42 protein-coding genes and 2 tRNA genes are annotated in these 47,249 nt (G+C 66.7%); 34 read left to right on the forward strand and 10 right to left on the reverse strand.

The window, feature by feature from the left end; all coding sequences use genetic code 11:
• The 9 genes from ACE3P2_RS00855 to ACE3P2_RS00895 all read left to right on the forward strand — a co-directional run.
• Positions 1 to 1,316, forward strand: a 1,316-nt coding sequence (locus tag ACE3P2_RS00855; RefSeq protein ID WP_374259813.1) for an efflux transporter outer membrane subunit, incomplete at its 5' end; no start/stop codon positions are given.
• A complete protein-coding gene (locus ACE3P2_RS00860) occupies positions 1,313 to 2,605 on the forward strand; it encodes an efflux RND transporter periplasmic adaptor subunit (protein ID WP_374259815.1) in 1,293 nt (430 codons plus the stop codon). The genes ACE3P2_RS00855 and ACE3P2_RS00860, both read left to right, overlap by 4 nt.
• The gene (locus tag ACE3P2_RS00865) at positions 2,602 to 3,327 is read left to right on the forward strand and encodes an ABC transporter ATP-binding protein (protein ID WP_374259817.1); all 726 of its coding nucleotides are present in this window, start codon (positions 2,602 to 2,604) and stop codon (positions 3,325 to 3,327) included. The genes ACE3P2_RS00860 and ACE3P2_RS00865 overlap by 4 nt, the downstream gene beginning before the upstream one ends.
• Positions 3,318 to 4,526, forward strand: coding sequence for an ABC transporter permease (locus ACE3P2_RS00870; RefSeq protein ID WP_374259820.1), 1,209 nt, complete (start codon positions 3,318 to 3,320; stop codon positions 4,524 to 4,526). The genes ACE3P2_RS00865 and ACE3P2_RS00870 overlap by 10 nt, the downstream gene beginning before the upstream one ends.
• Before the next feature lie 234 nt (positions 4,527 to 4,760).
• The gene (locus ACE3P2_RS00875; RefSeq protein WP_374259822.1) at positions 4,761 to 5,885 is read left to right on the forward strand and encodes a sensor histidine kinase; all 1,125 of its coding nucleotides are present in this window, start codon (positions 4,761 to 4,763) and stop codon (positions 5,883 to 5,885) included.
• On the forward strand, positions 5,882 to 6,271 hold the full coding sequence (locus ACE3P2_RS00880; RefSeq protein WP_374259824.1) for a response regulator transcription factor: 390 nt from the start codon (positions 5,882 to 5,884) through the stop codon (positions 6,269 to 6,271). Before ACE3P2_RS00875 ends, ACE3P2_RS00880 begins: the two co-directional genes overlap by 4 nt.
• 34 nt (positions 6,272 to 6,305) lie before the next feature.
• Positions 6,306 to 7,520, forward strand: coding sequence for an ABC transporter substrate-binding protein (locus ACE3P2_RS00885; protein ID WP_374259827.1), 1,215 nt, complete (start codon positions 6,306 to 6,308; stop codon positions 7,518 to 7,520).
• Positions 7,521 to 7,536: 16 nt separating this feature from the next.
• The gene (locus ACE3P2_RS00890) at positions 7,537 to 10,488 is read left to right on the forward strand and encodes a PAS domain S-box protein (RefSeq protein ID WP_374259829.1); all 2,952 of its coding nucleotides are present in this window, start codon (positions 7,537 to 7,539) and stop codon (positions 10,486 to 10,488) included.
• Positions 10,489 to 10,505: 17 nt separating this feature from the next.
• The gene (locus ACE3P2_RS00895; protein ID WP_374259830.1) at positions 10,506 to 11,360 is read left to right on the forward strand and encodes an HD-GYP domain-containing protein; all 855 of its coding nucleotides are present in this window, start codon (positions 10,506 to 10,508) and stop codon (positions 11,358 to 11,360) included.
• Between the two features lie 4 nt (positions 11,361 to 11,364).
• On the opposite strand, the gene ACE3P2_RS00900 is transcribed toward ACE3P2_RS00895, so the two are convergent.
• Positions 11,365 to 12,156 (reverse strand): alpha/beta fold hydrolase, encoded by a 792-nt coding sequence (locus ACE3P2_RS00900; RefSeq protein WP_374259833.1) that lies wholly within the window; start codon positions 12,154 to 12,156, stop codon positions 11,365 to 11,367.
• Positions 12,157 to 12,314: 158 nt separating this feature from the next.
• Here ACE3P2_RS00900 and ACE3P2_RS00905 point away from each other — a divergent pair.
• The 3 genes from ACE3P2_RS00905 to ACE3P2_RS00915 all read left to right on the forward strand — a co-directional run bounded on the left by ACE3P2_RS00905 (position 12,315) and on the right by ACE3P2_RS00915 (position 13,577).
• A tRNA-Arg gene (locus ACE3P2_RS00905) sits at positions 12,315 to 12,391 on the forward strand.
• Positions 12,392 to 12,506: 115 nt separating this feature from the next.
• Positions 12,507 to 12,583: transfer RNA gene (locus ACE3P2_RS00910), tRNA-Arg, on the forward strand.
• Positions 12,584 to 12,806: 223 nt separating this feature from the next.
• Positions 12,807 to 13,577 (forward strand): hypothetical protein, encoded by a 771-nt coding sequence (locus ACE3P2_RS00915; RefSeq protein ID WP_374259835.1) that lies wholly within the window; start codon positions 12,807 to 12,809, stop codon positions 13,575 to 13,577.
• A gap of 40 nt (positions 13,578 to 13,617) precedes the next feature.
• Here ACE3P2_RS00915 and ACE3P2_RS00920 read toward each other — a convergent pair whose 3' ends face one another.
• Positions 13,618 to 14,082: a DUF1854 domain-containing protein gene (locus ACE3P2_RS00920; RefSeq protein ID WP_374259837.1), complete on the reverse strand. Its 465-nt coding sequence runs from the start codon at positions 14,080 to 14,082 to the stop codon at positions 13,618 to 13,620.
• Positions 14,083 to 14,090: 8 nt separating this feature from the next.
• On the reverse strand, positions 14,091 to 16,421 hold the full coding sequence (locus tag ACE3P2_RS00925; RefSeq protein WP_374259840.1) for an ABC transporter ATP-binding protein: 2,331 nt from the start codon (positions 16,419 to 16,421) through the stop codon (positions 14,091 to 14,093).
• Positions 16,422 to 16,647: 226 nt separating this feature from the next.
• Between ACE3P2_RS00925 and cphA (ACE3P2_RS00930) the strand changes: the two genes are divergently transcribed.
• Both cphA (ACE3P2_RS00930) and cphA (ACE3P2_RS00935) read left to right on the forward strand, forming a co-directional pair.
• Positions 16,648 to 18,843 (forward strand): cyanophycin synthetase, encoded by a 2,196-nt coding sequence (gene cphA / locus ACE3P2_RS00930; RefSeq protein ID WP_374259842.1) that lies wholly within the window; start codon positions 16,648 to 16,650, stop codon positions 18,841 to 18,843.
• 84 nt (positions 18,844 to 18,927) lie between these two features.
• Positions 18,928 to 21,504, forward strand: a complete 2,577-nt coding sequence (cphA, locus tag ACE3P2_RS00935; protein WP_374259845.1) for a cyanophycin synthetase — start codon at positions 18,928 to 18,930, stop codon at positions 21,502 to 21,504.
• Positions 21,505 to 21,590: 86 nt separating this feature from the next.
• On the opposite strand, the gene ACE3P2_RS00940 is transcribed toward cphA (ACE3P2_RS00935), so the two are convergent.
• The 4 genes from ACE3P2_RS00940 to ACE3P2_RS00955 form a co-directional block, all read right to left on the reverse strand.
• Positions 21,591 to 23,099 carry an FAD-dependent oxidoreductase gene (locus ACE3P2_RS00940; protein ID WP_374259848.1) on the reverse strand — a complete coding sequence of 503 codons (1,509 nt, stop codon included), beginning with the start codon at positions 23,097 to 23,099 and terminating at the stop codon, positions 21,591 to 21,593.
• 1 nt (position 23,100) lies between these two features.
• Positions 23,101 to 24,600 (reverse strand): glycerol kinase GlpK, encoded by a 1,500-nt coding sequence (glpK, locus tag ACE3P2_RS00945; RefSeq protein ID WP_374259850.1) that lies wholly within the window; start codon positions 24,598 to 24,600, stop codon positions 23,101 to 23,103.
• A 111-nt stretch (positions 24,601 to 24,711) separates the two neighbouring features.
• On the reverse strand, positions 24,712 to 25,590 hold the full coding sequence (locus ACE3P2_RS00950) for a hypothetical protein (RefSeq protein ID WP_374259852.1): 879 nt from the start codon (positions 25,588 to 25,590) through the stop codon (positions 24,712 to 24,714).
• A 54-nt stretch (positions 25,591 to 25,644) separates the two neighbouring features.
• On the reverse strand, positions 25,645 to 26,913 hold the full coding sequence (locus ACE3P2_RS00955) for a sigma-54 interaction domain-containing protein (RefSeq protein ID WP_374259855.1): 1,269 nt from the start codon (positions 26,911 to 26,913) through the stop codon (positions 25,645 to 25,647).
• A gap of 638 nt (positions 26,914 to 27,551) precedes the next feature.
• Between ACE3P2_RS00955 and ACE3P2_RS00960 the strand changes: the two genes are divergently transcribed.
• Positions 27,552 to 28,850 (forward strand): hemolysin family protein, encoded by a 1,299-nt coding sequence (locus tag ACE3P2_RS00960; protein WP_374259858.1) that lies wholly within the window; start codon positions 27,552 to 27,554, stop codon positions 28,848 to 28,850.
• Here ACE3P2_RS00960 and ACE3P2_RS00965 read toward each other — a convergent pair whose 3' ends face one another.
• Positions 28,851 to 29,426: a hypothetical protein gene (locus ACE3P2_RS00965; RefSeq protein ID WP_374259860.1), complete on the reverse strand. Its 576-nt coding sequence runs from the start codon at positions 29,424 to 29,426 to the stop codon at positions 28,851 to 28,853.
• Between the two features lie 162 nt (positions 29,427 to 29,588).
• On the opposite strand from ACE3P2_RS00965, the gene ACE3P2_RS00970 reads away from it, so the two are divergent.
• The 13 genes from ACE3P2_RS00970 (at position 29,589) to ACE3P2_RS01030 (ending at position 40,884) form a co-directional block, all read left to right on the forward strand.
• The gene (locus ACE3P2_RS00970) at positions 29,589 to 29,879 is read left to right on the forward strand and encodes a DUF2325 domain-containing protein (RefSeq protein ID WP_374259863.1); all 291 of its coding nucleotides are present in this window, start codon (positions 29,589 to 29,591) and stop codon (positions 29,877 to 29,879) included.
• 136 nt (positions 29,880 to 30,015) lie between these two features.
• A complete protein-coding gene (locus ACE3P2_RS00975) occupies positions 30,016 to 31,038 on the forward strand; it encodes a sulfate ABC transporter substrate-binding protein (protein WP_374259865.1) in 1,023 nt (340 codons plus the stop codon).
• On the forward strand, positions 31,035 to 31,868 hold the full coding sequence (gene cysT / locus ACE3P2_RS00980) for a sulfate ABC transporter permease subunit CysT (protein WP_374259867.1): 834 nt from the start codon (positions 31,035 to 31,037) through the stop codon (positions 31,866 to 31,868). The genes ACE3P2_RS00975 and cysT overlap by 4 nt, the downstream gene beginning before the upstream one ends.
• Positions 31,868 to 32,755 (forward strand): sulfate ABC transporter permease subunit CysW, encoded by an 888-nt coding sequence (gene cysW / locus ACE3P2_RS00985; RefSeq protein ID WP_374259869.1) that lies wholly within the window; start codon positions 31,868 to 31,870, stop codon positions 32,753 to 32,755. Before cysT ends, cysW begins: the two co-directional genes overlap by 1 nt.
• Positions 32,756 to 32,770: 15 nt before the next feature.
• Complete coding sequence (locus tag ACE3P2_RS00990; RefSeq protein ID WP_374259872.1) at positions 32,771 to 33,880, forward strand: sulfate/molybdate ABC transporter ATP-binding protein; 1,110 nt, start codon at positions 32,771 to 32,773, stop codon at positions 33,878 to 33,880.
• Entirely contained in the window at positions 33,880 to 34,827 is a 948-nt protein-coding gene (locus ACE3P2_RS00995; protein WP_374259874.1) for a CysB family HTH-type transcriptional regulator, read from the forward strand. Before ACE3P2_RS00990 ends, ACE3P2_RS00995 begins: the two co-directional genes overlap by 1 nt.
• 274 nt (positions 34,828 to 35,101) lie before the next feature.
• Positions 35,102 to 35,362, forward strand: a complete 261-nt coding sequence (locus tag ACE3P2_RS01000; RefSeq protein ID WP_374259914.1) for a phenol hydroxylase subunit — start codon at positions 35,102 to 35,104, stop codon at positions 35,360 to 35,362.
• A 44-nt stretch (positions 35,363 to 35,406) separates the two neighbouring features.
• Positions 35,407 to 36,402 (forward strand): aromatic/alkene monooxygenase hydroxylase subunit beta, encoded by a 996-nt coding sequence (locus ACE3P2_RS01005; protein ID WP_374259877.1) that lies wholly within the window; start codon positions 35,407 to 35,409, stop codon positions 36,400 to 36,402.
• Positions 36,403 to 36,412: 10 nt separating this feature from the next.
• Positions 36,413 to 36,682, forward strand: coding sequence for an MmoB/DmpM family protein (locus ACE3P2_RS01010; RefSeq protein ID WP_374259880.1), 270 nt, complete (start codon positions 36,413 to 36,415; stop codon positions 36,680 to 36,682).
• Between the two features lie 25 nt (positions 36,683 to 36,707).
• Complete coding sequence (locus tag ACE3P2_RS01015; protein ID WP_374259882.1) at positions 36,708 to 38,261, forward strand: aromatic/alkene/methane monooxygenase hydroxylase/oxygenase subunit alpha; 1,554 nt, start codon at positions 36,708 to 36,710, stop codon at positions 38,259 to 38,261.
• A 61-nt stretch (positions 38,262 to 38,322) separates the two neighbouring features.
• Positions 38,323 to 38,682, forward strand: a complete 360-nt coding sequence (locus ACE3P2_RS01020; protein ID WP_374259884.1) for a phenol hydroxylase subunit P4 — start codon at positions 38,323 to 38,325, stop codon at positions 38,680 to 38,682.
• A gap of 72 nt (positions 38,683 to 38,754) precedes the next feature.
• Complete coding sequence (locus ACE3P2_RS01025) at positions 38,755 to 39,810, forward strand: NADH:ubiquinone reductase (Na(+)-transporting) subunit F (protein WP_374259887.1); 1,056 nt, start codon at positions 38,755 to 38,757, stop codon at positions 39,808 to 39,810.
• 144 nt (positions 39,811 to 39,954) lie between these two features.
• Positions 39,955 to 40,884 carry a catechol 2,3-dioxygenase gene (locus ACE3P2_RS01030; RefSeq protein ID WP_374259890.1) on the forward strand — a complete coding sequence of 310 codons (930 nt, stop codon included), beginning with the start codon at positions 39,955 to 39,957 and terminating at the stop codon, positions 40,882 to 40,884.
• An 87-nt stretch (positions 40,885 to 40,971) separates the two neighbouring features.
• Here ACE3P2_RS01030 and ACE3P2_RS01035 read toward each other — a convergent pair whose 3' ends face one another.
• Positions 40,972 to 41,685, reverse strand: coding sequence for a GntR family transcriptional regulator (locus ACE3P2_RS01035; protein WP_374259893.1), 714 nt, complete (start codon positions 41,683 to 41,685; stop codon positions 40,972 to 40,974).
• Positions 41,686 to 41,863: 178 nt separating this feature from the next.
• Here ACE3P2_RS01035 and ACE3P2_RS01040 point away from each other — a divergent pair, with 178 nt between their 5' ends.
• From ACE3P2_RS01040 to ACE3P2_RS01065, 6 genes are all read left to right on the forward strand, one after another.
• Entirely contained in the window at positions 41,864 to 42,310 is a 447-nt protein-coding gene (locus tag ACE3P2_RS01040) for a heme-binding protein (protein ID WP_374259895.1), read from the forward strand.
• 73 nt (positions 42,311 to 42,383) lie between these two features.
• The gene (locus tag ACE3P2_RS01045; RefSeq protein ID WP_374259898.1) at positions 42,384 to 43,178 is read left to right on the forward strand and encodes an SDR family NAD(P)-dependent oxidoreductase; all 795 of its coding nucleotides are present in this window, start codon (positions 42,384 to 42,386) and stop codon (positions 43,176 to 43,178) included.
• A 32-nt stretch (positions 43,179 to 43,210) separates the two neighbouring features.
• Positions 43,211 to 44,122, forward strand: a complete 912-nt coding sequence (locus ACE3P2_RS01050) for an acetaldehyde dehydrogenase (acetylating) (protein ID WP_374259901.1) — start codon at positions 43,211 to 43,213, stop codon at positions 44,120 to 44,122.
• A 10-nt stretch (positions 44,123 to 44,132) separates the two neighbouring features.
• Complete coding sequence (dmpG, locus tag ACE3P2_RS01055) at positions 44,133 to 45,164, forward strand: 4-hydroxy-2-oxovalerate aldolase (RefSeq protein WP_374259904.1); 1,032 nt, start codon at positions 44,133 to 44,135, stop codon at positions 45,162 to 45,164.
• A 54-nt stretch (positions 45,165 to 45,218) separates the two neighbouring features.
• Positions 45,219 to 45,605 (forward strand): 2-hydroxymuconate tautomerase family protein, encoded by a 387-nt coding sequence (locus ACE3P2_RS01060; RefSeq protein ID WP_374259906.1) that lies wholly within the window; start codon positions 45,219 to 45,221, stop codon positions 45,603 to 45,605.
• An 86-nt stretch (positions 45,606 to 45,691) separates the two neighbouring features.
• Positions 45,692 to 46,645 carry a transporter gene (locus ACE3P2_RS01065; protein WP_374259909.1) on the forward strand — a complete coding sequence of 318 codons (954 nt, stop codon included), beginning with the start codon at positions 45,692 to 45,694 and terminating at the stop codon, positions 46,643 to 46,645.
• Between the two features lie 278 nt (positions 46,646 to 46,923).
• Here the strand turns inward: ACE3P2_RS01065 and ACE3P2_RS01070 are convergent.
• Positions 46,924 to 47,249: hypothetical protein (locus ACE3P2_RS01070; RefSeq protein WP_374259911.1), on the reverse strand; the 326-nt coding region annotated here is incomplete at its 5' end.

The raw sequence follows: 47,249 nt of genomic DNA on the forward strand, positions 1-47,249 counted from the left end.
GGCACCAGCCCGCCGCGCCGGGCGAGACACGCGAGCTGGCCCGTTGGTGGCGGCAGTTCGACGACGCCGGGCTGGACCGACTGATCGATGCCGCCTTGACCGGCAGTCTCGACCTGCGCCAGGCCGAGGCGCGCCTGCGCCAGGCCCGTGCGGCCCGAGCTCAGGCGGTGAGCGGCTTGTTTCCTGGCGTGTCTGCCTCGGCCGGGGCCAGCCGCAGCCGCAACGCCACCGCGATCAGCGCCTTGCCGCCGCGCACCACCTGGGACGCCGGCTTCGACGCGAGTTGGGAACTCGACTTGTTTGGCGGCACCCGGCGCGGCATCGAAGCCGCGACGGCGGAACTCGAGGCCAGCGCCGCCAGCCTTGCAAACGTCCGCGTCTCGCTGCTGGCCGAAGTGGCGCAGAACTACGTCGAACTCCGCGCCTATCAGCGCCGGCTCGCCATTGCCCGCGACAACCTGGCGAGCCAGAGCGAAACCCTGCAGATCGTGATGTGGCGCAACCAGGCCGGGCTTGCTTCGAGCACCGATGTGGCCCAGGCGCGCACGAGCCGCGAGCAGACCCGCGCGGCGATCCCCGATCTGCAGGTGGGACTTGCCGCCGCCGTCAACCGGCTGGGCGTACTGACCGGCACGCCCCCGGGGGCGTTGCAGTCCGATCTGGCCGGAGATGGCGCGTTGCCGCCGGTGCCGCCCGGCGTCGGCGCGGGCATTCCCGCCGACGTGCTGCGCCAGCGGCCCGATCTGATCGTCGCAGAGCGCAATCTGGCGGCCGAAACGGCGCGGGTCGGACAGAAGCTGGCGCAGCGCTTCCCGAGCCTCGATCTCGGCGGCTCCTTCGGCTGGCAGGCGTACAGCCTGGGGGCGCTCGGTGGCGCCGGCACCCTTGCCCGGGCGGCGAGCGGCACGCTGGCGGCGACGCTGTTCGACGGCGGCCGCCTGCGCAGCGCGGTGGACATCCAGCGTGCGGTGCGGGACGAAGCCCTCGCGGCCTATGAATCGGCGGTGCTCGCCGCGCTCGAAGAGGTGGAGAACGCGCTGTCCGCCTACGCCGCCGGCCGCGAGCGCGTGGCGGCGCGTCGTGCCGCCGCCGAAGCGGCCCGGGAGGCGGCGGACTTGTCGCGCAAGCTTTATCAGGCGGGCCTCGCCGATTTCCAGAAGGTGCTGGAGACCGAACGCACCCGGCTGTCCGCCGAAGACAACCTGGCCATCGCCGAGGCCACGATGCGCACCAATCTCGTCAAACTCTACAAGGCGCTCGGTGGTGGCTGGCAGGCCGCCGCCGGCGCCGCTCCGGAAGGCAGGCGGACCCCATGAGTGATACGACCACCCCCCCAACGGATACCGGCCGCGACACGATGCTCGAGGTGCTCGGCGCGTTACCCCGCACGGCCGGCCGGCGCGGGCTGCGACGCACGTTGCTGATTGTCGCCGGCGTTGCGGCGCTGTTCGCAGTCGCGCTGTTCTTCGCCACCGGCGAGAAGGCCTCGAACGGGCATTACGTCACCGAGCCGGCGAGTGTCGGCACGCTGGTGGTGACGGTGTCGGCCACCGGCACCTTGCAGCCGACCAAATCTGTGGATGTGGGCAGCGAGCAGTCGGGCACCCTGGCGGCGATCCTGGTCGAGGAAAACGATCGGGTGAAGAAGGGCCAGTTGCTCGCCCAGCTCGACACCGCCAAGCTCCGTGACGCCGTCGCCAAGAGCGAGGCGGCCCTGGCGGCGGCCAACGCGGCGGTGGCCCAGGCGCGGGCGACGGTGGCCGAGTCGAAGGCTTCTCTGGCGCGGATGCGGCAGGTGGCCGAGCTGTCCGGCGGCAAGGTGCCGGCGCGCACCGAGCTGGAAACCGCTGAAGCCACCGTTCAGCGGGCGGTGGCCAACGAGGCCAGTGCCCGCGCGTCGGTGGTTCAGGCCGAGGCCGTGCTCAAGACCGATCAGACCAATCTGGCCAAGGGGACGATCCGCTCGCCGGTGGATGGCGTGGTGCTGACCCGCAAGGTCGAGCCGGGCCAGACGGTGGTGGCGGCGATGACGATTCCGGTGCTGTTCACGCTGGCCGAGGATCTCGCGCGGATGGAACTGCAGGTGAAGGTGGACGAGGCCGACGTGGGCACCGTCAGGCTGGGCCAGCCGGCGAGCTTCACGGTGGCGGCGTGGCCGGGGCGCAACTTTCCGGCAACCATCGAGCGGGTCGGGCTGGGCTCGACGATCACCGACAACGTGGTCACCTATAAGACGGTGCTGGCGGTGAACAACGACGATCTGGCCCTGCGCCCGGGCATGACGGCGACCGCCTCGATCGTCACCGCCAATCGCGACAACGCGCTGCTGGTGCCCAATGCGGCGCTGCGCTTCACACCGCCGACGGCCGCGCCCGCCGCGAAGGGCGGGCTGGTGGCGAGCCTGCTGCCGCGCCCGCCGGCCGAACAGAAGAAGCGCCCGATGCCCGCGCCGGGCGCACCGCAGTTGTGGGTGCTGGAAGACGGCACGCCCCGCGCGGTGCCGGTGAAAACCGGGGTGAGCAACGGCCGCCTGACCGAGATCGTCGGGGGCGAGTTGAAGCCCGGCATGGCGGTGATCACCGAATACCAGGAAGCGAAGAAATGAGCGGGCAGGGCGCCGACGCGCTGATCCGCCTCGTCGGCATCACCAAGACTTACGGCACCGGACAGGCGGCGTTTCAGGCGCTGCGCGGGGTGGACCTCGACATCGGGGCCGGCGAGTTCGTCGCGGTGATGGGGCCGAGCGGCTCGGGCAAGTCCACCGCGATGAACGTCCTCGGCTGTCTGGACACGCCCTCCGGCGGCGAATACCTGTTCCGTGGTGTGCACGTGGAACGGCTCGAACGCAACCAGCGGGCGCTGCTGCGGCGGCATTACCTGGGCTTCGTGTTCCAGGGTTTCAACCTCCTGGCGCGCACCTCGGCCCAGGAGAACGTCGAGCTGCCGCTGCTCTACCGGGGCGAGGAAGCCGGCGCCCGCCATGCCGCGGCGCGGGCGGCGCTGGCGCGGGTTGGGCTGGCGGGCTGGGAGGCGCACACCCCGGCCGAGCTGTCCGGCGGCCAGCAGCAGCGCGTCGCCATCGCCCGGGCGATCGTCACCAACCCGCTGGTGTTGCTGGCCGACGAGCCGACCGGCAATCTCGACAGCCAGCGCAGCCACGAGATCATGGAGTTGCTGGTGGCCCTCAACCGCGATCAGGGCATCACCGTCATCATGGTTACCCACGAGCCCGACATGGCGGCCTACGCCCGCCGGGTGGTGCGCTTCGTGGACGGCCGGGTGGCCAGCGACGAGCGCCGCGAGGCGGAGGCGGCGTCATGCTCCTGAGCGCGCTGCTGCTTGCCCTGCGCGAGATCCGACGCAATCTGATGCGCTCCTTCCTCACCGTGCTGGGGATCGTGATCGGCGTGGCGGCGGTCATCACGATGGTCACCCTCGGCAACGGGGCGACGCGGATGGTGTCGGACCAGATCTCCAGCCTCGGCAGCAATCTGCTGATGCTGCGCCCCGGGCAGCGCCTGGGGCCGGGCCGCGACAGCGCCGGTTCGCCCAACTTCCGCCGCGCCGACGTGGAAGCGATCCGCAGTCAGGTGAGCGGCCTGCAGGACGTGGCGCCGGTGGTGGGCAGCTCGGTGACGCTGGTCGCGGGCAACAACAACTGGTCGGCCACCATCAACGGCACCACCAACGCCTACCTGGTGGCCGGCAACTGGAAGCTGGCGGCCGGGCGGGCCTTCCTCGACGACGAGGAGCGCGCCGGCAAGGCGGTGTGCATCATCGGCGAGACAGTGAGGAAGGAGCTGTTCGGCGGCCGCAGCCCCTTGGGCGACGAGATCCGCGTCAAGACCTTCAGTTGTCAGGTGGTCGGCCTGCTGGCCTCGAAAGGGCAGGGGGCGATGGGCATGGACCAGGACGACGTGGTGCTGATGCCGATCAACACCGTGCAGCGGCGCCTCACCGGCAACCTCGACATCCCCGGCGTGATGATCTCGCTGACCGCCAGCGCCGACACGCCGGCGGTGATGGCGCAGATTCGCGCGCTGCTGCGCGAGCGCCGCAAGCTGGCCGAGAACGACGCCGACAACTTCAACATCATGGATACCCGCCAGATCGCCGAAACCCTGTCGGGCACCATCCGCACCATGACCGGGCTGCTCGGCGCGGTGGCGGCGGTGAGCCTGCTGGTGGGCGGCATCGGGATCATGAACATCATGCTGGTGTCGGTCACCGAACGCACCCGGGAGATCGGCATCCGGCTCGCCATCGGCGCCCTCGAGAACGAGGTGCTGCTGCAGTTCCTGATCGAGGCGGTGGTGCTGTCGGCGTTCGGCGGGCTGGTGGGCATCGTGCTGGCGCTGGCTACCTGTGCCGGGCTCGCGGCGCTGATGAACATGCCCTTCCTCTTCAACCCGGGCATCAATCTGCTGGCCTTCGGGTTTTCGGCGGTGATCGGCGTGGTGTTCGGCTACATGCCGGCGCGCCGCGCCGCGCGGCTCGACCCCATCGAGGCGCTGCGCCACGAGTAGCCGCGGGGCGGCCAATCCACCACGAGAGGGCTGCGGCCCTCTTTTTTTTGCCGATCTGACGCGGGATGTACCCATTCCGGGCGAGCGCCGCGGCGTTTCCGTGATGCAGGTCACGCTGGCTATCGCGATAAGAAAATTTCCTACATAATTATTAGAATCGATGAAAATATCAAAATTAACAAATTGCGTAAAATGAGATGTAACTAAGCTCCGTGCCCGAATGCCATGAATCCGATGATGAAGCGCCTTTTCCATACCGTCCGCGATGGTTTGTTCATCATCGGGCGCGATGGCGTGGTGCGCTTCGGTAACGAGGCCGCCCAGTGTCTGATCCCGTGCGTCATCGACGCACCGATGCCCAACCCGGCGCTGCGCCGGATGATCGACGCCGCCAGCGGCGGGCACGTGCAACTGCCCCACGCGGCCGATATCGAACTGGGCGACGACTGCCTCGTCGCCGCCGCGGACACGATCCGGGCACACCTGATTCCGAGCCCGGTGGGCACCGATTACGTGGTGATCCTCCACAACCTCACCGAGGAGAGCTTCTACGCCAGCGCCATCGACAACCTGGCCGGAATGGTCGACCGGGAATGCGGCGCCGGGCTCGAACGATTCCGGGCTGGCCTGAGCCGCCTGCTGGCCGACGTGAATGAACTCGGCGAACGCCATCCGGGCCTTGGCGCCCGGGTCGATGCGGTGCTCACCGACGGCCAGAACCTCCTCGCCACCCTGCGCCGCCTGTCCGATCTGGCGAGGCTCACCGGCGGCGACAGCATCGTCGGCGACGAACGCATCCAGGTGCTCGACTGGGTGGCCGGCTGCGTCGAGGCGATCCGTCCGGCAGCCAACCTGCGCGGCATGGCGGTGGCCATCGAACAACCGGCCCAGGAGCTGCCGCCGGTCTACGGCAGCCGGGTGTGGCTGGAGCGCGCCTTCTCCGAACTGCTCGACAACGCCGTGAAGTACGGCCCGCCCCGTTCCAACGTGCTGGTGAGTTTCAAGCAGAACGGCAATTTCATGCTCATCTCGGTGGCCAACGTGGGCGATCAGATTCCGCCCAATCTGCGCCAGCGCCTGTTCCAGGCTCTGTACCGGGGCCGCAATGCGCTGGCTGAAGGTGTGCCCGGGCTGGGCCTCGGCCTCAGCCTGAGCCGCCAGATCGTGCAGATGCACGGTGGCAACGTGCTGGCCAGCGACGGCGAGGCGGGCAAGACCGATTTCATCCTCGAACTGCCCACCGGCGCGCCGTCCCGCGAATCGCCCGATGTGGACCTGGCCCAGGTCCAGCGATATGCCCAGGACCTGGCCCGCCTCATGAAGCACCGCAGCCGCAAACCCGAAGGAGTCGAACCATGAAGTCGATCGTCCTGGTCGTGGAAGACCAGCCCGATATCCGCAAGCTGATCCGCATGACCCTGGATTTCGGCGAGTTCGAGGTGCACGAGGCCGAAAACGGCGTCAGCGGCCTGCGCATGGTTGGCGCGGTGCGGCCGCACATCGTGCTGCTCGACGTGATGATGCCCGGCGAACTCGACGGTTTTCAGGTGTGCCGGCGGATCAAGGACGACCGGGAGCTGGGCACCACGATGGTGGTGATGTTGACCGCCCGCGGCCAGCAGGCCGACCTGGATGCCGGCCGCGAAGCCGGCGCCGATGCCTACCTCACCAAACCGTTCAGCCCTCTCGAACTCATCGAGAAGGTCGAGGCGCTGCTCGAACGGCAAGCCCGAGAAACCGTTTGAGCCGGCCACGCGCCGCCCATCGCCTGGATACGCCATGAACATCGCCTTACCTGGCCGCCGCCGCTTCATCCAGTCCGCCCTCGCGTGCGGTGCCGCCCTGGCCGCGCCGCGCGGCGTCACTGCCGGTGGGGCGCCGGTCCTGATCGGCTTCGACGCGGAGCTGCGCGATTCGACCAGCACCTCCGACGAGGCGATCCGGGCGGGGCTCGACTTCGCCATCGCCGACATCAACCGCGCCGGCGGGGTGCTCGGCGGCCGGCCCATCGAACTGGTGGTGCGCGACAACCGCACGGTGCCGGCCCGCGGCGTGGATAACGCCCGCGAGTTCGCCGGCATGAAGGACATGGTCGGCTTCTTCGTCGGCAAGTTCAGCCCGGTCGCGCTCGAGCAGGTGCCGGTCGTCAATCGCAGCAACATCCTGATGTTCGACCCGTGGGCGGCGGCCGATGCCATCGTCGACAACGGCGCAACGCCGAACAACGTGTTCCGCCTGTCCCTCAACGACACCTGGGCGATCCGCGCCATGGCCCGCCACCTCGCCGCCAAGGGCGCGCGTCGGGTCGGCATCATCGTGCCCAACAGCGCCTGGGGGCGTAGTTGTGCGTCGGCGGCCAAGAAGCTCATCGACCGCAGCACCGACCTCGCCCTGCTGGGGGTCGAGTGGTACAACTGGGGCGGCGCTAAGAGCCTGATGGAACAGTACGTTGCCCTGCGCCGCCTCGGCATGGACGGGCTGATGATGGTCTGCAACGAGCGCGAGGGCGCGCTGCTGGTCAACGAGCTGGCGGCGATTCCCGCCGGCGAGCGGGTGCCCATCGCCAACCACTGGGGTGTCAGCGGTGGCGATCTGCCGCGCATGACCGGCCAGGCACTGGATCTGCTCGACTTCGCCGTCGTCCAGACCTTTTCGTTCGAGACCCCGCGCAACGCCCAGTCCCGGGCGCTGGCCCAGCGGGCGGCTGCCCATTTCGGGCGGTCCGACCCGGCGCGGATTCCATCGGTGGTGGGGCTCGCCCACGCCTTCGACCTGATGCAACTGGTGGCGTGGGCCATCAACATGGCCGGCTCCACCGACGCGGCCACCGTGCGCAAGGCCCTCGAGAACCTGCCGCCCATCGACGGCGTGGTGCGCCGCTACGCGCCGGCCTTCACCGCCACGCGCCACGAGGCGCTGGTCGCCGACGAACTGTTCATGTCGCGCTACACCGCCGACGGCCGCCTGCTGCGCGTGCCGTCGAAGCGCGCCTGAACCCACGGTGAACACGATGATCTCCGCCCTGCGCCTGCGCATCGAAGACTGGTTGGCCGGCAGCCTCACCCATCGCTTCTCGGCGCTGGCGCTGACGATCATCTTCGTCATCGTGGCGCCGCTGGGCAGCGTGGCCTACGCGATCATCCATCATCTGCTCAGCCAGAAGATCGAGGCCGAACTGCACAACGTCGTCGGGCTGCGCCACTACGGCCTCGAACAGAGCCTGCGCGAGGTGAACGCCGACGTCAAATCCATGGCCCAGCGTTCGCTCGTCACCAACGCGATTGCCGACTCGGAAGGGCGCGACGCCTATCTCGTGCCCTTCCTGCGCGAATACGTGGCCGCCGACGCGCGCATCGCCGCCGTCAATGTGCACGACTACATGGGCCGGGCGGTCATCACCGTCGGCGGGAGCGGCCCGGCGGGCGCGATGCCGGAAATCAGTCGTGCGATCAGTTCCGAAAAGCCGCTCGCCGCCGTGGTGGGTGGACCGTCGGGACAGCAGTTGCTGGTGGCCGCGCCGATCTTCTTTCCGCCGACCCAGTCGGTGGAGGGCGCGCTCAGCGTGCGCATCGATCTGGCGACGCTGTTCCACCGCTACTTCTCGAGCGTCCCCGCCCATCACCTCGCGCGTCTGCTCGACGCCCAGGGCCGGGAGGTGGCGCGCAGCGGCGAGGCCCAGGCCAGTCAGATCTCGATTGCCCTGCCGCTGGCGGACGACAGTGGGCTCCGGGGCTACCGCATCGCCATCGGTGTCGATGCGTCGGTGGCCTACCGTTCGCTCGACTGGCTGGCGGTCGGCTTCGTGGTGGTCGGCGTGCTGACTCTGGTGCTGGCCTATCGCCTGTCGCGGCGCGCCGCCGAGCGCCTCACCCGAGGGCTGCGCGAGCTGTCGGGGGCCGCCCGCGAGATCGAGGAGGGCGGCCGCGGCGAGCGTCTGCACGACTTGCCCACCGACGGCAAGGACGAGATCGCGACCCTGACCCTGGCCCTCAGCCGCATGATGCGGGCCTTGCGTAGCGCCCACGCGGCCCTCGAGGCGCGCGTCGAGACCCGTACCCAGCAGCTGGCCGAAACCCAGGGCCGACTCGCGGCGATCCTCGATTCGCTGCGCGACGTGGTGTATTCGGTGGCGCCGGACTTCTCGCGTCTGCTGTACATCAGCCCGTCGGTTGCCGACCTCACCGGCACCCGCTTCACGGGCACGCCGAGCCTGCGCCGGCTGGCCGCGCACTTTCATAGGGAAGACGGCCGCGCGGTGCGCCGCGCCTACCTGCGGGCGGTGGCCGGCGGTCAGTGTCAGCAGCGCTACCGCATCGTGCGCAGCGACGGCAGCGTGCGCTGGGTGCAGGACCGCTTCCACGTGGTGCTCGACGAGGCGGGCCGGCCGCTGCGCATCGACGGCATCGTCACCGACGTGACCGACAAGGTGCACGCCGAGGAGGCGCGGGCGCGCACCGAGGCCGTGCTGCACCTCAAGGATCGGGCGCTGGAGGCGAGCTGCAACGGCATCGTGATCGCCGACATGAGTCGCGACGACAGCCCGATCATCTACGTCAATCCGGCCTTCGAGCGGATCACCGGCTACGCCGCCGACGAAGTGCTCGGACGCAACTGCCGCTTCCTGCAGGGCGACGATGCTGCCTCGCCCGAGGTCGCGGCGCTGCGCCACGCCATCGCCAGCGAGCGCGAGACCCAGGTCGTGCTGCGCAATTTCCGCAAGGACGGTCAGCCGTTCTGGAACGAGCTGTCGGTGTCGCCGGTGCGCGATCCGGTCAGCGGCCGCCTGACCCATTACGTGGGCATCCAGAACGACATCACCGCGCGCCGTACCGCCGAGCGCCAGACCTACGAGTGGTTCGTGCGCCTGGAGACGATCTTCACCCTGAGCCCCGACGGCTTCGTGTCCTTCGACAGCGGTGGGCGCCTGGCCTTCGTCAACCCGGCCTTCGAGCGCATGACCGGCTTCATCGTCGCCGATCTGGTCGGCCTCGGCCTCGAGCAGCTCGACGAGCGCATGCGTGCCCTGAGCGATCCGGCCCAGCCCTATCCGCCGGTGCAGGCCGACCTGGACGAGAACTACCACGATCCGCGCCGTCGCCATCGCCGTCGCTCGGTGACCATGCTGCGACCGGCGCCGCGCGTCCTGTCGCGCAGCGTGCGCCGGGTCGGCAGCAGCAACACCGCGTTCGTCCTGTACTTCCGCGACATCACCCGCGAGACCGAGGTGGACCGCATGAAGAGCGAATTCCTGTCCACCGCCGCCCACGAACTGCGCACGCCGATGGCCAGCATCATGGGCTTCTCAGAGCTGCTGCTGACCCGCAAGTACGACGAACACCGCACCCGCGATCTGCTCGAGACGATCAACCGCCAGGCCGGTCGTCTCACCGCGCTGCTCAACGAGCTGCTCGACCTGGCGCGCATCGAGGCGCGTGCCGGCAAGGATCTCGACCGCGTGCGCCAGCCCCTCGGCCCGATCGTGCGCGACACCCTCGCCGCGTTCATGGTGCCCGGCGACAACCGCGCCATCGACCTGTCGGGCCTCGGCCCGCTGCCCGAGGTGATGGTCGATGCCGCCAAGATCCAGCAGGCCCTCACCAACGTGATCGGCAACGCCTACAAGTACTCGCCCGACGGCGGCAGCGTGTGCCTCGCCAGTGTCCAGCACGACGGCGAAGTTGGCCTCCGCGTCAGCGACGAGGGCATCGGCATGACGCCGGAGCAGCAGGCGCGCGCCTTCGAGCGCTTCTACCGCGCCGACAGCTCCGGAAACATCCCAGGCACCGGCCTTGGCCTGAGCCTGGTGAAGGAAATCATCGAACTGCACGCCGGCCGCGTGGAGCTCGAAAGCGAAGCCGGCGTCGGCACCACGCTGACCCTCTGGCTCCCCTTACCACCGGCGGCGTCGCCGGAAGACCGGCCGGCAGGCGAATCCCTCGCGCCGGTCCTCGAACACGCTTGACGAAGGAGGCACCCATCATGCCAACCCCCTACAGCACCGTGCATCACGCCGCCGGCTACGATCCGGAACGCTGCGACGGCTCCGACGACGACGGGCGCGAGCGCCTCCAGCGGCGTCTCGAACAGGCCCAGCGGGACAACGCCGCTGCCCAGCTTCACCTGCAGCGGCTGGTGCGCGAGGTGCGTACCCTTCGTTCCGAGCGCGACGAAGCCCGGCGTGCCCTCGAGGTTTCGAGCCAGAACACCCTGTTCGAGCTGGCCCGCGCCGCCGAGCAGAAAGATGGCGAGGCCGGCCAGCACATGCGGCGCATCGGGGTGATCTCGGCGATGATCGCCGAGGCGCTCGGCTGCTCGAACGAATATTGTGAGCTGCTGTGCGACGCCGCCCAGATGCACGACATCGGCAAGATCGGCATTCACGAGAGCATCCTGTGCAAGCCGGGGCCGCTTTCCATCGACGAATGGAAGCTGATGCGCGAACACCCGCGGATCGGCGCCGGCATCCTGTCGGCCTTCCGTTCGTCGCTGGTGGATCTGGCCGCCGAGATCTCCATCTCGCACCACGAGCACTACAGCGGTGCGGGTTACCCCGCCGGCTTGAGCGGCGACGCCATCCCGCTTTCGGGGCGGATCGTCGGGCTCGCCGATTTCTTCGACGCGTTGACCATGGACCGCTGCTACCGCAAGGCCAAGCCCGACGACGAGGTGCTGGCGATGATCCAGGCGCGTCGCGGCCAGCAGTTCGACCCGCGCGTCGTCGATGCCTTCATGGGCATCGTCGATCAGGTGATCCTGGCCCGCGACTCGATCAACGAGATCGAAGCGATCTGCGATCTGCCGGACATCCACGGCGACTGGTGGATGGCGTTCTGAGTCCTCAGCCCGCCGACTCCTGGGCATCCAGGACGCGGGCGACGAAGCCCGCCGCGGCGGCGATGACCGCCTCGGGCTGGTCCTTGTGGGGCGAGTGGCGGCAGTCGGCCAGCTTGACCAGCTCCACATCGGTCGCCTGTCTGGCGATCCGGTCGATCTGGTCCATCGTGCCGTACTCGTCGTCCTCGCCCTGCAGCGCCATGATCGGGCAACGGATCGCCGGCAGGCAGGATTCGATGTTCCAGTCGCGGAACTCGGGGCTCAGCCAGATATCGAGCCAGGACTGGAACACCGACTCCACGTCCTGATGATGCTTGCCCAGCCGCGCCCGCAGATCGGTGTGCTGCCAGGCTTCGCCGGCCTGCCGGATGCCCGCCACGGTGACCTCCTCGACCATCACGTGGGGCGCCATCAGCAGGATGCCCGACAGCGGCCGGGGCGAACCGCCGGCGTTGATCAGCGCAATGCTGCCTCCGTCGCTGTGACCAAACAGGAACGGGCGCTCCAGCCCGAGTGCGTCGAGCAGGGCAGGCAAGGCCCGCAGTGCCTCGTCGTGCATGTAACGGGGCGTTCGTGCCTCGCCACGGCGGACCGTCGAGCGCCCGTAGCCGTAACGCGAATACACCACCGCCTCGCAGCCGGTGGCATCGGCCACCCGCTGCGGAAAATCCCGCCACATGGAAATCGACCCCAATCCTTCGTGGAGGAAGACGATCGCCGGTGCGCCCGGCCGCGGATGGGACGAGCAGAGGCGGACGTATTCGAGGTCGGTGTCGAGGATGCGCAGGCTTTTCATCTGAACTCCGTGGTACAGGAACTGAACGAGACGCGATTATTGCCCAGCGCATCGCCGATGCGGGCAGGGCCGAGCGCGCGACTTCAAAGAAATACATCGAAATGCAACAAAGGGCTTCCAATTTCTGCGAGCGTGTGTATAATCTCGATCTCTCAAGTGCGCCCGTAGCTCAGTTGGATAGAGTACTTGGCTACGAACCAAGGGGTCGTGGGTTCGAATCCTGCCGGGCGCGCCAGTTTTAACTGGTATTGAGTGTTGGGAATGAGGGTCGCTTCAATGCGGCTCTTTTCAACTGAAAGGTGTGTGAAGCACGCCTTGCCGGGTTCCGGCAAGTTGAAGAAAAGAGTTTTGCGCCCGTAGCTCAGTTGGATAGAGTACTTGGCTACGAACCAAGGGGTCGTGGGTTCGAATCCTGCCGGGCGCGCCAAATCAGAAAGGGACTGCAGAAATGCGGTCCCTTTTTGCGTTTGCGGCGTTCCTGATCGGTTGCATGTCCGCCGGTTTCCTGCCGGGCACGCAACCGAGCTGTCGGCAACCTCCTGTGGTGCTTGCCGAATGGGGCGAATTGGCTCGATGCGGAAAATTGATCCGCCTCAGGGTGCAAATAATAGAAATTATTATCATTCGCATCTTTGCGTCGGTTTTCAAGCATGAAGCAATTGCGATGGTGCGCCGGACTCGTGCTGGCATTGGCGACCGGTGTCGTCCGGGCCGACCCGGAGATCATGGTTCACGAGGGGGATGTGGCCGAGCGCGGTGAGACGGTGTTTTCGCTGCACGGCAATCACACCTGGCGCGGGCGCCGCCAGAGCGACGACGGTACCTGGCCGACGCACCGCCTGAGTTACCTGATGGCCGAGATCGCCACCGGCCTTGCGCCCGGCTGGGAGGCTGGCGTGCACCTGCCGGTGATGCGCGGCGGTGTCGATGGCGCGGGGGCGGACAACGGCGCCTGGGGCATGTCGGCGGTGATGTTCCGCCTGAAGCACATTCGGGCCTTCGGGGATGGCGGCTTCGTCGGCTTCAACGCCGAATACGACATCAACGCGAGCCGCTACGTGCGCGACGCCCGTGGGGCGGAATTCCGGGGAATCGTCGGCTTCGACGCCGAACGCTGGCGGATCACCGCCAATCCGCATCTGATGTGGGGGTGGGGCCGCGCCGACAGCCCGCGCTCGCCGGCCCTCAACCTCGATCTGAAGGCGCTGTACAAGTGGTCGGAGCGCCTGGCCTGGGGTGTCGAGGCCTACACCGACGGCGGGCGGCTCGATCGCTTGCGGCCGGGCGAGGGAGACCGGACGATTTATCTGGTGACCGAGGTCGCCACCCGCGCTGGCAGCGTGCATCTGGGGGTGGGGCAGGGCTTCCGGGATACGCCGGAGCGCTATCTGCTCAAGGGCGTGTGGTCGATGGATCTGTGAGATCCGGCGCGCGGGCGCACACCGCGGCGCCGGGACGAGGTCAGAGGAAGCGGTCGAGCATCTTCTTGCTGTGGGCGTCCAGTGCGTAGCGGTCGCGGATCAGGAAATTGATGCCGCGGCTGTCGGCGATCAGGAGGGCGGGACGGACCAGGCGGCGGATGTCTTCCTCGCCCTTGAGGACGAGGGTGGCGGGGCCACGGTCCGTGTCCACTTCCCAGGTGCTGGGGGTCGCAAAGCTCGATACCGAGCGGATACGCTCGATCACCGGGATGAATTCGCGGCTGGCGAGGTCGGCTTCGAGGATTTCGCGGGACGCCGGCGGGAGGTCGGCAATGCGCGTTACCCAGGCGACTTCCTCGCCGTCGCCATTCACCAGGCCGATGCCCTCGCTGGGCGCGGCGATGGGGAAGGAGCGGACCGGGGTGACGAGGTGGCGCACGCCGTCCGGCGCCACGTAGATCAACTGGCCGAAGCTGTTGCGTTCGAGGGTGATGGCTTGGGTCATGGCGGGTCTCAGGCGTTGGCGTGTTCGCGGTGCGGCGGCACGGAAGGCTGCTTGTCGTTGCCGATGGCGACGTCGTCGAGCTTGCGGGTCTGGGCTTCGTAGAGCCGGAAGTAGGCGCCTTGCTTTTCCATCAACGCGTCGTGGTTGCCGATCTCGACGATCTGACCGCGGTCGAGCACCACCAGGCGGTCGGCCTTGCGCAGCGTCGACAGGCGGTGGGCGATGGCTATGGTGGTGCGGCCGCGGATGAGGTTTTCGAGTGCCGCCTGGATTTCCATTTCGGTTTCGGTATCGACGGCCGAGGTGGCCTCGTCGAGGATCAGGATGCGCGGGTCGATCAGCAGCGCGCGGGCGATCGAAATGCGCTGGCGCTCGCCGCCGGACAGGGCCTGGCCGCGTTCGCCCACCAGCGAGTCGTAGCCGTGGGGCAGGCGCATGATGAAGTCGTGGGCGTGGGCCGCGCGGGCGGCGGCGATGATCTCGTCGCGGCTGGCGTCGGGCTTGCCGTAGGCGATGTTCTCGGCGATGGTGCCGAAGAACAGGAAGGGCTCCTGGAGCACGAGGCCGATGTTGCTGCGGTATTCGGACACCGGCACCGAGCGCACGTCGATGCCTTCGATGCGGATCGAGCCGTCGGTCACGTCGTAGAAGCGGCAGATCAGGTTCACCAGGGTGCTCTTGCCAGAGCCCGAATGGCCCACGAGGCCGATCATCTCGCCGGCCTGGATCGACAGGTCAACACCCCGCAGGATGGTGCGGTTGCCGTGGCGGAAGCCGACCTTGCGGCACTCGATGGCGCCGGTGACGGCGGGCAGGTGCTGAGGCTTGGTGGGCTCGGGCACACTGGAGACGTGGTCGAGGATGTCGAAGATGCGCTTGGCGCCGGCGGCGGCCTTCTGGGTGAAGGACACGATGCGGCTCATGGAGTCGAGCCGGGTGTAGAAGCGCGAGATGTAGGTGAGGAAGGCGGTGAGCACGCCGACGGTGATCGACTTGCCGGCCACCAGCCAGATGCCGAAGCCCCACACGATGAGCAGGCCGACTTCGGTGGCGAGGGTGACGGTGGGTGAGAACACCGACCAGATGCGATTGACCCGGTCATTGACCTGCTTGTTGCGCAGATTGGCTTCGCGGAAGCGGTTGACCTCGCGCTTTTCCTGGGCGAAAGCCTTGACCACGCGGATGCCCGGGATGGTGTCGGCGAGCACGCTGGTGACTTCGCCCCACACCCGGTCCACCTGCTCGAAGCCGTAGCGCAGGCGATCCCGCACCGAATGGATCAACCAGGCGATGAAGGGCAGCGGCACCAAGGTGACGAGTGCCAGCCACGGATTGATCGAGATGAGGATCACCGCGGTCATGGTGATCATCAGCACATCGGTGGCGAAATCCAGCAGTTGCAGCGACAGGAACAGGGTGATGCGGTCGGTCTCGGCGCCGATGCGCGACATCAGGTCGCCGGTGCGTTTGCCGCCGAAGTATTCGAGTGACAGCCCTTGCAGGTGTTCGTAAGTGGTGATGCGCAGGTCGGCGCCGATGCGTTCGCTCACCAGCGCGAGGATGTACGTCTTGGCCCAGCCCAGGCTCCAGGCCACCAGTGCGGCGCCGAGCAGGCCGCCGAGCAACAGCGCCACCTTGTGGGTGTCGATGGGCACGCCGTTCTGGAAGGGAATCAGCACCTCGTCCATCAGCGGCATGGTGAGGTAGGGCGGCACCAGGGTGGCGCCGGTGGACAGCAGCGTGAGGATGAAGCCGGCCAGCAGCTGGCGCTTGTACGGGCGGGCGAAGCGCCACAGGCGCAGCAGCGTCCAGGTGGACGGCGGGGTGTGGATTTCGCGGGCGCAGGTGGGGCACTCGTCGGTACCCGGCGGCAGCGGCGCGTCGCAGGTGGGGCAGGTGAGCGGTTCGGGCGGGGCCGGCTGGCGGCCGGCGAGCACGCATTCGAGTTGCGCGCGGAAGCGGTCGGCGAGGTTGTGGGCGGCCGGGTCCTGCGCCAGCGTGAAGCGCCAGCCGTCGAGCTTACGTTCGGCGTCGACGAGTTCGAGACTCGCCACGCCGGCCTGGTCCCGATGGCGCAGTTCCATGCCCGCGCGGAAGGGCCACGACTGCCAGCCCTGACTGGCGTGGTCCCAGCCGAGCAGCCGGCTGTCGGTGAGGGCGACGAGGCCGTTCTTGAACTGCAGGCGGGTGTCCAGATCGAGGCTGAGGCTGGCGAGGACTTTTTCGCCGGGCGCCAGGGCCTTGTCGAGGAGCGGACGCCATGCCTCGGGCACGGCGGGGCCAAGGTAGTCGGAGTAGGCGGAGGCGGCGGGCGAAAGGGCAGAGGACTCGGAATTCATCTCGGATGACGCGATAAGGCCACAGCAAACGGCCAGCGTAAGGCAAAATTGCGAGCGAAGTTTACTGACTCGTTACAAGCGCGTATACCCGCATTGGGCTGCAGCGCCCAAGTCGCCGAATATTTTTCGCACCGGTAATCCGGGAAGGCTTTGCTGCGTTAAGCGCAGATCAAGTTTGTATTAAACAGTGTGCCGAGCGCACGTTCGTTACTTCCACACCCTGCCCATGACCAACAAAACGATCGACTTTCTCAACGTGCTCCATCTGCGCGGACCGAACATCTGGACGTACCGCTCGGTTCTCGAAGCGTGGGTCGATATCCATGACCTGGAAGACTGCCCCTCCAACGTCATCCCGGGCCTGCCCGACCGCCTGACCACGATGTTGCCGACGCTGATCGAGCACCGCTGCAGCATCGGCGAGCGGGGCGGCTTCGTGAAACGTCTGCACGACGGCACCTGGCCCGGTCACATCCTCGAGCACGTCACCCTCGAGCTGCAGAACCTGGCGGGCATTTCCGGCGGGTTCGGCAAGGCGCGCGAGACCTCGGAGCGGGGGGTTTACAAGGTGGTCATCCGCGCCTGGCAGAAGGACGTGTCGCTGGCGGCGCTGCACATGGGCCGCGACCTGCTGATGGCGGCCATCGAGGATCGGCCATACGACGTGGACGCCGCGGTGGCCAAGCTGCGCGACCTGATCGACGACTACATGCTTGGGCCGAGCACCCGCTGCATCGTCGAGGCCGCGGCCGACAAGCGTCGCCGCATTCCGTACATCCGCCTGCTGGCCGAGGGCAACCTGGTGCAGCTGGGCTACGGCGCGCGCCAGCGCCGCATCTGGACGGCCGAGACCGACCGCACGCCGGCGATCGCCGAGGGCATCGCCAGCGAAAAGGATCTGACCAAGCGCCTGCTCGCCTCCTGTGGCGTGCCGGTGCCCGAGGGCGAGGTGGTGGCCTCGGTCGACGAGGCGATCGCCGCGGCCGAGGATATCGGCTATCCGGTGGTCGTCAAGCCCACCGACGGCAACCACGCCCGCGGCGTGTTCACCCATATCATGACCCCCGAGGAAGTCGCGGCGGCCTTCCCGCTGGCGGCGGCAGAAGGGTCCGAGGTGATGGTCGAGCGCTTCATCAAGGGTACCGAGCACCGCATCCTGGTGGTCGGCGGCAAGATGGTCGCCGCCAACATGGGCGAGGCGGTGTCGGTGATCGGCGACGGCACCTCCACCATCGATCAGCTCATCGACAGCCAGATCAACATCGACCCGCGTCGTGGTGTCGAGCACGAGTTCCCGCTCTACGTCATCAGTCTCGACCGCTTCCCGGCCGCGAAGATGGAAGTCGAGCGCCAGGGCTTCACCGGCAGCTCCGTGCCGCCTGAAGGCACCGAGGTGATGATCGTGCGCACCAGCAACATGGCCTTCGACGTGACCGACGACGTGCATCCCGACACCGCCGAACTGGCCTGTCTGGCGGCGCGCATCGTCGGCCTCGACATCGCCGGCATCGACCTCGTCTGCGAGGACATCTCCAAGCCGCTCGACGCCCAGCGCGGCGCCATCGTCGAGGTGAACGCCGGCCCGGGCCTGCTGATGCACATCAAGCCGGCCGTCGGTCAGCCGCGTCCGGTGGGCGAGGCGATCGTCGCGCACCTGTTCGAGAAGGACGAAGATTCGCGCATTCCGGTGGTCGGCGTCACCGGCAGCCGGGGCAAGACGCCGGTGGCGCGGCTCATCGCCCACCTGCTGCGCCTGTCCGGCCAATACACGGGGCTTGCCTGCAGCGAAGGCGTTTTCCTCGACGGCCGTCAGGTCGAGACGCCCGAGGGCACCAACTGGGACGCCGCCGAGCGCGTGCTGATGAACCGTTCGGTCGAGGCCGCGGTGTTCGAGAACGGTTGCCGCAGCATCCTCGCCGACGGCACGGTGTACGACCGCTGCCTCGTGGGCGTCGTCACCAACGTCGATCCCGCGCTGCACTTCGGCGAGTTCTACATCGATTCCGACGAGAAGGTCTGGAACGTGTTCCGCACCCAGGTGGATCTGGTCCTGTCGTACGGTGTCGCGGTGCTCAACGCCGAAGACCCCGCGGTCGTCGAGATGGCCCCGCTGTGCGACGGCGAGGTGATCTTTTACGGCGTCGATCCCGCCGCCGAAGCCATCGCCACGGCCCGCGCCGACGGCAAGCGCTCGGTCTACGTGAAGGACGGCGCCATCGTCCTCGCCACCGGCGAGCACGAAGAGCAGGCGGCGCGCATCGCCAAGATCGCCATGCTCGGTAACGGCGCCATCGACCAGCCGGGCGTGCTGTCGAACCTGCTGGGCGCGGTGGCCGGCGCCTGGGCGCTGGGCGTTGCGCCCGAGATCATCCGCGCCGGCGTCAAGCCCTACGACCCGAGCGCGCCGCTGCGCGCCGACTGAGCGCCCACTGCGACCGACCAGAACATCCGACAAGCGCGGCCGCCGCAAGGGCGGTCGCCCGACTCAAGACAAGGACAGTAATCCATGGAAGTTTCCCGCATCCGGGCACTGCGCGGCCCCAATCTGTGGAGCCGGCATACCGCGATCGAAGCCATCGTGTCGTGCACCGACGCCGAGTGCGACATCGACTCGATTCCCGGCTACGAGCCGCGCCTGCGCAACCTCTTCCCCGAAATGGGTTTCCTCGAAACCGACGGCAACCAGGGCGCCATTTCGATGGCCCAGGCGCTGGAGCTGGCCGCGCTGGGTCTGCAGGCCTGCGCCGGCTGCCCGGTGACCTTCAGCCGCACCGCGCCGACCGTCGACAAGGGCGTGTTCCAGGTGGTGGTCGAATACACCGAGGAAAAGGTCGGCCGCCTCGCCTTCGATCTGGCGATGCAACTGATTGCCGCCGCGGCGAGCGAAGACGGCGTCTTCGATCTCGCCGACGCGCTGGCGCGCCTGCGCGAGCTGGACGAGGATGTCCGCCTCGGCCCCTCCACTGGCTCCATCGTCCAGGCTGCGGTGGCGCGGGGCATTCCGTATCGCCGCCTCACCGAAGGCAGCCTCGTGCAGTTTGGGTGGGGCAGCAAGCAGCGCCGCATCCAGGCTGCCGAGACCGACCTGACCAGCGCCGTGGCCGAAGCCATCGCCCAGGACAAGGAACTCACCAAGACCCTGCTGCGCGCCGCCGGCGTGCCGGTGCCGCTCGGCCGTTCGGTCACCGACGCAGACGACGCCTGGCTCGCCGCCCGCGAAATCGGTGGGCTGGTGGTGGTCAAGCCCCGCGACGGCAACCAGGGCAAGGGCGTGGCGGTCAAGCTGCGCACCGAAGAGGACGTTCGCCGCGCCTACAACGTGGCCGCCGAGTTCAGCGACGACATTCTCGTCGAACGCTACCTGCCGGGCCACGATTACCGCCTGCTGGTGATCGGCGACAAGCTGATCGCCGCCGCCCGTCGCGATCCGCCGCTGGTGATCGGCGATGGCAAACGCACCATCCGCCAGCTCGTCGAACACGTTAATAGCGATCCGCGTCGGGGCGAAGGCCACGCCACCTCGCTCACCAAGATCCGCTTCGACGAGATCGCCCTCGCCACCCTCACCAAGCAGGGCTACGACGCCGAGTCGGTGCCGCCCAAGGGCAAGCGGGTGATCCTGCGCAACAACGCCAACCTGTCCACCGGCGGCACCGCCACCGACGTGACCGACGACGTCCACCCCGAGGTGGCCGAGCGCGCCATCGCGGCGGCCAGGAACATCGGCCTCGACATCTGCGGCGTGGACGTGGTGTGCGAGAGCGTGCTCGAACCCCTCGAAGCCCAGAGCGGCGGCATCGTGGAATGCAACGCCGCGCCGGGTCTGCGGATGCACCTGCAGCCCTCGTACGGCAAGGGCCGTCCGGTGGGCGAGGCGATCGTCGCCAACATGTTCAAGCCGGGCGACAACGGCCGCATTCCGGTGGTCGCCGTCGCCGGCACCAACGGCAAGACGACCACCGTGCGCCTCACCGCGCATCTGCTCGGAGTGGCCGGCAACCGGGTGGGCATGACCAACTCGGACGGCGTCTACGTGGGCAAGCGGCGCATCGACACCGGGGATTGTTCCGGCCCGCGCAGCGCCCGCAACATCCTGCTGCATCCGGACGTGGATGCCGCGGTGTTCGAGACCGCCCGCGGCGGCGTGCTGCGCGAAGGCCTCGCCTTCGACCGCTGCGACGTCGCCGTGGTGACCAACATCGGCATGGGCGACCACCTCGGCTTGTCGTACATCAGCACCGTCGAAGACCTCGCCGTGGTCAAGCGTGTCATCGTGCAGAACGTGGCGCCGCACGGCACCGCGGTGCTCAACGCCGCGGACCCGATGGTCGTCAAGATGGCCGGCGCCTGCCCGGGCTCGGTGCTGTTCTTCGCCGCCGACCGCAACAACCACGTGCTCGCCACCCACCGCGCCCAGGGGCGCCGCGTGGTGTTCGTCGACGGGGGCGACATCGTCGCGGTGGAAGGCAGCGAGAAGTTCCGCGTGCCGCTGGCCGGCATTCCGATCACGCGCAACGGTACGATCAGCTTCCAGATCGAGAACGCCATGGCGTCGCTCGCCGCGGCCTGGGCGCTGGGGCTCGACCCGGAGATCATCCGCCGGGGCATGGCGACCTTCGTGAACGACGCGGCCACCGCACCGGGGCGTTTCAACGTGTTCGACTACAAGGGCGCCACGCTGATCGCCGACTACGGCCACAACCCGGACGCGATCCTGGCGCTGGTGCAGGCGGTCGAGAGCATGCCGGCCAAGCGCCGCGCGGTGGTCATCAGCGGCGCGGGCGACCGCCGCGACGAGGACATCCGCGAGCAGACCCGCATCCTCGGCCGCGTGTTCGACGACGTGGTGCTGTACCAGGACGACTGCCAGCGCGGCCGCGCCGACGGCGAAGTGCTGGCGCTGCTGCGCCAGGGCCTCGAAGGCGCGCCGCGCACCCGCGAGGTGAGCGAGATCCGGGGCGAGTTCGTGGCGATCGATTCGGCGCTCGCCAAATTGGGCGAGGGCGACCTGTGCCTGATCCTGATCGACCAGGTGGAGGAAGCGCTGGCGCACATCGCCAAGCGCATCGCCGAAGCGGGGTGAGCCTGTAGGGCGTCGCGAGGGCGGCGCCTCGATTCGTGCAAATCCGGCAACAATGGTGGTTTTATTGTTGCCGAGTTCGCGTCAAATCAACACAAGAAGCCTTCCGCCAGCCGGTGGAAGGCTTCTGTGCGTTCCCGGCGCCTTTCGTCGGACCAGCCGAGCTCGTCGGCCAGAATCCGCGCCACGGCGGCAGCGGCCTCTCGGGCGGCGCGGGCGTCGATGAAAAGGGCCCGATGACGACGGGCGAGGACGTCGTCCACGTCGCGGGCCTGCTCGTGGCGAGCGGCGTGGCGTACCTCGGCTTCGCTGAGATCGAGGCGCGGGTGGAGCCGCACGCCGGCGCCGGGCAGGGCGTCGATCAGCGCGCGGTCGTTGCCCGGGCTGGCGCCGTGCAGTCGTAGCGTGGCGGTGGGGCAGGGACGCGCGGGCAGGCCGGCGACCTGCTGGGCCCGGTCGACGATCTGCTCGGCCATGTGCCGGTAGGTGGTCCATTTGCCGCCGGCCACCGAGACGAGGCCGCTGGCGGAGACCTGGATCAGATGTTCCCGCGACAAATTGGCGGTGCCGCCGCCGGGGCCTGCGTCGATCAGGGGACGCAGGCCGGCGAAGGCGCTGCGCACGTCGGCACGGCCGGGTGGGCGCGCCAGGTAACGGCCTGCGGTGTCGAGGATGAAGTCGATCTCGGTGGGCAGCGGGCGCGGCTCGAGCGGCGTGTCCGTGCGTGGGGTGTCGGTGGTGCCGAGCAGGACCTTGCCCTGCCAGGGAATCACGAACAGTACGCGGCCGTCGGGCGTGCGGGGGATCAGCAGGGCGTCGTCGCCGGGCAGGAACGCCCGGTCGATGACCAGATGGGCGCCCTGGCTGGGAGCGAGCTGCGGGGGGGCCTCGCGGTCGTCGAGCCGGCGCAGGCCATCGGCCCAGACGCCGGTGGCGTTGATGACGACCCGGGCGGCGATCTCGAAGGGTTCGTCGCGCTCGGCGTCGCGGGCGGTGACGCCGGTCAGCCTGCCGCCCGCGTGCACCAGCCCGGTGACCGGCAGCCGGTTGAGGGCGAGGCCGCCCAGGTCGAGCACGGTGCGCATCAGGTCGATGGCGAGGCGGGCGTCGTCGAAGCGCGCGTCGTGGTAGGCAATGCCACCGACGAGGCCGTCGCGGCGCACGCCGGGCAGCGCCGCGAGGGTTTGCGCGGGAGAAAGCAGGCGGCTGGCACCGAGGCTGTGACGACCGGCCAGCCAGTCGTAGGCGGTGAGGCCGGCGCCCAGCACGAACAGGTCGCGGTGCCGGTAGACCGGTACGACGAAGCGCTGGCGGCGCACCCGGTGCGGTGCGTTGGCGAGCAGGAGCGAGCGTTCGGCCAGCGCCTCGCGCACCAGGCCGACGCGGCCCTGGGCCAGGTAGCGTACGCCGCCGTGGATCAGCTTGGTGGAGCGCGAACTGGTGCCCTGGGCGAAGTCGTGGGCCTCGAGGAGCAGGGTGGCGTGGCCGCGGGCCGCCGCATCGACGGCGCAGCCCAGCCCGGTGGCGCCACCGCCGATCACCAGCACGTCCCAGCGGGGCGTGGCGCGCAGGCGATCGAGCAGTGCGGCGCGGGTCATGTCAGCCGGCCCAGCCCTTGGCGCGCTCGATGGCCCGGTGCCATTCGGTGAGGCGGGCTTCGCGCCAATCGGCGCTGCGGGTGGGCTCGAAGACCCGCTCGGCCTGCCAGTGGGCGGCGAGTTCGGCCGGATCGCGCCAGACGCCGACGGCCAGCCCGGCGAAATACGCGGCGCCGAGCGCGGCGGTTTCGGTCTGGCGGGGGCGGATCACCGGCACGCCGAGGAGGTCGGCCTGGATTTGCATCAGCAGATTGTTGCGCGCGGCGCCCCCGTCGGCGCGCAGTTCGGCCAGCGGGCCGGCGCCGTCGCGGTTCATGGCGTCCACAAGGTCCACCGTCTGCAGCGCGATGGCATCGAGCGCGGCGCGGGCGATGTGGGCGCGGTTGACCCCGGCGGTGAGCCCGACCAGTGCGCCGCGGGCGTAGCCATCCCAGTACGGCACGCCGAGCCCGGAGAAGGCCGGCACCAGCACCGCGCCGTTGCTGTCGGGCACCTGCGCGGCGAGGGCTTCGACCTCGGCGGTGTCGCGGATGATGCCGAGGCCGTCGCGCAGCCAGCGCACCACCGCACCCCCGACGAAGACGCTGCCTTCGAGCATGTAGGTGCTGCGCTCGGCGTTGCCGGTGCCGAGGCGCCAGCCGAGAGTGGTGAGCAGCCCGTGGCGGGAGGCGACCGGCAGGGGGCCGGTGTTGCGCATCAGGAAGCAGCCGGTGCCGTAGGTGTTCTTGGCGCTGCCGGGGCTGAGGCAGGCCTGGCCGAAGGTGGCGGCCTGCTGGTCGCCGGCGAGCCCGCCGATGGGAATGGCCCCGCCGAACAGCTCGGGCTGGGTCGAGGCGAACACGCCGCTGGTGTCGACCACGGCCGGGAGCAGCCGCGAGGGAATGCGGAAGAGGTGGAGAAGGTCGTGGTCCCAGCACTGCCGGTGGATGTCGAACAGCATCGTGCGGGCGGCGTTGCTCGGATCGGTGACGTGATGGGTGCCACCGGTGAGTTGCCAGGCGAGCCAGCTGTCGATGGTGCCGAAGGCCAGCTTGCCCGCCTCGGCGCGCGCGCGGGCGCCGGGGACGTGGTCGAGCAGCCAGGCGAGCTTGGTGGCGGAGAAGTAGGCGTCGAGTTCGAGGCCGCTGCGGGCGCGAATCCGCTCGGCGTGGCCGGCGGCGCGCAGGCGCTGGCAGTCGGGCACGGTGCGGCGATCCTGCCAGACGATGGCGGGCGCGAGGGGTTCGCCGGTCGCCCGGTCCCACAGCACGGTGGTTTCGCGTTGGTTGGCAATGCCGATGGCGGCGATGTCGCGGGCGTGGAGCCCGGCTGCGGCAAGCGCCTCGCGGGCGCAGTGGAGCTGGCTGTGCCAGATTTCACGGGCGTCGTGCTCGACCCACCCGGGTTGGGGATAGGACTGGGCGAATTCACGCTGAGCCAGGGCGAGCACGCGGCCGTCCGCGTCGAAAACGATGGCGCGGCTGCTGCTGGTGCCTTGGTCGAGGGCGAGGAGGCGGGGCATGGGGCGGGTCGGCAGGACGGCGGCGTGGCGCCGGCCGGTTGGTCGATATTCGTGGCGGATACCGAATTTAACACTGAAGCGCCGTTACAGCGCATTGACGTGGCGGGGGTTTCAGCAGCCGCCGCCAGAGCGCCGGGTGAAGCCGAAGCCACCGCCACCGAGACCGGCGGGCTGGATGCAGATCATCAGGCCGAGGGAGCGCGCCGACTTGACGATGTCGGGCGGGAAGGCCGAGAAGGGGGCGGCCTGGTTGACGACAGAGCGGACGAAGGCGATTTCTTCCTGCTGGTCGCCGCTGCGGAGCACCGAAAAGCTCTTCAGGCTGCCGTCGGGATTGAGGCGGACTTCGATCGCCGCGGGCTGGATGCCGCGGGCGCGGGGATCGTTCTTGACGAAGGCGGCGCTGCGGTTGAGCTTTTTGACCAGGGCGTCGAGGTAGAACTCGAGGCTGAACGGGTCGACGGGCGGGCTGTTGGGGATGCGCTCGACCAGATCGGCCAGCTCGTCCCGGTGGCGGCGGCCCTCGCGGGCGCTTTCGCGGCCGATGTCACGGGCCATGGCGAGGGCGCGCTCGGAGAGATCGGGTTTGGCGGGCGCCGGGCGGGACTTGGCTTCGGTGGCGAGTTCGTTGAGGAAATTGTCCATTTCCTCTTTTTGGGCGACGGTCCATTTGGGCGTCGGCTCGGCTGCGTGGAGCGTCGGGGTGGCGGACTTGCGGGCGGTGAGGATGCGCGGCCGGTCGGGGGCCGGCGTGGGCCTGGGCGTTGCCCGGGCCTTGGCTTTGGCCGCTGGCGCGACGGGGGACGCGGCGGGGCGGACGTCGGCCTTGGGGGCGGCGGCGCGTGGCGCGAGCCGGGCCTGCAGCGTGGGGAGCGAGGGCGATTCGGGCGGTTGCAGCTCCACCAGCAGGACGAGCGCGTGCGCGGCGATGGACAGCGCCAGGGCAAGCAGCAGGCGGCGCGACGGGGCGGAACTGCAGGAATCGGACATCGGCCGGATTTTAGACCGGCCGTGGGGCGAGCGCGATGCTTTTTGGCGCCGCGCTCAGGCCGGGCTGCGGACGCGCTGGCGATCCGGCTCGAGTCTGTAGCGCTTGAGCTTGAGGTATAGCGTGCTCTTGGCGACGCCGAGCTGCCGGGCGGCGCCGGTGAGGTTGCCCCCGGTGGCGGCGATGGCGCGGCGGATCAGTTCCAGCTCGCCCTCGGCCATGCTGCAGACGGCTTGTGCCGGCGTGGGCGCCACGCCGTGCAGGGGCAACGTGTCGCCGGGGCGGGGGGCGAGTTCGGGCGGCAGCGCGTCGACGCCGATCAGCTCGCCGTCGCTCATCAGCACCATGCTCTCGATGGCGTTGCGCAGTTCGCGCACATTGCCAGGCCAGGAGTAGGCGTGCAGGCGCGCGAGGACGTCGGGGTCGAGGCACCGCGGGCCGGTGCGATGGGCGGTGGTGAAGCGTTCGAGGAACAGCTCCGCGAGCGGCGCGATGTCCTCGCCGCGCTCGCGCAGGTTGCGGTGGGTGGCGGCGACGAGGCGGAAATTGACCTTGCGCGGGGTGTTCTCGCCGAGGCGGTAAAGCTTGCCTTCTTCGAGCACGCGCAGCAGGTGGGGCTGCAGGTCGAGGAGCATCTCGTCGATCTCGTCGAGGAACAGGGTGCCGCCGTCGGCGGCTTCGATCTTGCCCATCAACCCGCCCTTGCGCGCGCCGGTGAAGGCGCCCTCGGCGTAGCCGAAGAGTTCGCTGGCGAGCAGGTCGCGGGAGAGGCCGCCGCAGTTGAGCGCCACGTAGGTGCCGGCGGCGCTGGGGCTGGCCTCGTGGATGCCGCGGGCGAATTCTTCCTTGCCGACGCCGGTTTCGCCGAGCAGCAGCACCGGTACCCGCGAGCGGGCGAGCTGGCGGGCCTTGTCGATGGCGGCTGACGAGGGAGGTGAAGTTGCGCGGACGCGGAGCCGGCGGCCGGATCGCGGGGCTCTCCAGGCGCGGGGCGGGGCGTCCGCTGCGGGGGACGGGCATGACCAGCAGTGTGCCGATGGCCTGCCCCTGGCTGTGGTCACGGGTACCAGCCAGTCGTCGCACATCCAGGCCGGAAGCGGGCCGATGGGGCCACCGTGGCCGCCGTGGGCGAGGGCCATCGCGGGCACGCGGGTGGGGGCCGCCACGTTCAGGTCGCCCCCACGTCCGGCGATGGCGGCAGCGGCGAATTCGTTGATCTTGACCGGCCAGCCGCGCCGGTCGAACAGCACCAGGCCGTCGCCGGCACAGGCGCTCCAGCGTGCTTTCGAGGAGGCGGTAGCGCAGTTCCATCTCGCGGGCGGCAAGGCGGCTCTCGATGCGGCTGGCGGTGGTCACGGCGAGGGCCAGGCTCTGCCGGCTGTAGGTTTCGGAGAGGCCGGAGACGTCGATCACGCCGAACATCTCGCCGTCCTGCGGGTGGCGGATGACGGCGGCGGAGCAGGTCCAGCTCCAGCGCTTGATGCCGGCGCAGTAGTGCTCGGAGGAGTGGATCTGCACCGGCTGCCCGACGGCGAGGCACGAAGAAGGTATCGGTCATCGCGCCGCCGGCGTCGATGCCCATCACCTGTACCTGTGATTGTTGGACTTCCATTGTTGTCTCCATGTCTCCTTGGTCTGGATCGGCACCGCTTTCGCGGCACCCCGGGGAACGCGGGTTTCCCTGCCGGACATCTCGCAACGCCCGTGCCAGTGGCGGTGCGGGGAGCGCAAGTGATTGAACGGAAATGACTTTGAATGGAGCCCTGGCGATTGTTGCGGAGCAGCGACGCCGCCGCCGGGAGACCGGAATCCGGACGGTCGTGCGGGGATCGAACGTTCGACCGGGCGGCGGACGGGGGCCGGCGGGGCGGCGGGCTAGGCGGGCGGGGGGCGGCAGCGGCTACAATACGGCCCGTCTTCATTCCCGGGCCGCGGGTCGAAGCGACTTTGGGCGGCCTTCTTGATGGATCTATTACTGATCGTTCTGCTGATTCTTCTCAATGGCGTGTTCGCCATGTCCGAAATCGCCGTCGTCTCGTCCCGCAAGGCGCGGCTGCAAAATCTCGCCGACGACGGCAGCCTGGGGGCCGAGGCGGCGCTCAAGCTGCACCAGGAACCGTCGAGCTTCCTGTCCACCATCCAGGTCGGCATCACCCTCGTCGGCATCCTGAACGGCGCCATCGGCGAGGCCGCGCTGGCCGATCCGCTGTCTGCCTGGTTTGGCAGCATTCCGCTGCTGGAGCCCTACGCCCGCGGGATGGCGCTGACCATCACCGTGGTGATGCTGACCTATTTCTCGGTGGTGGTGGGCGAGCTGGTGCCCAAGCGTCTCGCGCTGCTGGCGCCCGAAGGCATCGCGGCGCTGATGTCGCGACCGATGATGATCCTGGCGCGCATCACCCATCCGCTGGTGGTGGTGCTGTCGGGCTCGTGCTCGGCGGTGTTGCGCCTGATCGGCGCGCGCCGCAAGGAAGAGCCACCGGTGACTGACGACGAGATCAAGGTGCTGATGGAGCAGGGCGCCGAGGCCGGGGTGTTCCACGAGAGCGAGCAGGAGATCGTCTCCAACGTGCTGCGCCTCGACGAGCAGCGCATCTCGGCGATCATGACGCCGCGCCGCGACATGGTGGTGGTGGACCTGGAAGAGGACGAGGCCAGCGTCTGGAAGACCATCGTCGAGACGCCGTATTCCCGGCTGGTGGTGTGCCGCGACGGCCTTGAACAGGTGGTCGGCGTGCTCCAGAAGAGCGATCTGCTGGCCGCGGCCCTGCCGGGCGGCGGCGTGGGGCTGGAGGATCTCGAAACGCTGCTGCGACCGCCCCTTTACGTGCCCGAATCGGTGACGACCCAGCAGCTGCTGGAGAGCTTCCGCCGGGCACGCCTGCAGTTTGCGCTGATCGTCGACGAATACGGCGAGGTGCAGGGCCTGGTGACGCTGACCGACGTGCTGGCGGCCATCGTCGGCGAGCTGTCGGTGCCCGAGGCGCCGGAAGATCGCGACATGTTGCAGCGCGAAGACGGTTCGTGGCTGGTGGATGGCGACGTGGGCATCGAGCGGCTCAAGTCGGTGCTCGACATCGGCGACGATCTGCCGGGCGAGGATGGGCACTCGTTCAATACCGTGGGCGGCTTCATCATGAACACCCTCGGCCGCATCCCGATGGCGACCGACCACTTCGAGGCGGCTGGCTGGCGCTTCGAGGTGATGGACATGGACCGCAATCGCGTCGACAAGGTGCTGTTGTCGAAGGCCGCGGCCTGATCAGCGGCTACACCAGTCACGCCGGTTGCCGCGCCCCCAGGGCAGCGACAGCCGCTCGGTCATGCTCATCGTGGAGCGGACCTTGCCGGTGCTGCCGTCGAACAGCACGTCGAAGCGCGCCGGTTCCGAATACACGTCGCAGAAGCGCCATTCCCACACCAGTTCGTCGCGCGCCTTGAAATACACCGTCCAGCCCGGATATGACGGGCCGAGGATGCGCAGCACCTGCTCCTGGCTCATGCCGGGTTCGATGCGGGCGAAGTGGGGCATGTCGAGCACGTTCTCGATGCCGACGAGGCGGCCCTCGGCGTCGACCCGCGCCATCCACGTCTGGAAGCCTTCCGGGCCGCGCGGGTAGGCCAGTTGCTGGCCACCGCCGGGTTCGGGCCAGCTCATCGCCGGCGCGCCCAGCACCCGGTCGAGATCGGCGCGGGTGCTGATGCCGGGCTGCAAGCCCGGGCCGCCGAGGCCCGCGCAGCCGACGAGGGTCAGGCCCGTCAGCAACGCGGCGAACAGGCCGCGGCACGCGGCCCAGGACGGACGGCCGCGTAGGGCCAGGGTTTCGAATCTTTTCATCGGGAACGCCTCGAACGGGCCGGCAGGGCCGGCGACGGGTGAAATGCTTATCGCGGCGGCGGTGCATTGCATAGCTGATTTTCTCGCTTCCGCCGGGCGGGCCGGCATTCCAGACTGCGCCTCATGGTGGCTTTGAGCCACGCACTGGCAGGAGGTTGCAGGATGCAGGCCTTGATCGTGGGGGCGGATCGCGTCGAGACGATCCGCGCGGAAATCTTTCGGGTGGCGGACCGTCTGGGCATTCGGGACGTGGATCACTGGCCTGGCCGCAAGGCCGGCGAGGGACGGCGGGTGCTGTCGGCCCGGACGCGGCTGGTCGTTTTCGTCTGCGACCGGGCCAACCACATGCTGATGCGCCACGTGCGCCGGCAGGCCGAGGAGCTGGGCGTGCCGATGGTTTTCTGCCGCCATTCGGCCACCGAACTGCGGGCGCGCCTCGAAGGGCTGCATTGATCCAGGGCGGCGGCGAGGGGCGGCGAAGCGGGGTCTATTTTCCTTTTAGTAATATACAAAGCCTTTTTTATTCGTTTGTGTGGGGTTAGGGGCTTTTTATACTCTGGCCCAACCCCCTAATCCCTGGAGAACTGAGATGACCTCGACCCGTTCCGTGTTTGTCCTGCGGCGTTCCCTGCTCGGTCTGCTGGCTGGCCTGAGTCTCGTCGGCGCCGCTCCGGCGCAGGCCGACACCACCCTGCTCAACGTGTCCTACGACGTGGCGCGGGAGCTGTACAAGGAGATCAACCCGGCCTTCGTTGCCCACTGGCAGCGCAGCGCGGGTGAAAAGATCACCGTCAATCAGTCCCACGGCGGTTCGAGCAAGCAGATCCAGTCGGTCATCGCCGGCCTCGAGGCCGACGTGGTGACGATGAACCAGGCGGCCGACATCGACGTGCTGGCCAAGAACGGGCTGGCTTCACCCGACTGGCGCAAGGCCTTCCCCCACGGCGCGGCGCCGTATTCGTCGGCGACGATCTTCCTGGTGCGCAAGGGCAATCCGAAGGGCATCAAGGACTGGAACGATCTGGCCAAGCCGGGTGTGAGCGTCGTGATTCCCAACCCGAAGACGTCCGGCAACGGCCGCTACACCTATCTGGCGGCGTGGGGCTACGCGCTGTCGAAGGGCGGCAACGACGCCGCGGCCAAGGATTTCGTCGCCAAGCTGTTCGCCAATGTGCCGGTCTTCGATGGCGGTGGCCGCGGCGCGACGACGACCTTCACCCAGCGGGGCATCGGCGACGTGCTGGTGACCTTCGAGAACGAGGCGGTGCTGATCGACAACGAGGTGGGCGGCGACAAGTTCGACGTGGTCTACCCGTCGCTGTCCATCGACGCGTCCGCGCCGGTGGCGATCGTGAACAAGGTGGTGGACCGTAAGGGCAGCCGCAAGCAGGCCACGGCTTACCTGAACTTCCTGTATTCGCCGGAAGGCCAGGAGATCATCGCCAAGCATTACTTCCGTCCGCGCGATCCGGCGGTGCTGAAGAAGTACGCCAGCCGCTTCCCGGCCATCAAGACCTTCACCGTCGAGGAGAAGTTCGGCGGCTGGGATGCGGTCCAGAAGGTGCATTTTGCCGACGGTGGCATCTATGACCAGATCGCGGTGAAACGATGAGCGCAGCCCGCAATCGCGTCCTGCCCGGCTTCGGTCTGTCGCTGGGCTACACGCTGGTTTACCTGTCGCTGATCGTGCTGATTCCGTTGGCGGCGGTGTTCGTCAAGGCCAGCTCGCAGGGGTTCGCGCAGTTCTGGGCGGTGGTCACGGCGCCGTCGGTGGTGGCCTCGTACAAGCTGTCGTTCGGCGCGTCGCTGCTGGCGGCCGTGATCAACGCGGTGTTCGGGCTGATGCTGGCGTGGGCGTTGGTGCGCTACTCCTTTCCGGGCAAGCGCCTGGTGGACGCGCTGGTGGATCTGCCTTTCGCGCTGCCCACCGCGGTGGCGGGTATCGCGCTCACCGCGCTGTACGCGCCCAACGGCTGGGTCGGCCAGCATCTCGAGCCCCTCGGCATCAAGGTGGCATTCACGCCGCTGGGGGTGCTGGTGGCGCTGATCTTCATCGGCCTGCCCTTCGTGGTGCGCACGGTTCAGCCGATCCTCGAGGATCTGGACACCGAGTATGAAGAGGCCGCGGTGAGCCTCGGCGCCAATCGCTGGCAGGCTTTCCGCCATGTGGTCTTTCCGACGCTGCTGCCGGCGCTGCTGACCGGCTTCGCGATGGCTTTTGCCCGCGCGGTGGGCGAATACGGATCGGTGATCTTCATCGCCGGCAACATCCCGATGGTGTCGGAGATCACGCCGCTGATGATCATCACCAAGCTGGAGCAGTACGACTACGCGGGCGCCACGGCGATCGCGGTGGTGATGCTGGTGTTTTCGTTCGCGCTGCTGCTGCTCATCAACGGGCTGCAGGCGTGGACGGCCAAACGAACGGGGAGGGAGCGCTGATGGCGGGCGCAGCGGGTGTGTTGCACGGGTCGGCGGATCACGCCGCCCGGTTCGAGTCGAAGGCCGCGACCCGCGAGCCGACGCTCGTCAAGTGGTCGATCCTGGCCGTTTCGCTGACGTTTTTCGCGGTCTTCTTGCTGATGCCGCTGGTGGCGGTGTTCGTCGAAGCCTTCCGCAAGGGTTGGGAAACCTATGCGGCGGCGCTGATCGAGCCCGACGCGGTGTCGGCGATCAAGCTGACCCTCACCGCGGCGCTGATCTCGGTGCCGCTCAATCTGGTGTTCGGCGTCGCCGCGGCGTGGGCGATCACCAAGTTCGAGTTCCGCGGCAAGCATCTGCTGATCACGTTCATCGATCTGCCGTTCTCGGTGTCGCCGGTGGTGGCGGGCCTGATCTACGTGCTGGTGTTCGGTGCCCAGGGCTGGTTCGGGCCGTGGCTGTCGGAGCACGAGTGGAAGATCATCTTCGCGGTGCCCGGCATCGTGCTGGCGACGGTGTTCGTGACCTTCCCCTTCGTCGCCCGCGAGCTGATTCCGCTGATGGAAGCCCAGGGCCGCGAGGAGGAGGAGGCCGCCGTGGTGCTCGGCGCGCGTGGCTGGCAGACCTTCTGGCACGTGACGCTGCCCAACGTGAGGTGGGGGCTGCTGTACGGCGTGATCCTCTGCAACGCGCGCGCGATGGGCGAGTTCGGTGCGGTGAGCGTGGTCTCCGGGCACATCCGCGGCATGACCAACACCATGCCGCTGCACGTGGAGATCCTCTACAACGAATACCAGTTTGCGGCCGCCTTCGCGGTGGCCTCCGTGCTGGCCCTGCTGGCTCTGGTCACCCTGGTGATCAAGGCGTGGGTCGAGCGCCGGGCCGGCAGTGCCGGCCGTGAAGCGTAAAGAGATACGACGATCATGAGCATCCAAGTCAAAAACATCCGCAAGCAGTTCGGTGGCTTTACCGCGTTGCACGACGTGACCCTCGATTTCCCGACCGGCGAACTGGTCGCGTTGCTCGGCCCGTCGGGCTGCGGCAAGACCACCTTGCTGCGCATCATCGCCGGGCTGGAGTCGGCCGACGGTGGTCAGGTGCTGCTCGACGGTGCCGACGCTTCCGACACCCACGTGCGCGAGCGCCAGGTGGGCTTCGTGTTCCAGCATTACGCGCTGTTCCGTCACATGACGGTGTTCGACAACGTGGCCTTCGGGATGCGCATGAAGCCGCGCGCCCAGCGCCCGTCCGAGGCGGCGATCAAGGCCAAGGTGACCGAGCTGCTCAAGCTCGTCCAGCTCGACTGGATCGCCGACCGGTTTCCGTCGCAGCTCTCCGGCGGTCAGCGCCAGCGTATCGCGCTGGCCCGCGCCCTGGCGGTGGAGCCGCGCGTGCTGCTCCTGGACGAGCCGTTTGGCGCCCTCGACGCCAAGGTGCGCAAGGAGCTGCGGCGCTGGTTGCGGCGCCTGCACGACGAGCTGCACATCACCTCGATCTTCGTCACCCACGACCAGGAAGAGGCGCTCGAAGTGGCCGACCGCGTGGTGCTGATGGATCACGGCAAGGTGGAGCAGGTGGGCACGCCGGAACAGGTGTATCGCCAGCCTTCGTCGCCGTTCGTGTACAGCTTCCTGGGGTCGGTGAATCTCTTCCATGGCCGCGTTGAGGGCGACGCGGTGCACGTGGACGACAGCCGCCTGTCGGCCGAGAAGGTCGATCTGGCCCACGGCAGCAACGTGGTGGCTTTCGCGCGGCCCCACGAGCTGTCGATCGTCGTCAATCCGAAGGAAACCGACGGCGTGGCGGCGCGGATCAGCCGCATCCTGGCCTTCGGGGTCACCGCCCGCGTCGAGCTCGATGGCCTCAACGGCTCGTCCGGGCAGGTGTTCGAGGTGGAGATCACCCGCGAGGAAGTCGGGCGCCTGGGTCTGGCCGAAGGTCAGCCGGTGCGTCTTGTTCCCTCGCGCCTGTCGGTGTTCGGCCGCGATGCCACCGGCCCCGTCGCCGAACCCGCACCGAACTGGGAGATCTGATGAATTTCCAGCAATTGCGCATCATCCATGAGACGGTGCGGCGCAACTTCAACCTGACCGAGGTGGCCAACGCGCTGTTTACCTCCCAGTCGGGCGTCTCGAAGCACATCAAGGATCTGGAGGACGAGCTGGGGCTCGAGTTGTTCGTGCGCAAGGGCAAGCGCCTGCTCGGCCTCACCGAGCCCGGCCAGGAGCTGGTGCACGTGGTGGATCGCATGCTGATGGATGCGCGCAACATCAAGAGCATCGCCGCCCAGTTCAGCGCCCGCGACCACGGTCAGCTCACCGTGGCCACCACCCACACCCAGGCGCGCTACGTGCTGCCCCAGGTGGTGACCCAGTTCAAGCAGGCCTTTCCGAAGGTGCACCTGGTGTTGCATCAGGCGAGCCCGGGCGAGATCGCCACGATGCTGCAGGACGGCCGCGCCGACATCGGCATCGCCACCGAAAGCCTCGCCGCGGTGCCGGATTTCGTGTCTTTCAGCTATTACGGCTGGCACCATTCGGTGATCGTCCCGGTGGGCCATCCGCTCGAAAGCGTCGAGCCGCTGACCCTCGAGGCGGTTGCCGAATACCCGGTGATCACCTATCACGAGGGCTTCACCGGCCGCGCCCGCATCGACGAGACTTTTGCCGACGCCGGCCTGACCCCCGACATCGTGATGTCGGCGCTCGATGCGGACGTGATCAAGGCCTACGTCGAACTGGGCCTGGGGATCGGCATCGTCGCTTCGATGGCCTACGACCCCGCCCGCGACCAGAACCTGCGCATGTTGCCGAGCAGCCATCTGTTCGGCGAGAACGTCACCCGCATCGCGGTGCGCAAGGGCCATTTCCTGCGCGGTTTCGCTTACCGTTTCATCGAGCTCTGTTCGCCGGCGCTCACCGAGACCGTGGTGCGCTCGGCGCTGCGCCCCGAGGCGGAAGCAGAGGCAGTCGCCTACTAGCGTCCGCGCCCACGCGTGTCACAAAAGCCATCCTGCTGTTGCAGGGTGGCTTTTTTTTGCCCTCGCGGTCGGGCGCACGGGCGGGGCGAAAAGGCTTCATCAGATCATCAAGCTGCATTGCAGCATTTCATCAATTGATCGACTTATAAATTTGTTTTTTTGTTCAAAAGTTCGACAAAAAATAGATTTTTGTTTCAAATCAATTTGTTGTTTGAGTTGGCACGCTCCTTGACATAGCTATGCGGGTGTTTGAGACCAGACCGAGAAAACGATGATCGACCCGACCAAGCCCGCAATCGATGTCAACCGCAAGTACGTCCGCCTCGTCGAGAAGCGGCCGGATGGGCTGGTGGAGTTCGAGTTCTCCATCTCCGATCCGGCGCTGTACGTCGAGATGCTGCTGCCCGAGGCGGCCTACGAGGCGTTCTGCAAGGAGAACCGGGTGATCCTGCTCGAAGGCGAGCGCCCGGCCTCGGAAGATGGCAGCGACTGGGACTGGAATCTCCACGAAGCCACCCATCAGCGTTTCCGCTGAGCCCCTTTGCACCCCAAAACCGAAAACAGCAGGAGGAGAAACCCATGCAAATCGATCTGCGCACGGTGAGCATCAAGCCGCTGCGGCACACCTTCGACAACATCGCCCGCCGCATCGGGGCCGACAAGCCGGCCACGCGCTACCAGGAAGGCACCCTGGACATGCAGCAGGAGGCGAACTACCACTATCGCCCGACCTGGGATCCGGATCACCTGATTTACGACCGCGACCGCACCGCGATCAAGATGGCCGACTGGTACGCGTTCAAGGATCCGCGCCAGTTCTACTACGGGGCCTACACCCTGGCGCGCGCCAAGCAGCAGGACACCGCCGAGGCCAACTTCGACTTCGTCGAGAACCGTGGCCTGGCCGCCACGCTGCCGGACGAGATTCGCGACAGCGTGCTGAAGCTGCTGATCCCGCTGCGCCACGTGGCCTGGGGTTCGAACATGAACAACGCCGGCGTGTGCGCCTACGGTTATGGCACGGCCTTCACCCAGCCGTGCATCTACCAGGCGATGGACCAGCTCGGTATCGCCCAGTACATCACCCGCGTCGGCCTGCTGCTGGGTGACGTGGATGTGCTCGACACCGCCAAGCAAGCCTGGATGGAGGACGACACCTGGCAGGGTCTGCGCCGTTACGTGGAAGACACGATGGTGCTGAACGACCCGTTCGAGCTGTTCGTGGCCCAGAACGTGGCGCTCGACGGCCTGCTGTACCCGCTGGTGTACGAAACCATCATCGACGACGTGCTCTCGACCAAGGGCGGTACGCCGGTGGCCATGCTCACCCAGTTCATGACCGACTGGTTTGCCGAAACCCGGAAGTGGATCGATGCCACCGTGAAGACTGCGGGCGCCGAATCGGCCGACAACAAGGCGATTCTCGCCAAGTGGATCTCCGAATGGCGCGACCGCGCCGCCGCCGCGCTGCTGCCCGTGGCCCGCATCGCCCTGGGCGAGCGCGCCGACGAGCTGACCGCCGAGGTCGTCCAGCAATTCAACGCCCGGATGGCCAAGGCCGGCGTGCCCGTTTGAGGAAAACTCGATGTCCACCGTATTCATTGCGCTGCAAACCAACGAAGAAACGCGTCCGATCGTCGAGGCGATCGTCCAGGACAACCCCGATGCCGTCGTCAATGAACAGCCGGCGATGGTCAAGATCGACGCCCAGGACAAGCTGACGATCCGCCGCGAGACCATCGAAGAGCTGATCGGCCGCAGTTACGACCTGCAGGAGCTGCAGGTCAATCTGATCACCATTTCCGGCAACCTGGACCAGACCGACGACGAGATGGTCCTCTACTGGAACGCCTGACAGAGCGAAAGAAGGAGACACGAACATGGATATGCAAGTCGCCAAGAAGAAGCTCGGCCTCAAGGAGCGCTACGCGGTCATGACCCGCGGCCTCGACTGGACGCCGTCGTACCAGAAGATGGAAGACATCTACCCGTACATGGCGTACGAGGGCATCAAGATCCACGACTGGGACAAGTGGGAAGACCCGTTCCGCCTGACGATGGATGCCTACTGGAAGTACCAGGCCGAGAAGGAGCGCAAGCTCTACGCGATCATCGACGCCTTCAACCAGAACAACGGCCACCTGAACGTCACCGACGCGCGCTACATCAACACCGTCAAGCTGTTCATCAGCGGCATCAGCCCGCTCGAATACGTGGCGCACCGCGGCTTCTCCCACGTTGGCCGCCAGTTCCCCGGCCCCGGCCCGCGCGTCGCCTGCCTGATGCAGGCCCTGGACGAGATCCGTCACGCCCAGACCCAGGTGCACTCCATCTCCAACTACAACAAGTACTACAACGGGATGCACGACTTCCACCACGCCCATGACCGCGTGTGGTTCCTGTCGGTGCCCAAGAGTTTCTTCGACGATGCCATCACCGCCGGCCCGTTCGAGTTCATGGTGTCGATCGGCTTCTCGTTCGAGTACGTGCTCACCAACCTGCTGTTCGTGCCCTTCGTCTCGGGCGCGGCCTACAACGGCGACATGGGCACGATGACCTTCGGCTTCTCGGCCCAGTCTGACGAAGCCCGTCACATGACTCTGGGCCTGGAAGTCATCAAGTTCATCCTCCAGCAGGACCCGGCCAACGTGCCCATCGTCCAGCGCTGGATCGACAAGTGGACCTGGCGCGGCTACCGCGTGCTGACCCTCGTCGCGATGATGATGGACTACATGCTGCCCAAGCGCACCATGAGCTGGAAGGAAGCCTGGGAGGTCTACTTCGAGGAGAACGGCGGCGCGCTGTTCAAGGATCTGGCCCGCTACGGCATCAAGATGCCGGACTGCGCCGCGCAGATCGCCCTGGAGAAGGACCACCTGTCGCACCAGGCCTGGAGCACGTTCTACAACTACGCCGCCGCGGCCAACTTCCACACCTGGATGCCGGACGAGGACGAAATGGCGTGGCTGTCCGCCAAGTACCCCAACAGCTACGACAAGTACTACCGTCCGCGCATGGAGTTCTGGCGCGAAGAAGCCGCCAAGGGCAACCGCTTCTACAACAAGACGCTGCCCATGCTGTGCCAGACCTGCCAGATCCCGATGATCTTCACCGAGCCGGGCGACCCGACCAAGATCTGCTACCGCGAGGTGGATTACAAGGGCGACAAGTATCACTTCTGCTCGGACCACTGCAAGAAGATCTTCGAGGACGAGCCCGAGAAGTACGTCCAGGCCTGGCTGCCGGTGCACCAGATCTACCAGGGCAACTGCTTCCCTGAAGGCACCGACCCGACCGTGGAAGGCTTCGATCCGCTTGCCGCCGTGCTGAAGTACTACAACCTGGAATTCGGCCGCGACAACCTGGACTTCGATATCTCCGAAGACAAGAAGAACTTCGCCGAATGGCGTGGTCAGGCGACCAAGAACATCTGACGACCGATGCGCCGCGAGCCTCGCCGGCTCGCGACCGCGAAAAACATTCAGGAGACATGACATGGCTGTAGCTGCCGTCAAAGCGTACGAATTTCCGCCCGCCGACACCGTGGACAAGTTCCACGGCGCCCAACTGCTGTACATCGGCTGGGAAGACCACCTGCTGTTCTGCGCGCCCTTTGCCTTTCCGTTCCCACCGACGATGCGCTTCGGCGACATCCTCGCCGGCGTCCTGCCGGGCGTCTTCGGCTATCACCCGGACTTCGCCAAGATCGATTGGGCCAAGACCGAGTGGTTCAAGTCCGGCCAGCCCTGGCAGCCGGATGCCGACAAGTCGCTGGCCGAGAACGGCCTCAAGCACAAGGACGTGATCCGCTTCCGCACCCCGGGTCTCACCGGGATCAAGGGCTCCTGCAGCTGATGCCCTGACCACGGCCGGCGGCTCGCCGCGCGCGGGTCGCCGCCCCTCGCAAGACCGATAACGAGAAGAGCCATGAGTTACGAACTGACCATTGAACCGATCGGCCAGACGATCGAAGTGGAGGAGGGGCAGACCATCCTCGACGCCGCCCTTCGCGCCGGCATCTGGCTGCCCCATGCCTGCTGTCATGGCCTGTGCGCCACCTGCAAGGTGCAGGTGACGGATGGCGAGGTGGACCACGGCGAGGCGTCCAGCTTTGCGCTGATGGATTTCGAGCGCGACGAGGGCAAGACCCTGGCCTGTTGCGCCCGCCTCGAGAGCGACGTGACGATCGAAGCCGAGATCGAGGAGGAGCCGGATGCCGAAACCATCCCGGTGCGCGATTTCCCGGGCACCGTGAGCCGCATCGAACAGCTCACCCCGACCATCAAGGGGATCTTCGTCGAGCTGGACGAAGCCATTCATTTCCAGGCCGGTCAGTACGTCAACGTGGAGATTCCGGGACTCGGCATCACCCGCGCGTTCTCGCTGGCCAACGTGCCGTCCACGGGGCGCGAGATCGAACTCAACATCCGCATCGTGCCGGGCGGGGCGGGGACGACCTACCTGCATCAGCAGCTCAAGCCCGGCGATCGCATCACCATCTCCGGCCCGTACGGGCGCTTCTTCGTGCGCAAGTCGGCGGCTTCGGCCTCGATCTTCATGGCGGGGGGCTCCGGTCTATCGAGCCCGCGCAGCATGATCCTCGACCTGCTCGAAGAAGGCTCGACCCTGCCGATCACGCTGGTGTACGGCCAGCGCACCCGCGAGGAGCTGTACTACCACGACGAGTTCCTGGCCCTGGCCGAGAAGCACGCCAACTTCACCTACGTCCCGGCCCTGTCGGACGAGCCGGCCGATTCGGACTGGACGGGTTTCCGCGGTTACGTGCACGAAGCCGCCAAGGCGCACTTCGACAACGACTTCCGCGATCACAAGGCCTACCTGTGCGGACCGCCGATGATGATCGACGCCTGCATCACCACGCTGATGCAGGGGCGCCTGTTCGAGAACGACATTTACACCGAGAAATTCTTCTCGGCCGCCGACGCTCAGCAGGTCCGCAGCCCGCTCTTCAAGCGAGTTTGAGATGGATCAAGAAATATCGAGAAAAAGCAAAATTATCGCGAATTCGTCGGTATTCTCTTGGACGCAGTCTTAAGTTTTTCCAATCAACAATCTGCCTGATCCGGACCACTCAGAGCCGGAAGGGCGTAACTGGAGGAGAGTTTCATGGCAATGACTGGCGTACTGCGTCCGGGGCACATCTCGCTGCGCGTGCTGGACCTGGAAGAGGGGATCAACTTCTACAAGAACACCCTCGGCCTCGTCGAAACCGGCCGCGACAATCAGGGTCGCGTCTATTTCAAGGCCTGGGACGAACGCGATCACAACAGCGTGCTGATCCGCGAGGCCGAGCAGGCCGGTGTCGATTTCTTTGCCTTCAAGGTCGAAAGCAAGGACGTCCTCGAAAAGCTGGATGCCGACCTGAAGGCCTACGGCCTCGCCACCGAACGCATTCCGGCCGGTGAAATGCTCGAAACCGGCGAGCGCGTCCGCTTCCTGCTGCCGTCGGGCCATTACATCGAGCTGTATGCCGAGAAGACCGACATTGGCAACGGCCAGCCCTACGTCAATCCGCAGCCGTGGATTCCGGCCGCTGAGAACGGCATCGCGCCCAGCCGCATGGACCACTGCCTGCTGTACGGTCCGGACATCGAAAAGGTTCAGGACATCTTCGAGAAGGTGCTGGGCTTCTTCCTCGTCGAGCATGTGGTGATGGAAGACGGCAAGACCGATCTGGCGATCTGGCTGTCCTGCTCCACCAAGGCCCACGACATCGCCTTCGTGCGTCACCCGGAGCCGGGCAAGCTGCACCACGTGGCCTTCAAGCTCGATAGCTGGGAGCGTGTGCTGCGCGCCGCCGACCTCATGTCGATGAGCAAGATCTCCATCGACATCGGGCCGACCCGCCACGGCATCACCCGCGGCACCACGATCTACGCCTTCGACCCGTCCGGCAACCGTTTCGAGACCTTCTGCGGCGGCTACGACACCTATCCCGACTACAAGTCGATCAAGTGGACCTGGGACGAAGTCGGCCCCGGCATCTTCTACCACGACCGCAAGCTCAACGAGCGCTTCCTGACGGTCGTTTCCTGATCGATCCACGGTCGGTCAACGCAAGACGGCGGGGAAACCCGCCGTCGCGTCGTCCCCGCACAGGGGAGTGGAGTGGGGCCGCAGCCCTTAGTTGACGAGCTCCGGTGGCAGTTTGCGGACGGCCTCGAGGGTGCGCAGGATGTGATCGGACAGGATTCGTGCCGCCTCCTTGGCGTCGCGCGCCAGCGCCGCATCGACGATCGCCTGATGTTCGGAATGCACGTCGCGGGAGATCGGCTGACGGAACAGCGACAGCCGCCGGTAGCGCTCCGACTGGAGGTACAGGATGTTCTGGAAATGACGCAGCCAGCGGGACGTCGAAGCGGAGATCAGCACCTCGTGGAAAGCCCGATTGCGCATTTCCCATTCTTCACGCGAGGCGTTGGTGCCGTCGACCAGCTTGTCCTCGGCACGCGACAGCATGTGGAACGACGCCACCACGTTGGCCTCCCACACGTCGTCACCGAGTTCGATCGACTGTTGCAGTGCGACGGTTTCGAGCAGCACGCGGGTCCGGGTGATGTCTTCGAAATCGTCGAGGGAAATGGGGGCCACGCGAAAGCCGCGCTGCCCCTGGGCCACCACCAGCGCATCGGTGACCAGCAGCTGCAGCGCTTCACGCAGGGTGCCGGCGCCGACCGAATACTGGTCCTTGAGATGTTCGACGCGCAGCTTTTCACCGGGGCGGTGCACGCCCTCGATGATGTCCCGGCGCAGTTGCCGGTAAGCCGCTTCGGCAAGTGTCTTCGGCTCGTCCGCGTGACTGCCGGACAGATCGGGGACGGTGGCGAGATCGTTCATCGTGCGGGGTTCTCGGGTTTCGGTGCGGGTCAGGATGCACGCGGATTGAGCGGAATTTTAGCTGAAAACCCTTATCCCGGTGATAGTAAAAAATCTCGAGAAAAACATTGACTGTCGAAACAGAAGCCAATATTGTTCTCAAGTGATGAGTCTTCTATAACAGTCGGGCCCCTTCACCATGAGCGATCAAGCCGTTTCCTCCGTAGCCGTTCCCCAGTCGGTCATCTCGGCCGAGGCCGTCACCGTCGCGCTCGAGGCGGCGGTTGCGTACGCGGCCAAGATCGGGGTCAAGATCAACGTCGCCGTCGCCGATTCGGGCGGCAACCTGAGCGGCTTCCTGCGCATGCCCGGCGCCTTCATCCAGTCCATCGACATCGCCATCGACAAGGCCTACACCGCGGCCGGCTTCGGGTTTTCCACCAAGAAGTGGATGGATTTCATCGGCCACGACGACGGGATGAAGTTCGGCTTCTCGGCTCGCCCGCGCCTTGTCGTGTTCGGGGGCGGCCTGCCGATCCGGGTGAATGGCGAGCTGATCGGCGGCATCGGCGTCTCGGGAGCCTCCGAGGCGCAGGACGAAGAGTGCGCTCGGGCGGCGCTGGCGGCCATCGGCGCGACCGAATGACATCAACGGCCTGCGTAGCGGGCCGTCGGGCGGGCGCGATGTCGCCGTACCCGGAGTTTTCTAGCGAGGTTTTATGGATCTTCAACTTGCGGGCAAGCGCGCCCTGATCACCGGCTCCACATCGGGCATCGGCTTTGCAACGGCGGTCGCGCTGGCGAAGGAGGGGGCTGCGGTGGTCCTCAATGGCCGAGGCCGCGCCGGCGTCGCTGCCGCTCTGGAACGCCTCCAGGCGGCGGTGCCTGGCGTGCAGGCCAGTACGGTGGCTGCCGACTTGTCTTCTGCGACGGGATGCGAGTCGCTGATCGCGGCCTGCCCCGAAGTGGACATCCTCGTGAACAACATGGGCATTTTCGATCCCAAGCCCTTCGAGCAGATTGCCGACGAGGAGTGGTTCGACTTCTTCGAGACCAACGTGATGAGCGGCGTGCGGCTGGCCCGCCACTACCTGCCGGCGATGAAAGCCCGCGGCTGGGGCCGGGTGGTGTTCATCTCGAGCGAATCGGGCATCTGCCCGCCGGCGGAGATGGTGCATTACGGCATGACCAAGGCGGCGCAGCTCTCCGTATCCCGCGGTCTCGCCGAAACCTGCACGGGCTCGGGCGTTACCGTGAATTCCGTTCTCCCCGGCCCGACCCGCACCGAAGGCGTCGCGACGTTCTTTGGCCAACTCGCCAAGGAGCAGGGCGTTTCCGTGGAGGAAGCCGAACGGGCCTTCTTCGCCAACGCGCGGCCGACTTCGATCATCAAGCGCCTCATCGATCCGGCCGAGGTCGCCGCCATGGTCACTTACGTTTGCAGCCCGCTGTCGTCCGCCACCCAGGGTGCCGCCCTGCGTGTCGAGGGCGGTGTGGTCCGCAGCATGGTTTAACCCCAGCGTTTCAACAGGAAATAAACAAAACGATGAGCAAGAAGATCAAGTGTGCCCTGATCGGTCCCGGCAACATCGGCACCGACCTGCTGGCCAAGCTGCAACGCAGCCCCGTCCTCGAGCCGGTCTGGATGGTCGGTATCGATCCGGATTCCGATGGCCTCAAGCGTGCCCGCGACATGGGCATCAAGACCACCGCCGAAGGCGTGGACGGCTTGCTGCCGCACGTCAAGGGCGATGGTGTGCAGATCGCCTTCGATGCCACCAGCGCCTATGTCCATGCCGAGAACAGCCGCAAGCTCAACGAGCTGGGCGTGCTGATGATCGACCTGACCCCGGCCGCCATCGGGCCGTATTGCGTGCCGCCGGTCAATCTGCTCGAGCATGTTGGCCGTGGCGAGATGAACGTGAACATGGTCACCTGCGGTGGCCAGGCCACCATCCCGATGGTCGCCGCCGTGTCCCGCGTCCAGAAGGTTGTGTATGGCGAGATCGTCGCAACCGTGTCGTCCAAGTCGGCGGGCCCCGGCACGCGCAAGAACATCGACGAGTTCACCCGCACCACCGCGGGGGCCATCGAGAAGGTGGGTGGTGCCGAGAAGGGCAAGGCGATCATCATCATCAATCCGGCCGAGCCCCCGCTGATGATGCGCGACACCGTGCATTGCCTCGTCGAAGGCGAGCCGGACCAGGCCAAGATCACCGAATCGATCCACGCCATGATCAAGGAAGTGCAGAAGTACGTGCCGGGCTACCGCCTGGTTAACGGCCCGGTGTTCGACGGCAACCGCGTTTCCGTCTTCCTGGAAGTCGAAGGCCTGGGCGACTACCTGCCCAAGTACGCCGGCAACCTGGACATCATGACCGCCGCCGCCGCCCGTACCGCCGAGATGTTTGCCGAGGAAATCATCGCCGGCAAGCTGACCCTGCAAGCCACTGCCTGAGGAATAGACGATGGATCTCAAAGGTAAGAAAGTTACCCTGCACGACATGACCCTGCGTGACGGGATGCACCCCAAGCGACACCTCATGTCTCTCGAGCAGATGAAGTCGATCGCCACGGGTCTCGATGCCGCTGGTGTTCCGCTGATCGAAGTGACCCACGGCGACGGTCTGGGCGGCAGCTCGGTGAACTACGGTTTCCCGGCCCACACCGATGAGGAATACCTCTCCACCGTCATCCCGCTGATGAAGCAGGCCAAGGTCTCGGCGCTGCTGTTGCCCGGCATCGGCACCGTCGATCATCTCAAGATGGCCCGTGAGCTGGGTGTGAACACCATTCGCGTGGCCACCCACTGTACCGAGGCGGACGTCTCGGAACAGCACATCACGATGGCCCGCAAGATGGAGATGGACACCGTCGGCTTCCTCATGATGAGCCACATGAACAGCCCCGAAGGCCTGGTCAAGCAGGCCAAGCTGATGGAAGGCTACGGTGCCAACTGCATCTACGTGACCGATTCTGCCGGCCATCTGCTGCCCGACGGCGTGAAGGCCCGCCTGTCCGCCGTGCGCGATGCCCTCAAGCCCGAGACCGAGCTGGGTTTTCACGGTCACCACAATCTCGCGATGGGCGTGGCCAACAGCATCGCCGCCATTGAAGTAGGCGCAACCCGCATCGACGCTGCCGCCGCAGGCCTGGGTGCCGGCGCCGGCAACACGCCGATGGAAGTGCTCGTCGCGGTGTGCGACCTGATGGGCATCGAGACCGGCGTGGATGTGGCGAAGATCACCGACGTCGCCGAAGACCTGGTCTTCCCGATCATGGATTTCCCGATCCGCATCGATCGCGACGCGCTGACCCTCGGCTATGCCGGCGTGTACGGCTCCTTCCTGTTGTTTGCCAAGCGTGCTTCGGTCAAATACGGCGTGCCGGCCCGCGACATCCTCGTAGAGCTCGGCCGCCGCGGCATGGTGGGTGGGCAGGAAGACATGATCGAGGATACCGCCATCACGATGGCCAAGGCCCGCGGCCTGATCGTCTGATGTTGTTGTGCGGGGCGCTGCGGCGCCCCGTTTTTCAATCGCCCGGAGAGTGACATGCCGTTTGCTCAGGTTTACCTCGTCGAAGGCCAGACCGCGCAGGAAAAGCGCGCGGTGATCGCGAACATCACCCAGGCGCTGCAGGACGCGGTCGGTGCGCCGCGACCCAATGTGCGGGTGTGGATTCACGATGTGCCGAAGTCCAATTTCGGTGTAGGCGGGGAGTGCATCGAAGATCTCGAGGACAGCAATTTCCCGTTCGTCCAGCTGTTTCTCATCGAAGGACGGACCGAAGAGCAGAAGCGCGCGGTCATCGAGAACGTGACCCACGCGCTCGAAGTCTCGGTTGGCGCCCAGAAGGGAAGAATCCGTGCTTGGATTCAGGAAGTCCCCAAGGCCAACTGGGGAATCGCCGGCCAGACCGCCAAGGATCTCGGTCGCTGATTTGTAGTTAACCGCCCCCGCTTGCACCGGGGCGGTGCGGTATCCAGTCGTAAAAAAATCATCCAATAACCGCAAGGAGGGGAATCATGAAGAAGTCATCCATCGCACTACTCGTCGGCGGCCTTTTTCTGGCCACAGGCGTCGCCCAGGCCAAGGAAGGCGGAGACCAATACCCGAATGGTGCCGAGAATTGGTACGCCGGCGCGTTGCCGCCGCCGGGCACCTATTTCATCAATTACTTCGGCTACTACGGCGGCAAGCTGCAGGACGGTAGCGGCAATGCGGTCAAGAACCCGGCCAACAGCAAGGAGGCCCGTGTCGATGCCTTCTTCGACGCGCTGCGTGTGGTGCACGTGACTAACACCCAAATCCTCGGTGGCAACTGGGCGATGCACGCAATCCTGCCGATCGTTAGCCAGAGCGTTGGCAATCTTCCCGGCACTGTCGGCTCGGCCAGCAAGTTCGGCATTGGCGACATCACCATCGACCCGCTGGTGATCACCTGGCATCACAGCCCGGAACTGCATACCGCGTTCGGCTTCGACATCAACCTCCCGACCGGCGCCTACGACAAGGACGATGCCCGCAAGAGCATCGGTGCTAACTACTATAGCTTCGAGCCCATCTACGCCGTCACCTGGCTGCCGCAGGGAAGCTGGGAGCTGTCCGCCAAGCTGATGTACAACATCAAGACCAAGAATAACGATTCCGTCTTCCTTGGTCAGAGCGGCAAGTACCAGTCCGGCGACGAGTTCCACATGGATTACCTGGTGGGCAAGAAGATCGGCGACTGGGCCGTCGGTGTCAGTGGCTACTATCTCAAGCAGATCACCAACGACAAGTTCAACGGTGAAACGGTGCAGGGGATGAACAACATCATTTCCACCGGTCGCAAAGGGCAGGTGTTTGCATTCGGTCCGAGTGTGAAATACACAACCAAGACCGGCACGATGTTCGTTGCCCAGTGGCAACACGAAACCATGGTGGAAAACCGCTTCCAGGGCGATAAGCTCTGGTTCAAGCTGGTGACGCCGCTTTAAGCCCCGCTGAATGCCGTTGGCGGACCTGAGGGGTATCTGCGATACGGCCTTATGTTCGTGCAGTGGTAAGTCTGAGCGTGCGCGTTACCACCCCCCGTTCGGTATCTTTCCGATCGGGGGTTTTGTTTTGTATTGCCGGAGAAAAAGAGCCGGCATTGAAGTCGATGTGACGCGAGGCGTCTAGGGCTTGAAATCTGGCCCATGCCGACGACTTTCGAAGCAAGCAGCCAGTTTTTCTGATTTATACGCACGAGGTGTTGACAGTTTTTCTGTAGTCCTTATAATTCGGCCTCTTTCGCAGCGACGCTTTCGGCGGGATTGGAAGTGTGGCGGTGAGGAGGCTGGGTTTGCGGTGTATTGCAGGCTTGGGGCGTTAAGCGGTGCGATTCTGGTTTTAAAAAAGATTCGCGCAGTGCTTGACAGGGTCTGAAAGCTCTGTATAATGCGCACCTCTTCGCTGCATGACGCAGCGGTTCTTTAAAAAGATGAACAACCGATAGGTGTGGGTACGCGGTTTCGAGGGGTTTTTGGTTTATACCAGAAGCCACGAAGAAATTGAAGTATCTGCAGAAATCGTCAGGTTTCTGGAGTTTTTGGATTGAAC

It is taken from the genome of Zoogloea sp. (genome assembly GCF_041911615.1).
Classification (GTDB): domain Bacteria; phylum Pseudomonadota; class Gammaproteobacteria; order Burkholderiales; family Rhodocyclaceae; genus Zoogloea.

Bases quoted from the DNA above. Each gene is read 5' to 3' on its own strand.
- ACE3P2_RS00860 (WP_374259815.1), top strand. From the start codon at position 1,313: ATGAGTGATACGACCACCCCCCCAACGGATACCGGCCGCGACACGATG.
- ACE3P2_RS00865 (WP_374259817.1), top strand. From the start codon at position 2,602: ATGAGCGGGCAGGGCGCCGACGCGCTGATCCGCCTCGTCGGCATCACC.
- ACE3P2_RS00870 (WP_374259820.1), top strand. From the start codon at position 3,318: ATGCTCCTGAGCGCGCTGCTGCTTGCCCTGCGCGAGATCCGACGCAAT.
- ACE3P2_RS00875 (WP_374259822.1), top strand. From the start codon at position 4,761: ATGATGAAGCGCCTTTTCCATACCGTCCGCGATGGTTTGTTCATCATC.
- ACE3P2_RS00880 (WP_374259824.1), top strand. From the start codon at position 5,882: ATGAAGTCGATCGTCCTGGTCGTGGAAGACCAGCCCGATATCCGCAAG.
- ACE3P2_RS00885 (WP_374259827.1), top strand. From the start codon at position 6,306: ATGAACATCGCCTTACCTGGCCGCCGCCGCTTCATCCAGTCCGCCCTC.
- ACE3P2_RS00890 (WP_374259829.1), top strand. From the start codon at position 7,537: ATGATCTCCGCCCTGCGCCTGCGCATCGAAGACTGGTTGGCCGGCAGC.
- ACE3P2_RS00895 (WP_374259830.1), top strand. From the start codon at position 10,506: ATGCCAACCCCCTACAGCACCGTGCATCACGCCGCCGGCTACGATCCG.
- ACE3P2_RS00900 (WP_374259833.1), bottom strand. From the start codon at position 12,156: ATGAAAAGCCTGCGCATCCTCGACACCGACCTCGAATACGTCCGCCTC.
- ACE3P2_RS00915 (WP_374259835.1), top strand. From the start codon at position 12,807: ATGAAGCAATTGCGATGGTGCGCCGGACTCGTGCTGGCATTGGCGACC.
- ACE3P2_RS00920 (WP_374259837.1), bottom strand. From the start codon at position 14,082: ATGACCCAAGCCATCACCCTCGAACGCAACAGCTTCGGCCAGTTGATC.
- ACE3P2_RS00925 (WP_374259840.1), bottom strand. From the start codon at position 16,421: ATGAATTCCGAGTCCTCTGCCCTTTCGCCCGCCGCCTCCGCCTACTCC.
- cphA (WP_374259842.1), top strand. From the start codon at position 16,648: ATGACCAACAAAACGATCGACTTTCTCAACGTGCTCCATCTGCGCGGA.
- cphA (WP_374259845.1), top strand. From the start codon at position 18,928: ATGGAAGTTTCCCGCATCCGGGCACTGCGCGGCCCCAATCTGTGGAGC.
- ACE3P2_RS00940 (WP_374259848.1), bottom strand. From the start codon at position 23,099: ATGACCCGCGCCGCACTGCTCGATCGCCTGCGCGCCACGCCCCGCTGG.
- glpK (WP_374259850.1), bottom strand. From the start codon at position 24,600: ATGCCCCGCCTCCTCGCCCTCGACCAAGGCACCAGCAGCAGCCGCGCC.
- ACE3P2_RS00950 (WP_374259852.1), bottom strand. From the start codon at position 25,590: ATGTCCGATTCCTGCAGTTCCGCCCCGTCGCGCCGCCTGCTGCTTGCC.
- ACE3P2_RS00960 (WP_374259858.1), top strand. From the start codon at position 27,552: ATGGATCTATTACTGATCGTTCTGCTGATTCTTCTCAATGGCGTGTTC.
- ACE3P2_RS00965 (WP_374259860.1), bottom strand. From the start codon at position 29,426: ATGAAAAGATTCGAAACCCTGGCCCTACGCGGCCGTCCGTCCTGGGCC.
- ACE3P2_RS00970 (WP_374259863.1), top strand. From the start codon at position 29,589: ATGCAGGCCTTGATCGTGGGGGCGGATCGCGTCGAGACGATCCGCGCG.
- ACE3P2_RS00975 (WP_374259865.1), top strand. From the start codon at position 30,016: ATGACCTCGACCCGTTCCGTGTTTGTCCTGCGGCGTTCCCTGCTCGGT.
- cysT (WP_374259867.1), top strand. From the start codon at position 31,035: ATGAGCGCAGCCCGCAATCGCGTCCTGCCCGGCTTCGGTCTGTCGCTG.
- cysW (WP_374259869.1), top strand. From the start codon at position 31,868: ATGGCGGGCGCAGCGGGTGTGTTGCACGGGTCGGCGGATCACGCCGCC.
- ACE3P2_RS00990 (WP_374259872.1), top strand. From the start codon at position 32,771: ATGAGCATCCAAGTCAAAAACATCCGCAAGCAGTTCGGTGGCTTTACC.
- ACE3P2_RS00995 (WP_374259874.1), top strand. From the start codon at position 33,880: ATGAATTTCCAGCAATTGCGCATCATCCATGAGACGGTGCGGCGCAAC.
- ACE3P2_RS01005 (WP_374259877.1), top strand. From the start codon at position 35,407: ATGCAAATCGATCTGCGCACGGTGAGCATCAAGCCGCTGCGGCACACC.
- ACE3P2_RS01010 (WP_374259880.1), top strand. From the start codon at position 36,413: ATGTCCACCGTATTCATTGCGCTGCAAACCAACGAAGAAACGCGTCCG.
- ACE3P2_RS01015 (WP_374259882.1), top strand. From the start codon at position 36,708: ATGGATATGCAAGTCGCCAAGAAGAAGCTCGGCCTCAAGGAGCGCTAC.
- ACE3P2_RS01020 (WP_374259884.1), top strand. From the start codon at position 38,323: ATGGCTGTAGCTGCCGTCAAAGCGTACGAATTTCCGCCCGCCGACACC.
- ACE3P2_RS01025 (WP_374259887.1), top strand. From the start codon at position 38,755: ATGAGTTACGAACTGACCATTGAACCGATCGGCCAGACGATCGAAGTG.
- ACE3P2_RS01030 (WP_374259890.1), top strand. From the start codon at position 39,955: ATGGCAATGACTGGCGTACTGCGTCCGGGGCACATCTCGCTGCGCGTG.
- ACE3P2_RS01035 (WP_374259893.1), bottom strand. From the start codon at position 41,685: ATGAACGATCTCGCCACCGTCCCCGATCTGTCCGGCAGTCACGCGGAC.
- ACE3P2_RS01040 (WP_374259895.1), top strand. From the start codon at position 41,864: ATGAGCGATCAAGCCGTTTCCTCCGTAGCCGTTCCCCAGTCGGTCATC.
- ACE3P2_RS01045 (WP_374259898.1), top strand. From the start codon at position 42,384: ATGGATCTTCAACTTGCGGGCAAGCGCGCCCTGATCACCGGCTCCACA.
- ACE3P2_RS01050 (WP_374259901.1), top strand. From the start codon at position 43,211: ATGAGCAAGAAGATCAAGTGTGCCCTGATCGGTCCCGGCAACATCGGC.
- dmpG (WP_374259904.1), top strand. From the start codon at position 44,133: ATGGATCTCAAAGGTAAGAAAGTTACCCTGCACGACATGACCCTGCGT.
- ACE3P2_RS01060 (WP_374259906.1), top strand. From the start codon at position 45,219: ATGCCGTTTGCTCAGGTTTACCTCGTCGAAGGCCAGACCGCGCAGGAA.
- ACE3P2_RS01065 (WP_374259909.1), top strand. From the start codon at position 45,692: ATGAAGAAGTCATCCATCGCACTACTCGTCGGCGGCCTTTTTCTGGCC.